Below are 56,550 nucleotides of genomic sequence, written 5' to 3'. Positions count from 1 at the left end.
GGAGCGGGTGATCGCCACGACGCGGTCGTACGCCCGCCCGGCCGGGAACTCCGAGGAGGCGTACGCGTCCGTCTCGCCCTGCCCCGCGGCCTCCCGCAGTGCCGCGTAGGCGATGGCCATGAACCAGGAGGTGCCGCACCCGGTCACGGCGACCCGCTCGCCCGGACGCGGCAGCCCGTCGAAGGCCGCACCCGCCTCTGCGGCGCGACGCCAGCAGCTGGGCTGGGTGGCGATTTCTGATGAGGTACGGGACATGCTGGACGGCTCCTTGCGGCTGGGCGGTGGCCGGTGCGGCTCGGTGGCACCGTATGCGTGCGGAGGCGTCCGGCGGGACGGACGCGGTGAACGTGATGGTCTGGACCGATATGGGCGGGCCGGGGTGTGCCCGGCCGAGACCTCCTTAGCAGTCGCTCCACGTCCCGTGCAATGCTGCTTTGCTGCGACAGCGGTACGCCGGTGGTGTAGACCTCCTGCCCGGGGTGGTGCAAAATCGCAGCTCATCCGGAGGGACCCATGCCGACGTGGGATCCGCGGGTGATGCAATCTACGAGGACGGACTGGGCTGTGCAGCGGCGCTATGCGGGACTGACGGCGGCTGTCGCCGCACTGGGGATGACGGCCACGCTGTCGGGCTGCGGGGGCAACGGCTCGGACGGCGTCACGCTGAAACTGGTCGCGGCCGACTACGGCACGAGCGACGCCGACAAGTCCGACACGTACTGGAACGGGGTGGCCCGGAGCTTCGAGGCGTCCCACCCCGGCATCAAGGTCGACGTGACCGTCTACCCGTGGACGGACGTCGACCGCAAGGTCGCCGAGATGGTCAAGGCCGGCGACGCCCCCGACATCGCGCAGATCGGCGCATACGCGGACTACGCCAAGGCCGGCAAGCTCTACTCCGCCGACCAGATGCTCAGCATCCCCACCCAGGCCAACTTCCTGCCGAAACTCGCGGAGGCGGGCCGGTACAGCCGCGTCCAGTACGGGCTGCCGTTCGTGGCCAGCACCCGGCTGCTCTTCTACAACAAGGACCTCTTCCGCCAGGCGGGCCTCAAGGCCCCGCGGACCTGGGACGACATGGCCGCCGACGCGGCGGTGCTCAAGCAGCGCGGGGTGACGTACCCGTTCGCGCTGCCGCTCGGCCAGGAGGAGTCCCAGGCCGAGACCATGATGTGGCTGCTCAGCGGCGGCGGTGGCTACACGGACGACGTCGGCTCGTACGACATCGACTCGGCGGAGAACGTCAGAACCTTCGACTGGCTGCAGTCGAACCTTGTCGACAAGGGGCTCGTCGGCCCCGTCGCCCCCGGCAAGCTCGACCGGGCGAAGGCCTTCGCGGCGTTCGGCAAGGGCGACGTCGGCATGCTCAACGGCCACCCGACCCTGATGGAGCAGGCCCAGAAGCAGGGCGTGGACGTCGGCATGGTGCAACTGCCCGGCCCAGACGGGCCCATCACCGGGTCGATGGGCGTCGCCGACTGGATCATGGGGTTCAAGCACGGCGGCCACCGGGTCGAGATGGGCAAGTTCTTCGACTTCATGTTCAGCGACAAGAACGTGATCGAGTTCGCCGACACGTACGACCTGCTGCCGGTCACCGACAGCGCGTCCGCCGCGATGGAGGACGACGCGAAGTTCAAGCCGCTCCACAAGTTCCTGGCCGCACTTCCGGACGCGGAGTTCTACCCCTTCGGCAAGACGTCCTGGGCCCGGGCCAGTGAGTCGATCAAGGAGAACATCGGTGAGGCGGTCGAGCCTGGCGCGAACGCGGAGAGCGTGCTCGAACGCATCGCGCAGGAGTCGACGGCCGCGGAGGCCGCGGAGTAGTGGCGCCGCCTCGCCGCCCGCGAAATATATTGGCTGATATGACCGCCCTCCCCCCGAACGGCCCCGAAGGCCCCCACGACCCCGACCCTCTGCCTGCTCCTCCGTCCGCTCCTCTGTCCGACCGGGACCGTGCGGTCCTGGCGGTCGAGCGGCAGTCGTGGGCGGGGCCGGGCGCGAAGGAGCGGGCGATCAGGGAACGGCTGGGCATCTCCCCGACCCGCTACTACCAGCTGCTGAACGCCCTGCTGGACGACCGGCGGGCGCTGGAGGCCGACCCCGTGACGGTGAACCGCCTGCGGCGTGTGCGAGAGGCGCGGCGGGGTCGGCGGTGATACCCGGGGCCGCCGGCGAACCTCCGTACCGCTGGACGTCCGACCGGATGCGGGCGAGCCGGCCGATGCCCCTCCCGGCGAGGTCATCGCCCTGGCCCGACGGGGAAGAGGGGCCCCACGGCCGGCTTCCCGCGGTCGTGCTCGACCTCACCGCGCCCCCCGCGCTGCTCGGCCGTCCGGTCGGGGCGCAGGTGTGGACCCTGCTGCTGCCGGACCAGGGACCGGCGGACGAGGCCGCCGGCGCCGCCGCGCTCTCAGTGGCGGAACGCGGGGTGTACGCCGGGCTCGCACCGGGTGCGGCACGACGCCGGTTCGCCGTGGTCCGCGGTGGACTGAGACTGCTCGCCGCCGCCCGACTGGGGTGCCCGCCGGGCCGGATCGCCGTACTGGACGGGGTCTGTCCGCTGTGCGCGCGTCTGCACGACAGCGTGGCGGCGGCCACGGGGGAGGAGCCGGTGCACTTCTCCTGGGACCGTGCCGGCGATCTGGTCGTCTACGCCCTCTCCGGGACGACGGTGGGAGTGGGTGCCGCCCGGCTCGCCGAGGACAGCGACCCGACCGCGAGGGCGGCCGCACGACGGACGGCCCGCAGGACGGCCGGAGGCCGCGCGGTGATGCGAGGCGGGTGCACGGGGCCGGGGATCATCGTGGACCGGACCGTGGACATGGTGGCCGTTCCGCACGGCTGCACCGCCGCAGTGGTGCGCCACACCGGCGCGGCCGGTCAGCCGGGCTGACCCGAGCCGATGAACCGCCGCGCCAGCCGGACCTGCAGCCCCGCCAGCTGCACGATGATCCACGGACCGGCGAAGAAGGTCACCACACCGGCCGCGAAGTGGAGCGCGACCACACCGAGGGGATGCGGACCGCCCCACGCCGGGTCCGGGTAGGAACGCCAGCCCCACACCGGATACGTGAGGTTGCGCGCGGAGACGATCAGCCAGCCGGCCACGGCGAGGAACCCGAGCGCGCCCACGAGCATGTTGAGTACGAAGAAGGCGGCATGGCGGACGAAGCGGTTGTCCCCACTGCGGCGGCCGATCTCCTCACCCAGCCAGAACCGGACACGCACCCGCTCGAAGCCGGGGCCGGCCACAGCGACCACGGCGAGCACGGCCAGCAGGAGCAGGGGCCCGAGTTCCTGGTGACCGTGGTCCTGCGCGGCCTTCATGACGTACTGCAGAACCAGGATCAGACTGAGCGCGAGCGGCAGCAGGAGGGCGTACAGCATGTACGTCCAGGTCTGTCGCCGTAGCAGCAGCTGATGTATCGGTGTATCGGGCACAGAGTGGTCCCTCCTCGGAGGCGGCCACCCTAAGCCCCAAGCCCACCGCTGATCTCGGAGGCGGACACCCCGAGCCCCAAGCCTCTCCGGCGGTTTCGGAGTCAGCCCCCCAAGCCCTACGGTGATTCGGAGTCGGCCCCCCCAAGCCTCTCCGGCGATCGAGGCGCGGGGTTCGGGGCGGAGCCCCCGTCGCCCGGCGGCCGGCAGTCCCCCGCAGCAGTCCCCCGCAGCAGGCCACCGCCTATAGGCTCAAGGCATGGGCAGCAATCCGCACACCCCGCCCCTGCCGGTCCCGACCACTCCCGCCGGCCAGGAGGGTCTCGCCGCGCTCCTCGCCCGGCCCGACCGCGCCGTCATCGCACTCGATTTCGACGGAACGCTCGCCGACATCGTCCCGGACCCCGAACAGGCCCGTGCCCACCCCGGCGCCGTCGAGGCGCTGGCCGCACTCGCCCCCCAGGTCGCGTCGATCGCCGTGATCACCGGCCGCCCGGCCGGTGTCGCGGTCCGCTACGGCGGCTTCGCCGGAATCGCGGGACTGGACCATCTCGTCGTCCTCGGCCACTACGGCGCCGAACGCTGGGACGCCGTCTCCGGCACCGTCCAGGCCCCCGCCCCGCACCCCGGCGTCGCCGCCGTGCGGGCCGAACTCCCCGGCGTGCTCGACAGGTTCGACTCCTGGCGCGGCACCTGGATAGAGGAGAAGGGGCAGGCGCTCGCCGTCCACACCCGCCGCGCCGCCGACCCGCAGGCCGCCTTCGAGGCCCTGCGCGGCCCCTTGGGCGAGCTCGCCGCCCGCCACGGCCTGATCGTCGAACCGGGCCGGCTGGTACTGGAGTTGCGGCCGGCAGGCATGGACAAGGGCGTGGCGCTCACCGAGTACGTGCGCGAGACCGGCGCCGGGTCCGTGCTCTACGCGGGCGACGACCTGGGCGACCTCGCCGCGTACGCCGCAGTGGAGAAGCTCCGCACCGAGGGCCCCGACGGCACCCCCGGCCTGCTGGTCTGCAGCGGCGCGGAAGTGCCCGAACTGGCGGAGCGCGCCGACCTGGCGCTGCCGGGACCGGGGGCCGTGGTGGAGTTCCTTCAGTCACTGGCGCGCCAACTGGCAGCGAATTCCGGCTGATTGGAGCCGGTCCCCTTCGTATGCTTCCCCGCCTGTGGCACTCTGTGGCAACTCGGCCGAGGTCAGGGGGGTTCGGTGGGCGAGAACGAAGGCGCAGCCGCGCGCGACGGGCTCGACCTGACGGACGCCGTCAGGCTGCTGCGCGCGCAGCTGGCCGCCGCCCAGCGCGAGGCGGACCGGTCGGACGTCCGCTTCAGGGTCGGCGAGGTCACCGTCGAGTTCGCCATGCAGCTGACCCGTACGGGCTCCGGCGGCGGTTCCCTGCGTTTCGGTGTGGTCGGTGTGGACGGCAAGCGGGAGCGGGCGGAGAGCACCACCCACCGCATCCAGCTCACCCTGCACCCCCGGTCCGGATCCGGCCAGGACGTGGAGATCGGCGACAGCGACGACTGAGGGTGGCGGTGACCCGGGCGCGGTGACCCGGACCACCCGGGGGTGGCGGTGAAGTTCGAGCGTGTGGTGCAGGTACGCGGAAGCGACGCCACGGGCCCCGGCTCGTTCGGGACCGGCTGCCTGATCGGTCCCGGTCTCGTCCTCACCGCCGCGCACGTCCTGCGCACCCCCGACGGCCGGCTCCGCACCCCCGAGGTCTCCTTTCCGGCCGACGGCGAGCCGGGCCCGTGGGCCGCGCGGGTGCTCTGGCTCAGGTACGACGACAGCGTGGACGCCGCACTGCTCGAGGTGAGCGGTCCTGTCGCGGTCCGGGCGGCGGACCCCGAACCGCAGCGGTGGGGCGACCTCGTCACCCGCGCTCCCGCCCACCCGGTTCTCTCCTACGGCTATCCGCGCAGCCAGCGGACGCCCGGTGGCGGCACCGGGCGGACCCGCGGCGAGGAGCAGTTCTCCGGCCGCATCAGTCCCGGCACCGGTGCGTCCGCGCGCCGCTGGGAGCTGCTGAGCAACGACCCGATGCCCACCGCGGACCCGGAGAACCAGGGCTGGGCCGGCATGTCCGGTGCGCCCGTGTTCAGCGGGGACCTGCTCCTGGGCGTGGTCCGCAAGGACCGGCGTGCGGCGGCCGGCAGCCGGCTCACCGCCACCCGCAGCAGCGAGATCCTCGGCGACGAGGGCTTCCGCACCGCCCTTCGCGCCGCTGCGGGCGGCGGGCGGCACGAACCCTTCGCCGAGCCCGCCGAACTGGTCCCGCTGCTGGACGTGACCACCCCCGAACGCGATCTGCGTTCACCGGCGATGCTGCTGCGCGCCGATGTGGAGGCCACCCCCTTCCGGGGCCGTCTGAGCGAATGGGAGAACCTGCGGGACTGGTGCCTCGGCCCGTCCGCCGCCCGCCCGAGCCGGGGCGGGCCCGCCGGAAGTCTCGCGGTCCGCGTGCTCACCGGGCCCGGCGGCCAGGGCAAGAGCCGGCTGGTGCGCCGGCTGGTCGGGGCCGTCCAGAAGGAGCCGGGGTGGATCGCCGGACTGTTCCGCAGCGAGCTCTCCGACGAGGACCTGCCCGGCGAAGCGCCGGGCACCGCGTTGCAGGCCCTCGGCGACTGCTCCCGCAGTCTGCTGCTGGTGGTCGACTACGCCGAGTCCCGGCCGCGCTGGATCAGACGGCTGATCGACCGGGCCCGCGCGTCGGCCGCCGCCGGGCACACCGTCAGGGTGCTGCTCGTCGCCCGCTCGTCCGGCGGCTGGCAGCTCGACCCGTACGACACGGGAGTGGCCACCCACGAGATCCTCGCCGCCGCGCTGACCACCGAACTCGGGCCGCTGGACGTGACGTCGGAGGACCGCCGGGAGGCGTTCGGGGCGGCTCTGTACGGACTCGCGGAGCACCTGGAGCGGACCGACGGACACGAGGACTACGACTGGACCGCCCTGGCCGCCGGGACGGCCGTGCCCGCGGAGATGTCCGGACGCCGCTACGCCACCGCGCTCAACGTTCAGATGGAAGCGCTGGCAGCACTCCTCCAGGCGGGCCCCGCCCCTCTTGACGTCGTCCCGGGCGAGGCGGTCGAGGCAACGCTCCTGCGCCACGAGGAGCGCTACTGGGCACGCCTGCTCGCCAACGGCGGGGAGCGGCCGCTGCCGATGCCCCTGATGCGCCGGGTCGTCGCCGCCGCGAACCTGTGCGGCGCCGCGGACGAGGACGAGGCGATGGCAGTCGTGGCCCGGGTGCCGGCCCTCGGGCAGGGCAGGGAATGGGAGCTGGCCGCGGCGATCGGCCGGCTGTATCCCGGTGCCGGGGACACCTTCTGGGGGACGCTGCAGCCCGACCGGGTCGCCGAGTTCCAGGCGTCGCTCATGGTGGCGGAGGTGCCGGGGCTGCTGCCCGCGCTGATGACGGGTGCCACACCCGCCCAGCAGGTGCAGGCGCTGACGGTGCTGACCCGGTCCGTGGTGGCCCATGCCAACGCGGGCCGGACCAGTCGGCGCGACCTCGTCCTGGAACGGCTCGACACGCTGCTGGAGCACCAGGACTTCACCGCGGAGGTGCTGCGCGCCGCCGCGGCCGCGCTGCCGGAGGCTTCCGACGCCCTCACCCGGTTCGCCGTGCGGCTCACGCAACGCCTGGTCGAGCGGTACCGCGAGCCGGTGCACGGGACCGTCGACCACGACGGCCTCGCCTGGGCCCTGGGGGAGTGGGCGAAGCGCAAGGCGCGGACGAGTGACTGGCGTACGGCCGTGGCTGCGGGCGAGGAGTCGGTGGCGATCCAGCGCGCGCGGGCGGCCCACGGGACCCCCGCCCAGGAGCGGGTGCTCGCCGGCGCGCTGATCCAGCATTCGGCGGTTCAGTGGAACGCGGGTGCCCGGCAGGCATCGCTCGCGCTCGCCGAAGAGGCCGTGGACCTGTGCCGCGGGCTGGCGCGGAGCGTGCCCGATGCGGAGATCCCGGAGCTGTTGGCCAAGGCCCTGAACTCGCTGGCGACGGGCTACGACGACGCGGCGCGCAGGCCGGAGGCGGTGGCCGCGGCCGAGGAGTCGGTGGCCATCCGACGGGAGCTCGCCGAGCGTGACCCGTCCAGAGCGGCCGCCCATGCCGCGTCGTTGCGCAATCTCGCCGCCTGCCAGTCAGGTTCGGGGCACCCGGAGGAGGGCAGGATCATCGCGGAGCAGGCGCTGGCCATCGAGCGTCGGCTGGCCACGGAGAATCCGGATGCCTACGCGGACACGCTGGCCCGCACGCTGCACCATCTCTCCTGGCACTACTGGCGTGAGGGAGCCAGCCCGGTGAGGACGCGCGCCGCCTCCCAGGAGGCGGTCGACCTGCGCAGGCGGATGGCCGCGGACAACCCGGACACCTACAACGCCGGTCTGGCGGATTCCCTGGTGAACCTGGCCACCGAGCAGCCGCACGAGCAGTCCCTGGAGACGCTGGCCGAGGCGGAGGACCTCTATGCGATGCTGACCGAAAGGGCGCCCCTGGAGCACGCCGACTGGATGCGGCTGCTGCTCAGCAACCGGGCCTGGGTACTGAACGAGCTCGGGCGCGTGGACGAGGCACTGGAGACGATCGACGAGGCGATCCGCCTCGCCCGGCTGCTGTACCGGGACAACCCGGTGGCCCGCGGCACCAATCTGGGCAAGGACCTGTCCAAGGCGGCTGTGTTCCACAAGGCCGCCGGCCACCGGGAGGAGGCCCTCGCCGCCCACGAGGAGGAGGTCAGGGTCAGGCGCGAGCTGGTCCGCCTGCATCCCGCCCCGAACGAGATGTACCTCGCCGAGGCACTTCACGAACAGGCCCTGGCCCTGTCGGACCACGACGAGCCCGAGGCGGCACTGGCGGCCGGGGACCAGGCACTGGAACTGTACGAGCGGCGGTGGCGCGAGGACCCCGGGCAGGAAGCCGCGGGCTACGCCGCCGGGCTCACGCTCGTGGCCTGGCTGAGGGAGACCAGTGGCAAGGGCGGCGATCCGGTACCGCTCAGGGAGCGGGCCGTCGTGCTGCTGCGCCCGGTGGCCGTGAACTCCGACTTCAGCCGGGTGCGGCTCGCCGAGAATCTGGTGCAACTGGCCCATCACGCCTCGGCGGCAGGAGGAATGCGCGCCCTGCTGCGCGCGCTTCCGTTCGCCCGCGAGGCCACCGAGAACTACGCCCGGATGTCGGCGCGCAAGCCGTCGCCGGGTGATGACCTGACGAGATCCGCGACCCGCTGGGCCCAGCTGCTGGACGGCTGCGGACGCAGGGCCGAGGCGAGCGATGTGCGCCGTCGCTACGGGGTGCCGAAGGGCTGACCGGCGGCCGCTGTACGACCTACGTGACAGAAGCGGTTTGTGCGTTTCGGGAGGAGAGAACGATGCCGGAACAGGATGGGGAGACGGATGTTCCCGCCGACGGAGGTCCTGCCTCGGCCGCGGGGGCACCGCCGCCGATGGAGACCGACGACAGCACCGAACTGGTCTTCCGGTCGGTGGACCTCTTCTACGAGGAGTATCTCGCCCAGGTGGTGTGGCGGCGCGTGGACGGCGTCCACCTGGCCTGGTGTCCGGACTGGTGGATGCATCCCGAAGCGATTGTGAGGATCGCCTCGCTGTGGCGGGCCTTCGAGTTCCTGCGGGTCGATTCGTCTCTCGGTATGTCCAACTGGTGGCTGCACCACGCCGATCCCCATCTGGCCGTGCTGATGGATCCGCGCACCGGGCCGTTCGTCCTCTGCGCGGGACCCGACGGCCACAGCGTGGACATCGGCCCGTTGCCGGGCAATCCGTCACCGCCGGAGATGTGGGACGACCCGGCGTTCTCGGTCGATGCGGCGGAGGCGGAGGAGGCGCGCAAGGCCGCCGGGGCGGAGGACCCGGCGAACTGACCGGCCCGCCCTACTCCTGCCGCAGCGCCTCCAGCTGTTCCAGGAACCACTGCTGCGGCGGCAGCGCGGTGGCCGCCGCGGCCAGCCGCTTCGTGCGGGCCGTCCGCTCGTCGTCCGCCATCGTCAGCGCCTCGTGCAGCGCGTCGGCGGTGGCGGACACGTCGTACGGATTCACCGTGATCGAGTCGGCGCCCAGCTCCTCGTACGCCCCCGCCTCCCGTGACAGCACCAGCGCGCAGCCGTGGTCGGAGACGACCGGGACCTCCTTGGCGACCAGGTTCATCCCGTCCCGGATCGGGTTGACGAGCGCGACGTCCGCCAGCCGGTACGCGGCCAGCGAGCGGGCGAAGTCGTCCTTGACGTGCAGGACGACCGGGGTCCAGTCCGCCGTCCCGTGCGCCTCGTTGATCGCGTCGGCGACGCGCTGCACCTCGGCGGTGTACTCCCGGTAGACCCCGAGGTCCTGCCGCGAGGGGTAGGCGAACGCGATGTGGACGACGCGCCCGCGCCACTCGGGCCGCTCGTCGAGCAGGGCGCGATAGGCGAGCATCCCGCGGACGATGTTCTTGGACAGCTCCGTACGGTCCACCCGCACGATCGTCTTCCGGCCGGGGCCCACCTGCTCCCGCAGCGCCGCCATCCGCTCGTCCACGTCCGCCTCGTGCGCGCGGCGGCGCAGGAACTCCGCGTCGGCGCCGAGGCCGTGCACCCCGATCCGGGTGCGGCCGGTGCCGCCGAGGATCTCCGTGCAGCAGCCGATGAACGCGTCCGCCCAGCGGCGGGTCAGGAAGGCCGCCCGGTCGGCGCCGAGGATGCCGTGCAGGAGCTGTTCCGCGATGTCGTCGGGCAGCAGCCGGAAGTAGTCGACGGGCGCCCACGGGGTGTGCGAGAAGTGGCCGATCCGCAGGTCGGGGCGGAGCTCGCGGAGCATGCCGGGCACCAGCGCCAGGTGGTAGTCCTGCACGAGGACCGCCGCGCCCTCGCCCGCCTCCTCGGCGAGCGCCTCGGCGAAGGCCCGGTTGTACGTCTCGAAGGAGGCCCACTGACGGCGGAACTCCGCGTCGAAGACGGGTTCGACGGGGGTCTGGTAGAGCAGGTGGTGGACGAACCAGAGCACCGAGTTCGCGATGCCGTTGTACGCGTCGGCGTGGACGTCCGCGTCGATGTCGAGCATCCGGACGCCGGGTTCGCCGACCCCGCGCCGCACCGCCTCCCGGTCCCCGTCCCCGAGGGCGGCGCAGACCCACATCTTGTCGTCCACGGCGCTCAGGCCGGAGACGAGTCCGCCCCCGCCGCGCCGGGAGTCGAGGGTGCCGTCCTCGCGCAGCGCGTACGAGACCGGGCCGCGATTGGACGCGACGAGTACCTGGGCAGCGGGCTGAGGGGCGTGCTCGGAGACCATGGGCGGAATCTAGCCCGATCACGAACCGCCCAAACGTACGAAGTCAGGCCACGTCACGCCGCACGGCGTGAAACGTACTCCTCGATCTCGCGCATCGGCGGCCGCTCCTCGGTGTCCACCGGATAGGTGCGCGGGACGAAGCCGTGCTCGCCGCGCTCGAACTGGGTCAGCGACGGGCGGACCAGATGCCCCCGGGAGAGGCGGAGTTGGGCGGTGCGGTAGATGGCTGCGGCCATCCGGCCGAGCGCCTGGCCGTCCTGGTGGCGGTGCTTCCTGACGCCCACGTCGACCTGGGCGAGCGCGTCCAGACCGACCGTGTGCAGGGCGTCGACGAGCAGGCCCAGCTCCACTCCGTAACCGACCGGGAACGGCAGCCGCTCCAGCAGCGAGCGGCGCACGGCGTACTCGCCGCCGAGCGGCTGGACGAAGCCGGCCAGCTGCGGCCAGTGCAGATTGAGCAGCGGGCGTGCCACCATTTCGGTGACGCGGCCGCCCTGGCCCGTGGTGTCGCCGAACGGGCGGTCGTACATCGCCTTGACGAACTGGACCGAGGGGTCGGTCAGCAGCGGGCCGACGATGCCGGAGACGAAGTCCGCGGAGAAGTCCTTCAGGTCCGCGTCGATGAAGCAGACGATGTCCCCGCCGGTCACCAGGAGTGACCGCCACAGCACCTCGCCCTTGCCGGGGACGGCCGGTATGCGGGGCAGGATCGCGTCCCGGTGGACGACCCGGGCACCCGCCCGGCGGGCGACCTCGGTGGTGGCGTCCGTCGAGCCGGAGTCGATCACCACGAGTTCGTCGACCAGCTGGACCTTCTCCATGAGCTCGCGCCGGATCGTCGTGACGATGTCCCCGACCGTCTCCGCCTCGTTCAGCGCGGGCAGCACCACGCTCACGCTCGGTCCGTTCGCGCCGCTTCCGGCCTCCAGCAGACGGTCCAGCGGACGGTCGGCGGCTGACCAGGAACGCCTGGTCAGCCAGCGTTCGACCTCTTCCAGCACGGTCGATACTCCCTGTATGTGATCCATCTCGCGGTTCGGACGACTATCTCAACAGTCCGGTGCTTCGGTTACAGTCTTGAACAACGCAGATGGCCGTCGCATGCCGGGGTCCGTCCGCCGATAAACGCCTGGATCCATGGTCCAGTGCCACAGCGCTCATCCAGAGGGACTGAGGGAACGGCCCGTTGAAGTCCCGGCAACCCTCCCGCCGACCGCGAGGTCAGGTGGGGAAGGTGCCAATTCCGTCTCGTGACGAAATGCGTCGCGAGGAAGATGAGGAAAGGACCTCGCCATCGTGGCTGTTGAGACTGTTGAAGCAAACACTGAATCCTCCGTGGACCTCGGTCCCGCCGCGGCGCTTTCCTGCCGCGAATGCGGAGAGCGATTCGCACTCGGCCCCCTTTTCGCCTGCGCGTCCTGTTTCGGGCCGCTCGAAGTGGCGTACGACCTGCCGAGCGGCTCCCCGGACGAGCTGAAGAAGCGCATCGAGGCCGGACCGAACAACATCTGGCGCTACGCGCCGCTGCTGCCGGTCCCCGCCGATGTCGCGGACAAGCCCAACATCAACCCCGGCTTCACCAAGCTGGTCAAGGCCGACAACCTCGCCCGTGAGCTGGGCGTCACCGGCGGTCTGTACGTCAAGGACGACTCCGGCAACCCGACGCACTCCTTCAAGGACCGCGTCGTCGCGATCGCCGTCGAGGCCGCCCGCGCCTTCGGGTTCACCACCCTCTCCTGCTCCTCCACCGGCAACCTCGCCGGCGCCGTGGGCGCCGCCGCCGCCCGCGCCGGTCTGCGCTCGTGCGTGTTCATCCCGCACGACCTGGAGCAGGGCAAGGTCGTCATGGCCGCGGTGTACGGCGGTGAACTGGTCGGCATCGAGGGCAACTACGACGACGTCAACCGCTTCTGCTCCGAGCTCATCGGCGACCCGCTCGGCGAGGGCTGGGGCTTCGTCAACGTCAACCTGCGCCCGTACTACGGCGAGGGATCCAAGACCCTCGCCTACGAGATCTGCGAGCAGCTCGGCTGGCAGCTGCCCGACCAGATCGTCATCCCGATCGCGTCCGGCTCACAGCTCACGAAGATCGACAAGGGCCTCCAGGAGCTGATCAGGCTCGGCCTGGTCGAGGACAAGCCGTACAAGATCTTCGGTGCCCAGGCCGAGGGCTGCTCCCCGGTCTCCGCCGCCTTCAAGGCCGGTCACGACGTGGTGCGGCCGCAGAAGCCGAACACGATCGCCAAGTCCCTGGCGATCGGCAACCCGGCCGACGGCCCGTACGTCCTGGACATCGCCCGCCGCACCGGTGGCGCCGTCGAGGACGTCAACGACGAGCAGGTCGTCGACGCGATCAAGCTGCTGGCCCGCACCGAGGGCATCTTCGCCGAGACGGCCGGCGGGGTGACGGTCGGTGTGACGCAGAAGCTGATCGAGGCCGGTCTGCTGGACCCGGCGCTCACCACTGTCATCCTGAACACCGGTGACGGCCTCAAGACGTTGGACGCGGTGGCCGCCACCTCGCAGGCGAGCGCCACGATCCGCCCGAGTCTGGAAGCCTTCCGCGCCGCCGGGCTCGCCACCAGCTGAGAACCCGGCGCCCAGGCCCCCCGGCGGGCCGGGCACCGGCTTCCGACCACTCGAGACTCAGGAAGGGCACCCACCATGAGCGTCAAGGTCCGTATCCCCACCATCCTCCGCACCTACACGGGCGGCCAGGCCGAGGTCCCGGCCGAGGGCGCGACCCTCTCCCAGGTCATCGAGTCCCTGGAGAAGGACCACCCGGGCATCGCCGCCCGCGTCCTGGACGACCAGGGCAAGCTGCGCCGCTTCGTGAACGTGTACGTCAACGACGACGACGTGCGCTTCGAGGGCGGCCTGGACGCGGTCACCCCGGACGGTGCCGGTATCTCGATCATCCCGGCCGTCGCCGGCGGCTGCTGAGCCCCCGGGCCTCGCGGCCCGACTTCACCGCGTCACCGGAATTGCCCCCTCTGCGAGAGAAGCGGAGGGGGCAATTCTGCATGGTTGAGCGCGGTAGAGTGAGGGAAGTCCCCTCCGCTGCCCGTGCCGCCCGCATATGAGAATGCGCCTGGCCACGACAAGATGCAGCCAAAGTACCTGAGCCCCTTGCGCCATAAGTCGCCTTTGCCTGGCCTGACTTGCCCTGGAATCTCATGAATCCCCCACATTCGGGCGATCGGTGCTGCGCAGAATTCTCGTCCGATTGACCTGTTGCAGAGGGCAGTTGGGCAGATACATTCGGCCGCGGTCGACGCGTTCCGGCGCACACACCCTCTCCTGTCGGAGGGTGAGTTCTGACCCGGGCCCGCGAAGTGCGGTCCCGTGCAAGGGCCAGTAATAGGGGAGTTAGGCATGGCTCAGGGCACCGTCAAGTGGTTCAACGCGGAGAAGGGGTACGGCTTCATCGCGGTCGACGGTGGTGCGGATGTTTTCGTCCACTACAGCGCGATCCAGATGGACGGGTACCGCACCCTCGAAGAGGGTCAGCGAGTTGAATTCGAGATCTCGCAGGGCCAGAAGGGGCCGCAGGCGGACATGGTCAAGCTCGCCGTCGGCTGAGCCCGGCCTGTCACCACGCAGTCGGCCAACGACACTACTCACGCACGGAGGGCCCGTACCCCTGGGGTACGGGCCCTCCGTGCGTCCCGGGGCGCTTCCGCGGCACCCCGGGGCGCTTCCGCGCCGTCCCGGGAGGCTCCCGCGGGCCCCTTTGCGACTGTCCACACTCCGGAGGGGGACGCTTGCACTCTCGGGGGTCGAGTGCTAATTATTGGCTTAGCACTCTCTGGGTGAGAGTGACAGAAACTTGGACCGGGCCGGTGAGGCCCGCAGGTCTGTCGGGGCAAGGAACCGGCAGACAGGCAGGCCGTCCGTCGCGGGCGCCTCTCGGTCCGGAGAAATCCACCCCTGTCCGGGAGGACCACTTCATATGGCCAAGATCATCGCCTTCGACGAGGAGGCCCGGCGCGGTCTTGAGCGCGGCATGAACCAGCTCGCCGACGCCGTCAAGGTCACCCTCGGCCCCAAGGGCCGCAACGTCGTCCTTGAGAAGAAGTGGGGCGCCCCCACGATCACCAACGATGGTGTTTCCATCGCCAAGGAGATCGAGCTGGAGGACCCGTACGAGAAGATCGGTGCGGAGCTGGTCAAGGAGGTCGCCAAGAAGACGGACGACGTCGCCGGCGACGGTACGACCACCGCCACCGTTCTCGCTCAGGCGCTCGTCCGCGAAGGCCTTCGCAACGTGGCCGCAGGTGCCAACCCGATGGCGCTCAAGCGGGGCATCGAGAAGGCCGTCGAGGCCGTCTCCGCCGCCCTCCTGGAGCAGGCCAAGGACGTGGAGACCAAGGAGCAGATCGCTTCGACCGCCTCCATCTCCGCCGCTGACACCCAGATCGGCGAGCTCATCGCCGAGGCCATGGACAAGGTCGGCAAGGAAGGCGTCATCACCGTCGAGGAGTCCCAGACCTTCGGTCTGGAGCTCGAGCTCACCGAGGGTATGCGCTTCGACAAGGGCTACATCTCGGCGTACTTCGCCACGGACATGGAGCGCATGGAGTCGTCCCTGGACGACCCGTACATCCTGATCGTGAACTCGAAGATCAGCAACGTGAAGGACCTCCTTCCGCTGCTGGAGAAGGTCATGCAGTCCGGCAAGCCGCTGCTGATCATCGCCGAGGACGTCGAGGGCGAGGCCCTGTCGACCCTGGTCGTCAACAAGATCCGTGGCACCTTCAAGTCCGTCGCCGTCAAGGCCCCGGGCTTCGGTGACCGCCGCAAGGCCATGCTCGGCGACATCGCCATCCTCACCGGTGGCACCGTCATCTCCGAGGAGGTCGGCCTCAAGCTGGAGAACGCCGGTCTCGACCTGCTCGGCCGCGCCCGCAAGGTCGTCATCACCAAGGACGAGACGACGATCGTCGACGGCGCCGGTGACAGCGACCAGGTTCAGGGCCGCGTCAACCAGATCCGTGCCGAGATCGAGAACTCCGACTCGGACTACGACCGCGAGAAGCTCCAGGAGCGCCTCGCGAAGCTGGCCGGCGGCGTGGCCGTCATCAAGGCCGGTGCCGCGACCGAGGTCGAGCTCAAGGAGCGCAAGCACCGCATCGAGGACGCGGTGCGCAACGCCAAGGCCGCCGTCGAGGAGGGCATCGTCGCCGGTGGTGGCGTGGCTCTGCTCCAGGCCTCGGCCGTCTTCGAGAAGCTCGAGCTCACGGGTGACGAGGCGACCGGCGCCAACGCCGTCAAGCTGGCGCTGGAGGCTCCGCTCAAGCAGATCGCCGTCAACGGTGGTCTCGAGGGTGGCGTCGTCGTCGAGAAGGTGCGCAACCTGCCGATCGGTCACGGCCTCAACGCCGCGACCGGCGAGTACGTCGACATGATCGCCGAGGGCATTCTCGACCCGGCGAAGGTCACGCGCTCCGCCCTGCAGAACGCCGCGTCCATCGCCGCGCTCTTCCTCACCACCGAGGCCGTCATCGCCGACAAGCCGGAGAAGGCCGCTGCCGGCGGCGCTCCGGGCGGCATGCCGGGCGGTGACATGGACTTCTGATCCTGACGGATCGGTAGCTCCTGCACAGCTGTACACGACACCGGCCCCCGGGGATTCGTCCCCGGGGGCCGGTGTCGTCGTGTGTGCGGGCGTTGTCCACGCGGGTGCGCGGTCCGTACGGTCAGCCCGCGTCGAGGCCGTCGACCAGCCGGTTCAGGAAGCGGGCGAACGTGGCGTCGGGGGTGACCGGGCGCCCCGCCGAGGCGAGGGCCTCGGCGAGTTCCGGGTGGTGGCCGTCCGTGGCGACGGCGGCGAGGTAGAGCGCCTCGGCCGCGGCCCGGTCCGGCGACAGGGCGGCCTCGGCCTGCGCCACCTCGTGGGCCACGTGCCCGGCCACGAACGCGGTGAGCTGGGCGAAGACCTCCAGCCGGGCGCCGCCGTCGAGACCGCTGGGCCGCAGGGCGGCCAGGGAGTGTTCCAGGAAGGCGAGGGTGCGGGGGCCGAGGGTGCGGCGGGCGGGCACGGCGGTGGCCAGCCAGGGGTGGCTGAGCATGTGGTCGCGCTGGAGGTGCCCGATGGCCTTGAGGTCGGCCCGCCAGTCGCCGGTGAGCGGACCGGACGCCGGAAGTTCGCCGTTGACGTGGTCGATCATCAGGTCCAGCAGCGTCTCCTTGTCGGGGGCGTAGCTGTAGAGCGACATGACGCCCGCGCCCACCTCCGCGGCGACCCGTCGCATGGTGACCGCGTCGATTCCCTCGGTGTCGGCGAGGGCGACGGCCGCCACCGTGATCGCCTCGCGGCTGAAGGCGGGCCTGCGCCCCCGGCGGGGCCGGTCCGGGGTCAGCCAGAGTTCTCGGGGGTCGACGCCGGTGGCGCCGGCCCCTTCGGCACGGGTCACGATTCTGCTGTTCCCTTCCTCACTGCTGCGGCTCTTGTCTGTCACTCATCCAAGCATCCACTATTCTCGTACACAGTACGAGAAGGCATGAGCGATGGAGGCGAACGATGACATCACGCACGCACGACGCCCTGCCGAGGCCCGCCCTGACGCCGTCGGCCGCGAAGCCCCCGCTCTCCGCCCGGATGATGCGGGCCACCTGGCGCGGGCTTCCGGCCGCACGGCACAAGGCGGCCTGGGAGCCGGGGCTGACGGTCCCCGCCGCCGACGGCAGCCCCCTGGTCACGGACCACTACTTCCCCCGTGACGAGGGTGACCACCCCACCCTCCTCGTGCGCTCGCCCTACGGGCGGGGCGTGCCCTGGTCGCCCCAGTACGGCATGCTCTTCGCCGAGCAGGGCTTCCACGTGATCCTGCAGAGCTGCCGCGGCACCGGCGGCTCGGGCGGCACCTTCGACCTCTGGCGCAACGAGGCCGCCGACGGCCTCGCCACGGTCGACTGGCTGCGCGAACAGCCCTGGTTCAACGGCACACTCGGCACGGTGGGACCCAGCTATCTCGGCTACGTCCAGTGGGCACTCGCGCTGGACCCGCCGCCGGAGCTGAAGGCCATGGTGGTCCAGGTCGGCCTGCACGACCCGTACGCCCTCTTCCACACCGACGGGGTCCTCCACCTGGAGAGCGCGCTCCTCGTCGGCGCCGGCATGACGTACCAGCACCGCGGCGTGCGGCCGTTCATCAAGGCGACGCTCCGCCTGCGGCGCCACCTGAAGGACATCGTCGGCGCCCGCCCGCTCCGGGGCGCGTACACGGCCGGACTCGGGCAGGAAGTGCCCTGGCTGGACGACGTGATGACGCACCCGGACGCGGACGACCCTTACTGGCAGGGCGCTTCCGCGGGTGAGGCGGCCGAGCGGCCGGGCATCCCCACCGCCCTGGTCACCGGCTGGCACGACGCCCTCGTCGACCAGACCTTCCGGCAGTACGCGCGGCTGCGCGCGGCAGGCGGCGAGGCCGCCCTGCTCGTCGGCCCCTGGACCCACACCTCCGCCCTGCAGAAGGGCTGGCCCGAGGTGTTCGCCGAGAGCCTGGCCTGGCTCCGCGCCCACCTGTGCGACGACCCCTCGGAGCTGCGCCCCACCCCCGTACGCATCCACACGGGCGGTGCGGACGCGGCCTGGCAGGACCTCGACGTGTGGCCGCTCACCCCCGCCACCACCGCGTGGTACCCGACCGCCGACGGCCACCTCACCCGGCAGCCGCCCACGGACACCACCCCCCTGACATCCTTCCGCCACGACCCCGCCGCCCCCGCCCCCTCCCTCGGCGGTCCGTTGCTGTCCATCACTGCGGGCCCCCGGGACAACGCCACGCTGGAGTCCCGCGACGACGTACTCACGTTCACCGGCCCGGTGCTGACCGAACCCGTCACGGTCCTGGGCGCGGTCTCCGCGAGGATCAGCACATCCACGGACACGGGCTTCGGGGACGTCTTCACGCGGCTGTGCGACGTGGACGCGGCGGGCCGGTCCACCAACGTCTGCGACGGGCTCGCCCAGTTGCGTACGTCGGGTGAGGACCCGGCACACGTCACGGTCCCGATGAGCGTCACCGCGTACCGCTTCGCCGCGGGCCACCGCATCCGCTGGCAGATCGGCGCGGGCGCGCACCCGCGCTTCGCGCCGAACCCCGGTACGGGCGAATCCAGGGTGGACGCGCTGGAGTTCGCACCCGTGCGCGTCACCGTTCACGCGAATTCCGTACTCATGCTGCCGCAGGGCGAGGAGTGATCCCTTGGCCGAGCGAGGCGGAATCCAGCCCTTCGGATTCGCCGGCGTCTTGCCGGTGAGCACCTCGGGAACCGCCTGGCGCGGCAGGGTGGCCCGCCTCTCCCCGTCCCCGGAGGAGTGAACCTTCCCTGTCTACCCGGGACATACGGGGCGGGACCAGGCCCCGTGAGGGAAGTAAGCATTGCCCGACGAGGCGGGCCGGCCAGGGCTGCCGGCATCGCTCGGCGTGGCGGTGGGCCGGCGGCCGATGGGGCTGCCGGCCCGGGTGCACGTGGCGTGGGGCTTTCGCTGCCGACGCGCACCGAGCCGTCGTGCGGAGCCGTCAGAGCTGGTTGATCGGGCGCATGGCCAGGCCCTCGGTGCCGGCCCAGCCGTTGACCCGCGCCGCGTCGTCGTAGGAGACGGAGTGGAGGCCGCCGGGCAGGTCGAAGACGAGAGTGCCGCTGAGTTCGGTGCCCTCACCGGCGACCAGGGTGGCGGTGAACCGGGCGGACTGGTCGTACTCCGCCTCGCCTCCCTCGTCGTTGCCGAAGACGTAGAGGCCGGCGTATGCCTTGCCGCCTCCCTCGACGACGACGGGCTCCGTGTCCGGCTCTTCGAGGGGATCGACGGTCGGGGCGCTGTCACCGGCTCCGAGCCGCACCAGCGGTGCGTCGTTGAGGACACACGGCGACGTGCTGCCGTTGGTGACCGTCAGCAGGAAGTGGCGGGGAGTGTCCCCGGACGGGTCCTGGAGTTCGACCGCGGTCGTGAGGTCGGTGGCCTTGCAGTCCTGGTGGCTGGTGCCGTTGCCGCCGCCGGTCTCGCCACTGTCCCCGGCCGCGTCGTCCGTGGCGCCGCTGCTGCCGGTCCCGGAGTCGCCCGAGGGCTCGGCGCTCTTCGACGGACTTCCCGCGGCCGAGGCGGAGTTCGACGGGGCGGCGGATTCGTCGTCACTCCCGGAGGGCCGGCAGGCGGTGGCCGCCAGCAGGGCCGCGACCACGCCCGCTCCCAGGAGGGTGCCGCGCAATGCCTGACGTACTGAACCTGGTCTGGAAGTACTTGAGTTCATGGTGCGCTTCTCTTCCCCCGTGACCGGCCCCGGGCCGGCCTGTGTACCTGCGTCACAGGCGAGTGTGACCGCGGCCGAGCGGCGGGGCCACGCGGAACCCGGATCTGTTACCGCCCTCGGATGAACCGCCGACCGTGGCGTGACGATGTCCGGAGCGAGCGCGGCCGCCGGTGCTGTCGCGCAATGCGGGGGACATCGCTCTCACGCTTCGGGACAAGCCTCGGTGCCCTGTTTCCCGGGCCCGCGGGGGCAGGTCCGGGAAGCTGGGCACCGGGCAGCGGGTTCGACTCGCTCCCGCAGGTCGTCCGGCACGACCCACGGCCGAGCGCTCCGGCGGTCAGCGGCGCCGCAGTGCCGGGTCGAGCAGGGCGGGCGGGGTGTCGTTCTTCTCGTGCGGGGCCAGGTCGGTGCCCGGAGCGACGATCGCGTCGATCGCGTCCAGCACGTCGGAGGAGAGCACGGTGTCGGCGGCGGCGAGCTGTGTGTGCAGGTGGTCCAGCGTGCGGGGACCGATGAGTGCGCCGGTCACGGCGGGATGCGCGGTGACGAATCCGAGCGCGAGCTGGATCATGGTCAGGCCCGCCCCGTCGGCGACCTCGGCCAGCTGCTCGACGGCGTCGAGCCTGGCCCGGTTGGCGGGGACGGCGGTGTCGAAGCGTTGCGGCATGAACGCGGAGCGGTTGGTGGTGACGTCCTGCCCCTCGCGGATCGCGCCCGACAGCCAGCCCGAAGCCAGCGGGCTCCACACCAGCACACCGAGCCGGTACTGCTCGGCCACGGGCAGCACGTGGCTCTCGACGCCGCGCTGCAGGATCGAGTAGCTGGGCTGCTCGGTGACGTACCGGCCCAGGCGGTACTCACGAGCGGCCGACTGGGCCTGCGCGATGCGGTACGCGGGGAACGTCGATGAGCCGAAGTAGCGGATCTTTCCCGCCCGTTGCAGGTCGGTCAACGCCGACAGCGTCTCCTCGTCACTGGTGCTCGGGTCCCACCGGTGGATCTGGAAGAGGTCGACGTGGTCGACGTCGAGGCGGCGCAGACTGTTGTCCAGCTCGTTGATCAGCCAACGGCGCGAACTGCCCCGGTGGTTGGGCTCGTCGCCCATCGGCAGGCCCGCCTTCGTGGCCAGCACGATGTCGTCGCGGCGGCCCGCGATGGCCTTGCCGACCAGCTCCTCCGACTCGCCCCCGCTGTACACGTCTGCGGTGTCGATGAGGTTGATGCCGTTTTCGAGAGCGGTATCGACGAGAGCGGTGACCTCGTCCTGGGTGGTGCGCCCCATCTTCCCGAAGTTCATCGCCCCGAGCGCGAGGGAGCTGACCTGTACGCCGGTGCTGCCCAAGGTGCGGTATTGCATGATCGTGTTCCTCCATAGCGGGTGAAGCGTGGTCGCAACCCAGCCGTGGCTTGGCTGCCGGGCCCGCGCTCTGACATCATGAGCAAACGGAACCCTGTCCCGTTTGACGATACGGAACGCTGTCCCGTTTATCAAGGCGGCGAGGTTCGCGATGCCCGCAAGGGCGGTGGAGGAGCGGTAATGGAGGGAGTGGCGCAGTGAATGACGGCGACCCGGGCGCAGGGCACGCGGCCCGACCCAAGCGGGCGGATGCCCGGCGTAACAAGGAGGCGCTGCTCGACGCGGCCGCCACGGTCTTCGTCGCGTCGGGCGTGGAGGCGCCGGTACGCGACATCGCGGCCGAGGCCGGCGTCGGCACGGCCACGATCTACCGCCACTTCCCGACGCGGGCGGATCTCGTCATCGCCGTCTACCGGCACCAGGTGGAGGCCTGTGCCGAGGCCGGTCCGGCCCTGCTGGAGTCCGCCCCCACCCCTCACGCGGCACTGGAGCGCTGGCTCGACCTCTTCGTCGACTTCCTGGTCACCAAGCACGGCCTCGCCGCCGCACTGCAGAACGGCAACGCCGACTTCGGCGCACTCCACACCTACTTCGTCGATCGCCTCCTGCCGGTGTGCGACCAGCTCCTCGACGCTGCCACCGCCTCCGGCGAGATCCGTTCCGGCCTCGACGCGTACCAGCTCATGCGCGGCATCGGGAACCTCTGCATCGGCGCCGAGAACGACCCCCGCTACGACGCGCGCCGACTGGTCGCCCTCCTGGTCGCAGGGCTACGCCAACCGCGCTGACCGCGCTGACCGCGCTGACCGCGCTGACCGCGCTGACCGCGCTGACCGCGCTGACCGCGCTGACCGCGCTGACCGCGCTGACCGCGCTGACCGCGCTGACCGTGGTGCGCGGGACCGGCGAGGACGTGCGGCCCGACCTGTTCATGTCCACCGGCCGCCCGCACCGGGCCTGCCTCGCCCGCCCTTCGGGCGACGGTGTCGGAGCGACGGCACATGCCGGTGCCCCGTGGTCCCGGCCGAGAGGGAATGCGGATGGCGTTTCCCCGGGCGGTGCAGCCGCTTCCGACGCTCCGGCGGGCGGAGGCCCGCGCTGGAAGCCGGTCAGCCGGCGCTTCCGTTCCGCTTCGTACACCGCATCCACCTGTGTGTGGTGCCGGTCCACGAGATCGGCGAACCGGGCGACCCCGGCACGTTCGGCCGGCAAGAGGTCGTCGGCCGTCTTCTCGATGGCTGCGCGGATGCCGTCGCGCATGTCATGCGAAGCACGCGACGCGACCTCGGCGGCACTGGCCAGTTGGAGGTGGCCGAACTTGACGAGACGCCGGACGGAGTCGCGGGTCTCCGCCTCCGGCATGCCGAGTTCGGTGATCAGCCAGTCGAGATCGCCGTACCGGCCGCAGATGAGCGAAAGCCACTGACAGCGCATGTAGACACCGACGTCGGCGGCGGACAGGCGGGGGTCGGTGACGGAAGCGGAAGGGACGACCAGTACGTCCAACCCGCCGTCCCCGCGGATCGTCACCGGTTCGGGAATGGTCATGCCTTGTCCTCCGTGGGGGGCTTCGATGACAGGGGCCGCCGCTGGGGGCGCTCCTCCCGGGGCACCAGCCCCGCACGTACCGCGCCCATCCGGGCCCGTACGCCCTGCACGGGCACGGCGCCCGCCGGGCCCCTGGGTGCGTCGCCGGGCTTGCCCCGGCACGCTCCGCAGATGCCGCCCCGCATCGCCTCGGGGCTGCCGGGGGCGCGGCACTCGCGGCATTCCAGGGTCCGCAGGACGACCTCGCGGACGGGGGCGATGCGTGCCGGCGGCAGCTTGTCGAGCAGCCTCGTGCGGACGAAATGGAATGGGCTGTAGACCGGTACCGGCAGTCCTTGGGTCAGTGCGCACATGATCTCGGCCTCGGTGGAGCCGCGCTCGAACCATTCGGTGACCTGAGGCTCCAGCGCCACGCAGTGCGCGTGGGACAGTGGCAGCGTGGGCGCGGCCTCCCCGAGTGCGGCAAGCAGGATGTACGACCGGGAGCGGGTGGGCCGTTGGGTTTCCTGCGGTACGTCGCCCCGCGTGTACGCCGCCCACCACTCGTCGTCGCGCGCGGTACGGGAGAAGAACGTACGCGTCACCCAGAGCAGCGCCTCCTCGGTCGCCACGCACTCGCTGCCCCGACGCAGATGCCCGGCCTCCTGGAGCCGGTTCAGCGTGGTCCGCAGCGCGCACTGCCCGTACGGGAGCAGCTTGGCGAGCGTCTTCACGGAGATGTCGGCGCCCTCGCACAGCCCGTCGATGTACGCGGCGACTGCGGCGTCACGGGGGAGGAGATGGGCGAAGTCGTGGCCCGTGTGCGGGCGTTGGTCCGGGGCGGAACGCTTGCCGTATCCGGGATTCGCCATCGGGTGGTCGTGCGTGGGCGCGGGGCCGGGTGCGGAGAAAGGGGCACCACTAAGCTGGCTGGCAGCCATGAGATCGGGTCCGTTTCGATCGTCGTGGTCAGGCCCCTGCTCGGTGTTTCCGCACCGGCGGGGGCCGTCGTGTCCTGGCTGACGCTAGAGCGTCGCTACCCTCCGTCGCAAGTCGGTCGCGAAAAGTCAACCCGCCAGGCAGGGAGGGTGGGTGGGAATCAATCCCTCCACCCATTCCGCTGAAAGAGCGCTCGGATCTCGACGCTTGAGCCCCGAGGTGTGATCCGTGCCGGTCCGGTCCTGCTCGGCGTAGACGATCGCGGGTACGCCGCGTACGGGCTCCGCCCCAAGTCCCCCGCGTCCCCCGCACAAACCGGAGTTGAGAGTGAAATGGGCGCGCATCCATGCCCGCGTGGCCGCCCCGGGAGCATCCGTCGCGCCCACTTCACTCCCCATGTTCCTGACGGACCAGCCGACGAGGCGGTGGGGAGACGACGCGAAGCGCCTCCGGGGCGCTCACGGGCTCACTGACTTACTGGAGCTTCATGCCCGCGGGTGAGGTGAGGCCCTTGTCGGGGTGGGCACGGAATGTCGCCGTCCACGCGGTGGGCGGGCAGGACGCGCCGTTGGGGTGCTGTTCCTTCAGCGTGGCCCGGGTGCTGTCCTCGACCACCGTGTCACCGCTCTTCGCGGAGGTCACGGTGAGCCGTACCGGCACGGTGGACGCACCGACATCGTCGGGGAGCCGGACCGACAGCGAGCCGAACGGGTCGTCGGGACTGCCCGATGTCCGCTCCTCGCAGGCGTCGTCCACGCACAGCCGGATTCGTGCCTCGTCCCGGCCGCCGAAGTCGGCGGGCTGCCACACGGCGGAGACCTGCGAGTCCGCGCCGATCGTGGTGCACGGTTTGTCGTCGCCGAGTGACGAACATCCGGTCAGGGATGCCGCCAGGATCAGCGTGAGGAGGGCGCGGCGCATGGCGGTACCTCGCTATCGTGCCGGGGAGGCGCTGTCGGCCAGCCCAATAGCGGTGGAGTATAGCCAGCAGGGGGTGAACGATCCGCCGCCGTCAGTTGGAGAGCCGCCCGAACCGCCTGAACCGCCTCCGGCGCTGATGCCGCACCTTCCCGGCGCGAAACGGCCCGCCGATCATGCGCCCGGCGGGCCGTACGTGTTCCGCTGTACAAGGTGCTCTGCTCAGGACCTCTTCAGGTCGGCCACGAATGTCGACCAGGCCGCCGCGCGGAACATCAGCGCGGGGCCGTCGGTCACCTTGGAGTCGCGGAGGGGCGGGCCTCCTTCGGCGTTGTTGTCGTACAACCGTCCGATGCCATGGTGCGTCTGATGTGTCGGAACTGTCGTTCCCCCGTTGTTCGTCCGTACGTCTCCATCGCTTCACTGCAAGGGATCACTCATGCTCGGAACTGCTGCCGACCGCCTCCGCCCGTTGCGCAGAACCGCCGCCGCGGTCGGAGCCATCGCCCTGATCGCCATGGGCGCGGCTGCGGCACCCGCTTCCGCGGAAGGTGGCATCGCGCCCGGGGGCCTGCTGTTGGGGACACTGGCGCCCCTCGACGGAGTGAAGCCCGGCAGCGTCGTCGAGGTGCCCGGCACCATCGCGAACAAGGGCGCCGAGGCACTCGACAAGATCTTCCTGAGCTACAGCTTCAGCGACGGGCTGGCCGTCCGGGGAAAACTGCCCTCCAACTGCATTCTCCGAGGGACCGGCCGCGAAATCGATGCCCGTAACGTGGTCTGCGAGTTCGACCAGACCGTGAAGGCCGGTGGAATCTACGCGCCCGAGAAGACTCTGTCGCTGGACGTCCTCGATCATGCGCTGAACGAGATGGTCTCGGTGATCGTCAGCACCTACGACCCGTCTCCGGACGGTTTCTTCGACACCTGGCCCGGGACCGGACCTGCGGCGAAGTTGATCGAGCTGCCCTCGACCACTCCGGTGGGCGACGGCGATCACCCGTCCCGGAACGGTGACTCGCAGTGGGACTCTTCCGAACTGCTGGTGGATGCGGTGAACACGGCCGACCTCCAGATGGCGGTACGGGAGACGGAGCGCGTGGGTAAGTCGGTCACGATGGAGGCAACCTTCTCCAACGCGGGGCCGGCCTGGGTGAACCACTACGACAGTGAAACCTCGCTGACTCAGTTTCTGCTCAAGGTGCCCACCGGAACGACAGTGACGAAGGCGGACAACCGGTGCAAGAAGGTCAACGCCGGTAGCTACAACTGCGTCCCGTACACCCACGCCTCCCTGAGGGCGGGCGCCAAGGACACCTTCTCCCTCACGCTGCGCATCGACAAGGCGGTTCCCGGGGCCAAGGTTTCGGTGTCCCTCGAAAACAAGGCGCGCCCCTTCGACAAGAACAAGAAGAACGACAGCGCCACGCTTCTGCTCGTCCCCGGCAGTGACTCGACCGGCGGCTCCGGTTCCACGGGCGGCAGCTCGACGGGCGGTGGCGGTTCGACGTCGTCGACCGGCGGCTCCGGTTCCACGGGTGGTTCCGGTTCCACGGCTGGTTCCGGCAGCGCGTCCACCGGCGGCTCCGGTTCCACGGGCGGTTCCTCCACCGTCGGCTCCGCGACGACCGGATCCGCCACCACCGGCTCCTCGGGTACCTCGGGCTCCTCGACCACCACGGGCGGCAGCATGGCGAACACTGGCTCCGGTTCGACTCTGCCGCTGGCGGGCGCGGCTGCCGCGATCGTTGCCGCCGGTGCGGGCACGGTCCTGCTGGTCCGCCGCCGCGCGGCCCGGAGCTGACGCCGAACCATCCCGACACGACACGACACGACACGACACGACACGGCCCGCCGAGCATCCGTCCGGCGGGCCGTACGTGTTCCGCTGGGCAAGGTGCTCTGCTCAGGGCCTCTTCAGGTCGGCCACGAATGTCGACCAGGCCGTTGCGCGGAACATCAGCGCCGGGCCGTCGGTCACTTTGGAGTCGCGGACGGGGACGATCTCGGGGACGCCGTCGAGGACTTCGAGGCAGTCGCCGCCGTCTCCTCCGCTGTAGGTGGACTTGCGCCACGTGGCGACCTCCAGGCAGTCCCCACCGCTGCCGCCGCTGTACGAGGACTTGTGCCAGGTCGCCGTGGACAGGTCGTAGTCAGAATCGCTGAGCTTCATGGTCGTAATCCTCCGCCACCGACTCGATCAGGGCCAGGGACGCTGCCGGTGAGATCGCGCTGGCCACCACCAGATCGTAGGTCAGTTCGTACTGACGGATCGCAGCCGGATCGTCCTGCAACTGTCCAGTTCCCAGGCCCTGTAGATAGGCGAGCGGTGGTGCGTCGGGGAAGGCCATCAGCTTGAGTGAGCCTTCGAGCGCCATATGGGCGCCAGTAGAGAAGGGCAGTACCTGCGCGATGACGCGATGCTGTTGGATCAGCCCGGCAATATGGCGAAGTGTCGCCGCCATGGTGGCGGGCCCACCCACCGCCCGCCGTAACACCGCCTCGTCCAACACCACCCACAACATGGGCGATGTTGGATCGGCGAGGATCTGGGCGCGCTCCAGCCGGGTCGTCACCAGCTCGTCGATGACGCTCTCCATCGCCGTCGGCCGGTACGCCCGGAACACCGCCCGCGCATACGCCTCCGTCTGCAACAGCCCCGGGATGAGCTGAGGCGCGTACTCCCGGATCGCCTCCGCGCGGGCTTCCGCCTCGGCCGCCTCCGCGAAGTGTTCCGGGTATTTGGACGTCTTCAGCGCCGCGCAATTCCGTACGAAGAACCCGTCCGCGCCCAGCACCTCGTCGAACTTCTCCGCCTGGTCCATCTGCATCCGCCGCACCCCGGACTCCAGCTGTCCGATGAACGAGCCGCTGACGAAGAGCGGGGCGCCGAGCTCGCTCTGGGAGAGGCCCGCTTCCTCTCTTCGGTGGCGGAGTTCGGCGCCGAGAAGGGCGCGCGGAGAGGAGGAGGGATCGAGCTTCCTGGGACCTGGCATGACAACTCCCTGTGGCACACGTGCGGTTGTTGGAACTGCGCCTCTTCCAGGCTAACGAGAGATTGGCCACGCTGGGTATGCATCGGGACTACTCAGAGTGGAAGGAATGGATCATGACGACTACGGAACGGCGCAGGGCGGCAGCGGGCAGGGTGCGGGAGGCGGAGGAGCTGGTGGTGCGGTTGCGGGGAGGGTTCGCGGGGGTCGGGGTCGTGCTGCCCTCGTTGCGGGTCGATCCGCTCTCGTTCGCGGGCGACGGGCCGGTCGCGCTCCTCGATCTGGGCCGCTGCAACCTCGATACGGCGTTGCGGCTGGTGCAGGTGCTGGAAGGCAAGGCGGCAGGTCATGACGGCTGACGCCGGTGGGCTGGAGGCGTGCACGCCGGAGCCCGGGTCGTTCGCGGTCGATGCGCGGAACGGGCGTGTGGGCCGCGTGATGGGGCGGGTCGGCCCGTATGTGCAACTGCGTCCGCCGGGTGGTGGCGCGGAGTGGGACTGCCCGCCCGACAGCGTCAGGCCCGCGCCGCCGGGGCTCGTGCTCCGGGCGCGGGTGACGGAGGTCAACCGCGAGGGGCAGCTGCCCCGGTGAGGGGTGCGGGCTTCCGTAACGAGGTGGTCGGGGAACGCAAAAAGAAGATGAGAGTACGCAGTTAATCGGCAAGCTCTCGAAAATCTCCTTGCGTGAGTCTTGTGGGGTGGGACGTGCGGGTCCTACTGTCGCCTCACCTTCCCGGCGGCCGCCCCACCCGGACGTCCCGGTCGTTCACCCCTCCTCAGAGAAACGGGCCTGCGATGTCACGGAAGATCACCGGTGTCGGAGCGAGGGTGCGAAGACCGCGCCGAACGGGGCTGTACGCGGCCGCGGTTGCCTCGATGACCGCAGCCGCCGTCGGCCTCGGGGTGTCGGCAGGTACGCCTGCGGGCGCCCGCCCCGTCGCCGCACCGGCTGCCGCCGCACCGGCGCCCGTCGTCACCCGGGCCGCCCTCGATCCCGCGCTGGTCGCGGGCCGGGGCGCGAAGGTGGCGTTCGCCGAACAGGAGGCCGAGAACGCGGTCACCAACGGCACGGTCATCGGCCCGGACCGCACCGCCTACACGCTCCCCGCCGAGGCGTCCGGCCGTAAGGCCGTCACGCTCGCACCGGGCCGGCACGTCGAGTTCACGCTGCCGGCGTCCGCCAACGCGATCACCGTGCGCTACAGCATCCCGGACGCCCCGGGCGGCGGCGGGATCACGGCGCCGCTCGATGTCGCGGTGAACGGCAAGAAGCGCTCCACGATGACGCTGACCTCGCAGTACTCATGGTTGTACAACCAGTACCCGTTCTCGAACGACCCGGGCGCCGGGCTGCTCCACCCCGACTGGTGGATCACCGAGTGCTCCTGCGTGCCCGCCGCCACGACCCCGGCCCCGGCCATCGAGAAGCCGTTCCGGGCCAGCCACTTCTACGACGAGCAGCGGCTCCTGCTCGGCCGGACCTACCGGGCCGGTGACACCGTACGGCTCACCGTTCCGGCGGGCAGCCGGGCCGTGCCGACGACCGTCGATCTGCTGGACTCGGAACTCGTGGGCCTTCCGCACTTCGAGCCGCTCGCCGCCAACGTCCTCGCGTTCGGAGCCGATCCGACCGGCCGGCGGGACGCGGCGGACGCGATCGACAAGGCCATCGCCTTCGCCAGGCGCACCCACCTCAAGGTGTACATCCCGCCGGGCACGTACCGCGTCGACCGGCACATCGTCGTCGACGACGTCACGATCGTCGGCGCGGGCAACTGGTACACGAGGATCAAGGGCCGCGAGGTCGCGCTCGACAAGCCCGCCGCCGACGGCTCCGTCCACACCGGCGTCGGCTTCTACGGCAAGGACGCGGCGGACGGCGGCAGCCGCAACGTCCACCTCTCCGGCTTCGCCATCGAGGGCGACGTACGGAGCCGCATCGACACCGACCAGGTCAACGGCATCGGCGGCGCGCTCAGCGACTCGACGATCGAGGGGCTGCACATCAGCCACACCAAGGTCGGCATGTGGTTCGACGGGCCGCTGAAGAACCTGCGGATCAGCGACAACATCATCGTCGACCAGATCGCCGACGCCATCAACTTCCACACCGGTGTGACCGATTCCCGCGTCTCGCACACCTTCGTACGCAACTCCGGCGACGACGGCCTCGCGATGTGGTCCGAGAAGACGGCGAACGCCCGCAACACCTTCGACCACAACACCGTCCAGACCCCGGTCCTCGCCAACGGCATCGCGATCTACGGCGGCACCGACAACACCGTCTCCGACAATCTCGTCGCCGACCCGGTCCGCGAGGGCAGCGCCCTGCACGTCGGCTCCCGCTTCGGCGCCGAGCCGTTCGCCGGGAGGCTGAACCTCACGGGCAACACGACGGTCCGCTCCGGTACGTACGAACTGAACTGGAACATCGGCCTCGGCGCCCTGTGGATCTTCGCCCTGGACCGGAGCATCGACGGCGCCGACATCCAGGTCACCGGCAACAACTTCCTCGACAGCACCTACAACGCGATCATGCTGGTGTCCGACTGGGCGGTGAAGGACCAATACGTCATCAAGGGCGTCCACTTCAAGGACATCAAGGTCGACGGCACCGGCACCTCCGTGCTGAGCGCCCGGGCGGCGGGCGGCGCCACCTTCGAGAACGTGGACGCGCGGAACGTGGGCGCGGTCGGCGTCAACAACTGCGGCTCGTTCAACTTCCCGGCGACCGGTTCGGAGTTCTCCCTGACGGACCTGGGCGGCAACGACGGCGACTGGCTCGCCCCCTGGCTGCTGCCGAACACCATCACCTGCAACGACCGGCCCGACGTCGTCCCGCCGCCCGCACCGGGTGCGTGGTGACGCGCGTGTAGGGCGCTCAAGCGCAGACCGGCGGACCGGCGGACCGGCGGACCGGCGCAGGCTGGCGCGGACCAGCCGACCAGCCGACCAGCCGACCGGCCGACCAGGAGACCGGCGCAGACCAGGAGACCGGCGCAGGCCGGCAGGCCGGCGGCACCCGGCATCTACTCGATGCCGGGTGCCGTGTGCCGGGTGGACGCGCTTCGGGCTACCTCGCGAGTCCGGCCGGTTCGTCCAGTCGCGTCAGCTTCCGAGGGTTCCTCACCAGATAGACCCGGGTGATCAGCCCGTCCTCCACCACAAGGCTCACCGCGGCCGGCTCGCCGTCGACCTCGATCAGGCCGGCAGGCGCGCCGTTCAGCCACACGGGCGTCGTCTCGACCGCCCCCTTCACCTGGTTCGCGCGCCCGAGCACCGCAGCCACCAGTTCGGCGCCGTGGAGCGGAGCAAGCGCGGCGGCCGCAATCCCGCCACCGTCGGCGACCAGCACCACATCCGGTGCCATGATCTCCATCAGCTCCCGCACCTGCCCGGTGCGCAGTGCGGCCAGAAACTGCTCCACCACGGCCTGTTGCTCGGAACGGCTCACCTGCACCCGCGGCCGCCGGGCCGCCACGTGCTCGCGGGCCCGCCGCGCGGTCTGGCGTACCGCGGCCGAGGACTTCCCGACGGCCTCGGCGATCTCGCCGTACGGCATGTCGAAGACCTCGCGGAGCACGAACACCGCCCGCTCGGTCGGCCCGAGCGTCTCCAGCACGGTCAGCAGCGCCATCGAGACGCTCTCCGCGAGTTCGACGTCCTCGGCGACATCCGGGCTGGTCAGCAGCGGTTCGGGCAGCCACTCGCCCACGTAGTCCACTCGGCTGCGCGACAACGTGCGCAGCCGGTTCAGCGCTTGCCGGGTGACGATCCGGACGAGGTACGCCCGCGGGTCGTTCACCTGCGCCCGGTCGACGGCGGCCCACCGCAGCCAGGACTCCTGCAGCACGTCCTCCGCGTCGGCCGCGGAGCCGAGCATCTCGTAGGCGACCGTGAACAGCAGGTTGCGATGCACGACGAACGGGTCCATGGTCATGACGCCGACGCTACGCCGGACTTCTCCGGGCGCCCGGCCAGCGGAATCTCGCACGAGGCGGAGAAGCCCTGCGACTCGACCCCGTTCGCCACGTTGGCCCTGGTCGCGAGATTGACGTACGCGATGAACGCGGTGAGTTCGATCATCGCCGCAGGGCCGAGCCGGGCGAGCAGACCCGCGTACAGCTCGTCGGTGACGGTCAGCGGAGTGTTCGTCAAGGCCTCGGCGTACTCCAGCACGTCCCGCTCCAGTGGCTCGAAGACGTCCGACTCCCGCCAGCGCGGCACCTGGCTCGCCTTGGCCAGGTCCAGGTTCTCGTTCTGCGCCTGGAAGTACCCGATGTCGAGGCACCAGCTGCAGCCGACCTGCGCCGCGACGGCCATGTGCGCGAACGACTTCAGGCTCGCGTCGGCCGTGTCCCACGCGCCCACCTTGCCGCCGAACTCCAGGTTGTCCTGGGCGACGGCGGGGCTGTGCCACAGCACCTCGACGTTCTCGGGCACGACCCCGAGCTGCTTGATCATGTTGTCCTTGAGCTCGGTGGGGAGCTCGGCCTTGGAAATACGAAGCGCCATGGTGTTCTCCTCGGAAGTCTGCCTCTGTGGCATGAAGACACCGCCCGGCCCTCGCATGTGACATCCACCCGTGACGAGGCGGCCAGTAATTCCTCAGTAACGGGCTCCTCGTAGGTTCTCGCACCAACCTGGCCGTGCTTGCGGTGCCACCCCCGGTCTCCGGAGGTCCGTCCGGGTTGCAGCGCACCTCTCCCGGTAGGAGCTCCCCTTCATGTACCCATCCAGAAGCCCCCGGCGCCGCGGCGTCGCATGGGCGGCGACCGCGTTCACGGCTCTGTCCGTGCTCGGTGCGGCGCCGTCCGCGATCGCAGCCACCGGTTCCGGATCCACCGCGACCCCCGCCCCGGCCGCCAAGGTCGACTCCGCTCTCCGTGCCGCCGTCGGCAAGGGCGAGGAGTCGACCTTCTTCGTCGTCATGAAGCAGCGGGCCGACCTCACCGCAGCCCAGGGCAAGCGCGCGCACAAGGACAGGGCGAAGTCGGCCTTCTCCGCGCTGCGGGCCGAGGCCGGCACCTCGCAGAAGTCCCTGGCGTCCTTCCTCGACAGGAAGAAGATCGGCCACGAGTCGTTCTGGATCGCCAACGCCGTCAAGGTGACGGGCGACCAGAAGCTCGTCAACGAGCTCGCCGAGCGGTCCGATGTCGCGAGCATCGTCAAGGAGCAGCACTACGCGCTCGACGAGCTGGAGTCGTCCACGACACCGGGCACGGAGACCGACGCGGACTCGGGCGCCACCGACGCCACCCCGGAGTGGGGCGTCAAGGACATCGGGGCGGACCAGGTCTGGGACCAGTACGACGACCGCGGTGACGGGATCGTCATCGCCAACGTCGACTCGGGTGTGCAGTACGACCACCCGGCGCTGGTGGGGAACTACCGGGGCAACCTGGGCGACGGCTCGTTCAGCCACGACTACAACTGGTTCGACCCGACCGGCCAGTGCACCACCGGGGCCCCCTGCGACAACAACGGCCACGGCACCCACACCATGGGCACGATGGCCGGCCAGGACGGCGTGGGCGTCGCCCCCGGCGCCAAGTGGATAGCAGCCAAGGGCTGCGAGGCCAGGGAGTGCTCGGACTCCTCGCTGCTCGCGGCCGGCCAGTGGATCCTCGCCCCGACCGACCACAACGGGCAGAACCCGAAGCCCGAACTTGCGCCCGACATCGTCAACAACTCCTGGGGCGGCGGTGACACGAACTTCTACCAGGACATCGTGAAGGCGTGGAACGCCGCCGGGATCTTCGAGGCCTTCGCCTCGGGCAACGACGGCGACGGCGCGACCTGCTCGACCGGCCACGCGCCGGGCTCGCAGGCCGACTCCTACGGGGTGGGCGCCTATGACGTCAACGGGAAGATCGCCGACTTCTCCGGCTTCGGCCCGTCCGTCTTCGACGGCTCGATGAAGCCGAACATCTCCGCGCCGGGCGTCGACGTGCGCTCCACCTGGCCGGGCAACAGCTACAACTCGATCTCCGGTACGTCGATGGCGACCCCGCACGTCGCGGGCGCCGTCGCCCTGCTGTGGTCCGCGGCCCCCTCGCTCATCGGGAAGATCGACGAGACCCGCGCGCTGCTCGACCAGGGTTCCGCCGACGTCGACGACACCCACTGCGGCGGCACCGCGGCGATGAACAACGTGTGGGGCAGCGGAAAGCTGGACATCCTCGCCTCCGTCGACGCCGCCCCGCACACCGCGGGCACCCTCACGGGCACCGCGACCGACCGGGCAACCGGCAAGGCCGCGACCGCCACCGTGACCGCGCAGAACGCCGACACCAAGCGCTCGGTCACCACCGGCGCCGACGGCACCTTCCGGCTGCACCTGCCCGCCGGTACGTACGCGGTCACCACCACCGGCTACGGCTTCGCGTCCCGCACCGACTCGGTGACCGTCGCCGTCGGCGAGACCGGGACCCTGGACCTCGCGCTCGACGCGGTCGCCCACCACGCCGTCTCCGGCACGGTCCTGGACGTCACCGGCAAGCCGCTCAAGGGCGCCACGGTGAAGTTCGCCGACGCCCCGCTGGACGCGGTCACCACCGGCGCCGACGGCACGTACGCCTTCCCGTCCGTGGCCGAGGGCTCCTTCCGCCTCGCCGTGAACCCCGCCGCCCCGGTGCTGTGCAACGGCAACTGGACCGGTTCCGTCACCGTCGACGGTGACGAGGCCGTCAAGACCTCGCTGCCCCCGCGCACCGACGCCGCCGGTACGTACTCCTGCGCGCCCGCCGCGTACAGCTGGGTCGCCGGGAAGACGAACGTCGCCCTGAGCGGTGACGAGAACGCCAAGGCCGTCGCCCTGCCGTTCCCCGTGACGTACTACGGAGTCACGTACACAGGCGCCAACATCACCACCAACGGTCTGGTGAACTTCCTGTCGCCGCGGCTCGGCGACTACGAGAACACCGCGCTGCCCGCCGCCGCGCAGCCCAACGGCGCCGTCGCCGCGTTCTGGGACGACCTGACGATCGACAAGAAGTCCAGCGTCCGGACCACCACCACGGGCACGGCCGGCCACCGCACCTTCGCCATCGTGTGGGACAACGCCGCCCTCGTCTCCGACACCTCGGTGCGCCTCAGCTTCGAGGCCGTCTTCGACGAGGCGACCGGTGCGATCACCCTCCAGTACAAGGGGATCGGCACCAAGGCCGCGCAGAAGGGCTCCTCGGCGACCGTCGGCATCGAGAACCAGGCCGGTACGGACGCCCTCCAGTACTCCTTCAACGAGTCCGTCCTGACGGACGCCTCCGCGATCCGCTTCTCCCCGAAGGCCGCGTGATGAGGAACATCAACCGAAGAGGCCTCCGCCTCGCCTCCGCCCTGGTGGCCGCCGGACTGGTGCTGAGCGCCGCTCCGGCCGTCCTCGCCGCCGACGCCGAGGACGGCAACGGTCTGCTGACCCTCACGGACAGCCAGACCGCCGACCTCTCCGCCCGCGCCCGGCTCGACCCGTACGGCGACGCCGAGGGCCAGGCCGCGTACGACCCGCAGGGCGCGGAGGTGCGCGAGGACGCGGATACGGCACCCACCACCGGCAGCGGCTCGTCGCTCGACGGTGCCACCACCGACGCGGGCGGCTCCTGGAAGATCACCCAGAAGTCGTCCGTCGAGGGCGAGACCGGCATGGTCGCGACCGCCCCGGTGGCGGGCTCGAAGGGCGACTACTTTGCCCTGAACGCACTCGGCCCGGTCCAGCGCCGCACCGCCGACGGCAAGGAGGTGTGGCGGCGGGACAACGCCTCGCTGTACACCGACTGGAAGATCACCAACATCCGGCCGTGGCAGACCGAGCCCTATCCGGCCCGCATCGTCATGGGCTACAACGCCGTCAGCCCGTTCACCCCGGCCTCCGACAACGGCTACACCACCGGCGACCTGACCGGCGACGGCGTGGACGACGTGGTCTTCACCGCGGACGTCGGCGCCTACCCGTACCGCCCGTTCGCCGCCCCCGGCTCCACGCTGCCCACGGGCACGTTCGTGACGATCCTGGACGGTGCGAGCGGAAAGACGCTGTGGAGCAAGCTCTACACCGGCGCGTACAACATCAAGCTGGTCGGCAAGACCCTGGTCGTCGCCGACTCGCCGACGTTCAACCTCAACGCACCGGCCGACTCGAAGACGACGCTGAGCGGCATCCGCTTCTCGTACGCCGACGGCGCGCTCACGCCCGCCACGACCTGGTCGTACGACACCGGCGTGTTCACCGGCGCCGGCTGGGGCAGTCTGGAGCCGCTGGGCGACGGCCTGATCGCCGCCTCGTGGGACCAGCGCAAGCTGAGCGCCACCGCGGACCCGTCAGGCCACACCATGGTGTTCGACACCGCGGACGGCAGCGTCAAGTGGGAGCAGACCAACCGCCTCTACTCGCGCCAGCTGCACTACGACGCGGCCCGCAAGAGCATCGTCGCGCTGGAGCAGTCCGACCCGAACGAGGGCGTCGTCTACGAGATCGCCTCGTACAAGCTGTCCGACGGCACCCGCACGACCGTCGACCGCCGGGAGAACGCACTGCCGTTGGACCTGGTCATCGGTGACATCCAGGGCGGCTCCCGGTCGGAGTACACGGTCAGCGAGTCGACCCTGGACCCCAACCTGTTCATCAACGCCAACACCGTGCGCGCCCTGAACGGCGACGACGGCACCGAGCTGTGGTCGCGCACCATCAAGCGCGATCCGTCCAACGGCCACGACGGCGGCGGGGCGTGGGGCCTGAAGGTGGTCGACGGCAAGGTCGTCGCCTCGTACAAGGACGACGCGGGATTCGAGACCGCCGACAACCGCAGCGCGAGCCGCTACGGCCGCCTGGCCGTCCTGTCGGGCAAGGACGGCTCGGTGCGCTGGGAGCAGCGCGGCCTGGTCACCTCGCAGATGTGGGCGGAGCCGTTCCGCAAGAACAACGGCTGGCGGCTGCGGACGGTCGACACCAACGAGAACATCCGCACGTACAACCTGGGCAGCGGCAGGCAGGAGAGCCTGCTCCCGCTGCGCTCCGCGGTCAGCTCGGCGGTGTCCACCGACATCAACGGCGACAAGAAGCAGGACCTGATCGTCGGTGGCACGTCGAACGGTGTGTTCGCGTACGACGGCCCCTCGACGGTCTCCGGGAAGCCGAAGCCGCTGTGGACGGCCACCGTGCCCGGCCAGGTCCACGGCCTGGTGACGGCGGACGTCAACGGGGACGGGCGGGACGAGATCATCGTCGCCGCCGACTCCGCGACCGCGGTGGTGGACTCCCGTACCGGCAAGGTCCTCACCACGATCGACGGCGAGGGACAGTTCGTCCGTGCGGCCACCGCCGCCGACGTCAACGGCGACGGCCGGGCCGAGATCCTCGTGGCCACCGACAAGGTGCGCGCCTACAAGGCCGACGGCAGGAAGCTGTGGGAGTACAGCGCCCCGGCCGAGGTGGGTGACGTCGTGTTCTCCGACGTCTCGGTCAACGACGGGCACGTGTACACCCAGTACGCCTCCAACTTCAGCGGTGCGGGCTCCATGGCCGAGAGCAAGGTCGGCGGTGTCGCCCTGAACGCCCGGACCGGCGCCCTGGACTGGTCGTTCACCCCGAAGCCCGGCGAGGACACCGACGGCAAGCTCTACGGCGCCCCGCTGGACGCGGGCACGTTCGCCTCGGCGGGCATTCCGTACGCCGACGGGCACGCGGTCGTGTTCACCTCGTTCACCAGGAACGCCGACGGCAACCTGATCACCCTCGTGCAGATCCGCGACGGCCGCACCGGCGCGCTGCTGCACGAGGCCACGGACGGTGCCCCCTGGGGGCTCGGCAACTGGCTGACCGGGCCCGAGGGCCTGATCCTGGTCAGCAGGGTGGCCCTGCGCACGTTCGGGCCGGACGGCCAGGACTCGCGGGTCTTCACGATCGCGGACTCGCAGACGGCCGCGTTCGCGAAGGGCCCCGGCGGGCAGCGGATCATCGTCTCGGGCGAGGTGGGCGGCCTGAGCACCTACGACCCGTCCATCCTCACGGCCGGAACGGACTATCCGCACAGCGTGGCGGACATCGCCGCCATGGGCGGCAAGGAGATCTTCGTCGCCGACCTGAACGGCGACGGGACCGATGAGGTCGTGTCGCTGAACCTCGACGAATACGGCGCGGACCGCACTGCGGATCTTGAGGGCGGCGGCCTCTCCTCGCCGTACACCGCGATGCGCCGGACCATCGTGGGGACGATCGCCCCTGCCTGATCCTTTCCTGATTGCCGCAGGCCTCCGAGTCCACGACCCGGGGGCCTGCGGCGTGCCGCGGCCGGTACGGGCCGTCCCGGATGCCTGCCGGATGTCTGCCGGACGCATGCCCCGCCCGGCGCCGTCCGGCGGAGTACCGCGGCCATCGGCTGCGCCACCGTCATCACGGCGGCCTTGCGACAACGCAGGGCATTCCGCGCCCCGGCGTGGCACGCTTTCACAGGTGACCAGCAGAACCGACCCTGCACAGCACCTGAGTGATCTCGCGCGGCTCCGCCGCGTCCGCGACCGCATCGACCGGGAGTACGCGCAGCCGCTGGACGTCGAGGCCCTCGCCCGCGGCGTGCACATGTCGGCCGGGCACCTCAGCCGGGAGTTCCGGCGCGCCTACGGCGAGCCCCCGTACGGCTACCTCATGACGCGGCGCATCGAGCGGGCCATGGCCCTGCTGCGGCGCGGCGATCTCGGCGTCACCGAGATCTGCTTCGAGGTGGGCTGCTCTTCGCTGGGGACGTTCAGCAGCCGCTTCACCGAACTCGTCGGGGTGCCGCCCAGCGTCTACCGGCGCGAGGCGCAGCAGGCCGCGCAGGCGCAGCAGGCCGGGGCGGGGGTCCCTTCGTGCCTGGAGAAGCAGGTGACGCGACCGGTCAGGAATCGAGAAGCGCCGGTCAGGAAGCCGGATTAGCGTGACGGACATGGACATCAACATTCACTCCACCTTCCTTCCGCACGACGATCCGGACGCCTCGCTGGCCTTCTACCGCGATGTGCTCGGCTTCGAGGTCCGGGGCGACGTCGGCCGGGGCGCGATGCGCTGGATCACGGTCGGCCCCGCCGGTCAGCCCGGTACGTCCGTCGTCCTGGAGCCGCCGTACGCCGATCCGTCCGTCACCGACGAGGAGCGCGCCACCGTCGTCGCGATGATGGCCAAGGGCACCTTCGCCCGCGTCCTCCTGGACACGGCCGACCTCGACGCCACCTTCGAGAAGGTGCAGGCCGGTACCTCCGAGATCGTCCAGGAGCCGACCGAGCAGCCCTACGGCGTACGCGACTTCGCCGTCCGCGACCCCGCAGGCAACCTGATCCGCATCCAGGAACGGCGCTGAGCCGCCCTCCTCCCCCCGACCACCTCACAGCCGTGACCCGCACGAAGCCGGCCGGACCGGGCCGGGCGACGCCGACGGGGCCGCCGGGGCGGCCCCGCCAACAGATGGAGACACGATGACCAGGGCCAAGAGGGCGGACACGCAGGCGTCCGCGCCGCACGTGGGCGACAGCCACGATCTGATCCGTGTGCACGGCGCGCGCGTGAACAACCTCAAGGACGTCAGCGTCGAGATCCCGAAGCGCCGGCTGACCGTGTTCACCGGTGTCTCCGGCTCGGGCAAGAGCTCACTCGTGTTCGGCACGATCGCCGCGGAGTCGCAGCGGCTGATCAACGAGACGTACAGCGCCTTCGTGCAGGGCTTCATGCCCACGCTGGCGCGGCCGGAGGTCGACGTACTCGAAGGGCTGACCACCGCGATCAGCGTCGACCAGCAGCGGATGGGCGCCGACCCCCGCTCCACGGTGGGCACCGCCACCGACGCCCACGCGATGCTCCGCATCCTGTTCAGCCGGCTCGGCAAGCCGCACATCGGCCCGCCCAGCGCGTACTCCTTCAACACCGCATCGGTCCGGGCGAGCGGCGCGATCACCGTCGAGCGGGGCAACAGGACCAAGGCGCAGAAGGCGACCTTCCACCGCACCGGCGGCATGTGCACGCGCTGCGAGGGCCGGGGCTCGGTCTCCGACATCGACCTCACCCAGCTCTACGACGACACCAAGTCGCTCTCCGAGGGCGCGTTCACCATCCCCGGCTGGAAGTCGGACAGCCAGTGGACCGTGCAGGTCTACGCCCAGTCCGGATTCGTCGACCCGGACAAGCCGATCCGCAAGTACACCAAGAAGGAACTGCAGGACTTCCTCTACGGGGAGCCGGTCAAGGTCAAGGTCAACGGCGTCAACCTCACCTACGAGGGGCTGATCCCCAAGATCCAGAAGTCTTTCCTGTCCAAGGACAAGGAGGCGATGCAGCCGCACATCCGGGCGTTCGTGGAGCGCGCGGTCACGTTCACCGTCTGCCCCGAGTGCGACGGTACGCGGCTGAGCGAGGGCGCCCGCTCCTCGAAGATCAAGCGGATCAGCATCGCCGACGCGTGCGTGATGGAGATCAGGGACCTCGCCGAATGGGTGCGCGGCATCGAGGAGCCGTCGGTGGCGCCGCTGCTCGACGCGCTGCAGCAGACCCTCGACTCGTTCGTGGAGATCGGTCTCGGCTACCTCTCGCTCGACCGGCCCGCGGGCACGCTGTCGGGCGGTGAGGCGCAGCGCGTCAAGATGATCCGTCACCTCGGCTCCTCGCTCACCGATGTCACCTATGTCTTCGACGAGCCCACGATCGGTCTGCACCCGCACGACATCCAGCGGATGAACAAGCTGCTGCTGCGGCTGCGCGACAAGGGCAACACGGTGCTCGTCGTCGAGCACAAGCCGGAGACGATCGTGATCGCCGACCACGTCGTCGACCTGGGCCCGGGCGCCGGTTCGGGCGGCGGCACCATCAGCTTCGAGGGCACCGTCGAGGGGCTGCGGGCAAGCGACACGATCACCGGCCGCCACTTCGACGACCGGGCCACCGTCAAGGACACGGTCCGCAAGGCCACCGGTGCGCTGGAGATCCGCGGCGCGACGGCGAACAACCTGCGGAAGGTCGACGTCGACGTCCCGCTCGGGGTCCTCGTCGTCGTCACCGGGGTCGCCGGTTCCGGCAAGAGCTCGCTCGTGCACGGCTCGATTCCGGCGGGGGAGGGCGTGGTGTCGATCGACCAGAGCCCGATCCGCGGTTCGCGGCGCAGCAACCCGGCGACGTACACCGGACTGCTCGAACCGATCCGCAAGGCGTTCGCCAAGGAGAACGACGTGAAGCCGGCGCTGTTCAGCGCCAACTCCGAGGGTGCCTGCCCCACATGCAACGGAGCAGGCGTCATCTACATGGACCTGGCGATGATGGCCGGGGTCGCCACGCCCTGCGAGGACTGCGAGGGCAAGCGGTTCCAGCCCGCGGTGCTGGAGTACAAGCTCGGCGGCCGTGACATCAGCGAGGTACTCGCGATGTCGGTGGCCGAGGCCGAGGAGTTCTTCGGCGCGGGCGAGGCGCACCTGCCGGCCGCGCACCGCATCCTGGACCGGCTCGCCGACGTCGGCCTCGGCTACCTCAGCCTCGGTCAGCCGCTCACCACGCTGTCGGGCGGCGAGCGCCAACGCCTCAAGCTGGCCACCCACATGGGCGACAAGGGCGGTGTCTACGTCCTCGACGAGCCGACCACCGGACTACACCTCGCCGACGTCGAGCAGCTGCTCGGTCTGCTCGACCGGCTCGTCGACTCGGGCAAGTCCGTCATCGTCGTCGAGCACCACCAGGCCGTGATGGCGCACGCCGACTGGATCATCGACCTCGGCCCGGGTGCCGGTCACGACGGCGGCAAGGTCGTCTTCGAGGGCACGCCCGCGGACCTCGTCGACGCCCGCTCCACCCTCACGGGCGAGCATCTCGCCGCATACGTCGGCGGCTGACGGAGCACACCGGGCAGCCCGCGGCCGGCCCGTACACGGGCTCGCTCACCCCGGACGGTGTCCGGGAGGCTTCGTCGGGCAGCGGTGCACCCGAGTGGACGCCCACCGGGGTCGGCCAGGCGGCGGCAGTACGAACGGGCGGGGTCCGGAGCGTTGAGGCTCCGGGCCCCGCGCTCGCGTTCTGTGCAGGGCCGGGTGCGGGGCGCGGGCCGGGGCGCGGGCCGACGGACCCGGACTCGTCCGCGCCTGTCCTCCGGAGTCTGCTGCCCGGAGTCGGTTGTCCGGTGCCTGCTGCCCGGATTCGGTTGTCCGGTGTCTGTCGTCCGGCGCCCGTAGTCCGGTGCCCGTCAGAAGGAAATGACCGTGGCGCCTTCCAGGGTGAACCGCAGGAACTCGTCCCGCGCCACCCGCAGGCGCAGCCCGCGCCCGGCGAGCTCGGTCTCGTTCCCGTCGGCCCGGGCCGCGTTGACGCAGGCGCCCACCGCGACGCCGTCGGCCATCAGCTCGTCGACCTGCCGGTTGAAGACCGCGCTCGCCCCGGAAGGGGCCGCGTCGCCGAGGAGGCGCTGGGCCGGGCCGAAGCACAGGACCTCGACGGTGGTGTCGTGCGCGGCGGCGACCTCCTGGATGCGTTGAGCCACGCGGGTTCCTGTGGTGATGGAGGCGTCGTCGTCGTGGAACACATGGATCACGGTCTTCGGCATGTGCCGCACCTTCCTTTCGGTGGCCGGGTCGGGCCGTCGGGCCGGGTCCGGTCGGGCCGGGCGTGTGAGGGACCGTAGCAATGGTCTTGAGGAGTGGGACGAATTGTCTCGTACTTTGAAACAGCGGAGCCGGTGCGGCTCAACCTCCGGGGCGGCACGTGCGGTTGCCGGACCCGGGCCTCTTCCTGGCCGCCGGAAGAATAGACACGCTCGGTACGCATTTCGGTTACGCAGCGTGGAATGAATGGATCATGAAGATGAAGGAGCAGGGCAGCGCGCGGTGCGGGAAGGCGGCCGGACATGGCGGGTGAAGGCGGCTGCGGGCCGGAGGCCTCCGTGCCGGAGCGCGGGGCGTTCGCCCTCGACGTCCGAGACGGCCGGGTGGGCCGGGTGATGGGGTGGGCCGGCCCGTACGTGCAGCTACGGCCGCCCGGAGGCGGTGCGGAGTGGGAGTGTCCGCCCGACTACGTGCGCCCGGCCCCGCCCGGGCTCGCTCTGCGGGCGCGGGTCACGGAGATCAACCGGCAGGGGCAACTGCCGCGATGAGGACGCGGGGCGGCCCGGGGCCGTGCCGGAGAGAGCCGCCGATAGCCTGCGGGCATGGTGAGCATGAGCACGGCAACCGATGCGGAACTGGCCGTCAGGGCAGCACGGGCGGGCGCGGAGGTGGTCCGCGACATGTACGGGACCTCGCTGTCCCGCGTGGAGAAGTCCGGCGGTGACTTCGCGACGGCCGCGGACCTCGCGGCGGAGAAGGCCGTCCTCGACGTGCTGCGGACCGCCCGCCCCGAAGACGCCGTGACCGGCGAGGAGAGCGGACACAGCGGTGCGGTGGGCGCGGAGCGCAGGTGGCTGGTCGATCCGCTGTGCGGCACGCTGAACTACGCCGTGCAGAACATGCTGGTCGCGGTGAACGTCGCCCTGCGGGTGGGGTCCGGCGTCACGGCGGCCGCATCCGCCGACCCGTTCGGCGGCGAGGTGTTCTGGACCGACGGTACGCACGCCCGCGTCCACAAGGACGGCTCGGACGAGGAGTTGTCGCCCTCGCCCGGCTCCCGGCTGGTCGACGTCAACCTCGACCCACCGTTCCCCAACGCACCGGACTTCAGGGCGGTGCACCTCCTGGCCGCCCCGGGGTTCGCCGAGCGGTTCAGGCCGCGCGTCGTCTCCACCACGCTGGCCGTGGCCTGGGTCGCCGCCGGTCGCAGGGCCGCGTACGTCACCGACGGGGACCTGCGCGACAGCGTGCACTTCGCCGCCGGGATCGCGCTGTGCGAAGCCGCCGGCTGCGTGGTGACCGACCTCCACGGCCGGCCGCCGTACACCGGAGCGGGCGGCCTGATCGCGGCAGCCGACCGGCAGACGCACGAGGCGCTCCTGGACATGGTGAGAAGCCAGGCACCGGCCGCCCGGTGACGGCCGCCACCCCGCTCGGCTCATCCGCGAGGAAGGCGTCCCTGATGCCGGTCGTCCTCGTGCTGCTCCTCGCCGGCACCTGGCTGCTCTCCGGGGCACTCGTCACCGGCACCGAGCCGCTGATCGTGGCGGTGGGCCGGACCGCCGTGTGCTGTCTGGTCCTGACCGCCGTCGCCGCCTCGTCCGTGAGCGGCCGGGCCGATCTGCGCCGGGCCGCGGCGCGGCCGGGAACCGTGTGGCTGCTGGGACTGCTCGGCTTCGCCGGGTACGCGGCCGGCACGCTCCTGGCCATCCCGCGCATCGGCACCTCGCTCACCAACCTCGTGGTCGCCCTGATGCCGTGCGCCTCGGTCGCGGTCGGGGCCCTGTTCTTCGGCGAGCGGTCGGGGCCGCGCCGGGCCGCGGGCGCGCTCCTGGCCTGCGCGGCGGCCGCCGGGTACGCGGCACTGGGGGCGGACGCGGGGGACCTGGACGGGGTGGGGCTCCTGCTGGTGGCAGCCGCGACGATCGCCTTCGCGGTGTACGGGTTCCTTTACCGGGCGCGGCTGCCGGGACTGCCGCCACTCGCCGTGCTGCCGGTGCTCCTCGCGGCAGCCACCTGTCTGCTGCTCCCGATGTCCCTGCCCGCGCTGATCGCGCATCCCCCGACTCCGGCAGCGACGGGCGGCATCGTGCTGCTGGGAGCGGCGGTCTACGCCCCCGCCTACCTCGTGCAGCACCGGCTGATCCTGCTCCGCGGCCCGGTCTTCACCGCCGCCGTGCAACTGGCCGTCCCCTTCACGGTCCGCCTCGGCGACTGGGCCCTGGGCACCGCCCCGGCTCCCTCGGCCGCCGAACTCCTGCTCCTGACGGTGTGCTGCGGAGGCATCGCTCTCGTCGCCATGCGAAGGGAGCGTGTGTCCGGTGCGCCGCTCGCACGGTCGTGGGACGCCGAGGGAAGCGGCGCGCTGCCGCACGACCGCCGGTCTGCGCCCCACCGGACAGGCTTCAGGAGGAGGGACCCGCGATGACCGCCGCTTCGAGGCGGACGGTCCGGTACGGACAGCGAAACGGCGGCACCCCTGGAGGGCGCCGCCGTTTCGCTGTCGTGGTCCGTCCGTCAGACCCCCGCAGGTTCCTTCGCGGGGGTACCGGGACCGCCGGCCGTGGCCGGGCCGGTGGCCGCGATCGTGGAGGCGGCCGGTTCCTGGGAGACGTTGAACTCCGCCAGCAGGTCCTTGCTGAAGCCGAAGAAGTACGTCGCGACGAAGCCCGCCAGGTAGCCGACGAGCAGGCCGCCCGCGTAGATCGCGATCGTCGAGCCCAGGCCGTGGTTGCCGTCAAGCAGCGGGAACAGGGCCCAGCCGGACGGGCCGATCGCGGTGGAGCCCACCGCGTCGCCGAGCTGGTTGAAGAAGCCGACGAACGCGCCGCCGAACGCACCGCCCACACACGCCGTGATGAACGGGCGGCCCAGCGGCAGCGAGACGCCGTAGATCAGCGGCTCGCCGACGCCCAGGAAGCCCGCGGGCAGGGCGGACTTGATCGTCCGGCGGATCGACTCGTTGCGCGGGAGGCGGAAGAAGACCGCGATGGCCGCACCGACCTGGCCGGCACCGGCCATGGCGAGGATCGGAAGCAGGACCGTGTAGCCCTGCTGCTCGATCAGCGTGGTGTGGATCGGGATCAGCGCCTGGTGCAGGCCCAGCATGACCAGCGGGAGGAAGAAGCCGCCGAGGACGAGACCCGCGCCCGCGCCGCCGTTGGACAGCAGCCAGTCGGCGAACGTGCCGATCGCGGTGGAGACCTCACCGGCCACGTACATCAGGCCGAAGATCGTCACCATTCCGGAGATCAGGACCGTCAGCGTCGGGGTGACCAGGACGTCCAGCGCCTCCGGGACCCAGCGACGGCACCACTTCTCCACGTACACGGCGAGCACCGCCGCGCCCAGGGCGCCGAGGACACCGCCCTGGCCGGGGGAGAGCTTCTGGCCGAACGCCTCGATGTTCGCGACGCCCGGGAAGACGATGATGGCCGCGACCGCACCGCCGAGGATCGGCGTGCCGCCGAACTCCTTCGCCGTGTTGAAGCCGACGAAGACCGCGATCAGTGCCATGAAGCCCGACGCCATCGCAGCCAGGGCCGGGGTGACGGACGTCAGCCAGCCGAGGTTGACCAGCAGGCCGTTGAGGCCCGCGATGATGCCGCAGCCGATCAGGGCCGGGATCAGCGGCACGAAGATGTTGGCGATCCGGCGCAGGAACAGCTTGAACGGCGTGGCGTTCTTCGCCTTCCGGGCCGCCTTCATCTCGGCGCCCTGCGCGGCCAGTTCCTCCGCGGTGAGCGGGGTGGCGGCAGGATCGGGTGCCGGGGCCGGGGCGGACGCCGGGGCCGCGGCCTTCTCCTCCTCGACGAGCTTCTCGAACTCGGGGGTGACGCGGGCGACCGTGCCGGGACCGAGAACGATCTGGTACGTGTCGTCGTCGACCACGCCCATGACGGCGGGCACGGCCTTCAGTGCCTCGTCCTGGACGAGCGAACGGTCATGCAGACCCAGCCGGAGCCGGGTCATGCAGTGGGCGATGGAGCTGACGTTCGCGGCGCCACCGACGAGCGGAAGGATCGCGGCGGCAGTGGCGCGGTTCTTGTCTTCTGTAGCCATGGTGCGTGGTGCCTTGCTGTGCGGGGGAGCGGAGGTGGAGCGAGGGGTCAGGTGGTGCGGGGGGCGGCGGCGAGCGCGGCGCGGAGATGACCGTCCGACGCCGACAGCAGCGTGGCGGCGGTGGGACCGTCGACCTGGCCGAGGATGGTGAGGATGGCGTTCTTCACCTCGCCGTCGGTCGCGGCCAGCGCGGCCTCGATCTCGGCGTCCGAGGCGCCGGTGGCCAGCGAGACGATCCGCCGGGAACGGGCGCGGAGCTTCTCGTTGGAGGCGCGGACGTCGACCATGAGGTTTCCGTACGTCTTGCCGAGCCGGATCATCGTGATCGTCGAGAGCATGTTGAGGACGAGCTTCTGGGCCGTGCCCGCCTTGAGCCGGGTGGAGCCGGTGAGCAGCTCGGGGCCGACGACGACCTCCAGGGGGTGCTCGGCGGCGGCGCCCAGCGCGGAGTCCGCGTTGCAGGACAGGCCCAGGGTCAGGGCGCCCTTGGCACGGGCGTGCTCGACGGCCCCGATCGCGTACGGCGTGCGGCCGGAGGCGGAGATGCCGACCACGGTGTCCTCGGCGGTGAGGCCCAGTGCGTCGAGGTCGGTGGCGGCCAGCTCCTTGCTGTCCTCCGCGCCCTCGACGGCGGTGACCATCGCGGACGGGCCGCCCGCGATCAGACCGATCACGTCGGCCGGGTCGGTGTTGAAGGTGGGCGGGCACTCGCTGGCGTCCAGCACGCCGAGCCGGCCCGCGGTGCCCGCGCCCGCGTAGATCAGCCGGCCGCCGCGGGCCATACGGGCCGCGGTGGCGTCGATCGCGGCGGAGATCTCGGGCAGCCGCTCGGCGACGGCGGCCGGGACGGTCCGGTCCTCGCCGTTCATGATCCGGGCGATCTCGGAGGTGGCCAGCTGATCGATCTCGGCGAGCTCGGGGCGGAAGGCCTCGGTGGTGAGGGTGGCGAGCTGGGCGCGCAGTTCGCCGTATCCGTCGGGAGTGGTGGCGTCGGCGTCGGTGAGGGAGGTCATGGAGAGCGGCTCTGCTTTCTTGAACTCGTACGGTTCTGCGGGTGCGGGTGCGGGTGCGGGTGCGGGTGCGGGTGCGTGCCGCTGGTCAGCGGGTGCGGGTGCGGGGGTTGTGGCGGTGGGCCAGCGCCTCGTAGGAGGCGGCAAGGGCCGGGGCCGCCGTCTCGTACGTACGCTGCGCGACTCCTATGAACAGGCAGTCGACGACCAGGAGCTGGCTCGTACGGCTCGACATGGCGGCCGGGCGCAGCTCGCTCTCGCGGGCCGTGGACGTGGTCAGCACGTGGTCGGCGTACTGCGTGACCGGGCCGTCGGGGCGGCCCGTGATCGCGATCGTCGTCGCGCCGCGGTCGAAGGCGACGCGCAGCGGCTCGATGACGTCTCCCGTCGAACCGGAGTGGGTGATCGCGATGGCCACGTCACCGGAGCGCAGCTGCACGGCGTTGGTCACCGCGAGGTGCGGGTCCATGTGGGAGTGCGCGATCAGGCCGATACGGGCCAGCTTCTGGGCCAGGTCCTGGCCGACGAGCGAGGAGGCGCCCACGCCGTAGATGTCGATCCGGCGGGCGGTGGCGGCAGCGGCCACGGCGGCACCGAGCTGCACGGTGTCGAGCCCGGCAGCGGTGTCGGCGAGGGTCTGCTGCTCGTCGTAGGCCAGCTTCGCGACCACGTCGGCGATCGGGTCGTCCACCGCTATGTCCGCGGTGACGGCGGGCGCCCGGCCGGACTGCTGGTGGGCGGCGAGACCGGCCAGCGCGAGGCGCAGGTCGCGGTACCCGGGGTAGCCGAGGAGGCGGGCGGTGCGGACCACGGTCGCCTCGCTGGTGCCGGTGAGCTCGGCGAGACCGGTGACCGTGAGGGCAGCGCAGCCGGCCGGGTCGCCGGCGACGGCCTCGGCGACCCGCTGCATGGAGCGGGTCATGGACGGAGCGAGTGTCCGCACCTTGGCAGCGAGGGCTGCCGGGGCGGGCGGCGAATCAGCGCTGAAACTTTCCTTCAGGTCATTGGTCACCTTTGAAAGATATTTTCAACCCTCGTGTCCGTCAACCCCCCTTTGGTCCCGACCTCTGGCAGGACGGCAGGGTGACGCGGGACGACCGCAGGACGACAGCTGGACGACCGCAGCACGAGGGCGCGACGGCGCGCGACGGACGTGCGGTGCGCAGGTGGACAATGGCTGCATGGAGCTGAACCCCCTGGAGCAGGCGCTGCACACTGCCCGCGCACTGGTCATGGCCGATCTCGCCGCCGGAGACGTCGCCGAGGCGCAGATCGTCTCGCTGGTCGAGGACGCGGTGACGCACCGGCGGTGGTGGGTGGAGCAGTGGCCGGACGGAGTGGACTTCGTCGTCGGTCTCGTCGCCCAGGACGTACAGGACGCGCTGCTGGAGCAGTACGGCCGCTGGCCGCTCTGCCCGGTCTGCGACGCGGGCGATCCGCATGCGCTCGACGTCGAGCCGGAGCTCGGCCCGGACCCGCACTGGGTCTGCACGAAGGCGACGGTCGCCGTGGCACCGGTCGGTGCGCTGGGCGGGACAGTGCGGCCGTGACCGTCTACATCGACCCGCCGGACTGGCCGGGGCACGGGCGGTTCTGGTCGCACCTGGTCAGCGACGTGTCCTTCGACGAACTGCACGCCTTCGCGGCGTCCATCGGCTGCCCGGCCCGCGCTTTCGAGCGCGACCACTACGACGTGCCCGAAGCGCGTTACGAGGACGCGGTACGGGCCGGGGCCCGGCAGATCGGCTCCAAGGAACTGGTCCGCAGGATCACCGACGCGGGCCTGCGCCGCCCCAAGGGCCGGCCCGCGCCGGGCTGAGCGCCCGGCGGCCCCTCAGCCGGCCGACGAGGGCGCGCACGCCGGCGCAGCTTCCTGCGCGCTCTCCCGCGACACCGCGGCCGGGGCGCCCGCCACCAGCAGGGACGAGGCGTTACGGCTGCGCTGCAGCCGCAACGAGAGGATCACCGTCACCAGCGCCAGCACGGTCATCGCCGCCCCCGCCCACGCGGTGGCCTCGAAACCGAAGTCCATGTCGATCACCGTGCCGCCCAGCCAGGGGCCGCCGGTGTTGCCCAGGTTGAACGCGGCGGTGGTCGTCGCGCCAGCCAGCGTCGGGGCGGCACCCGCGACGTTGAACATGCGGGCGTTCAGCGCCGGAGCCGTATAGAACGCGGACAGGCCCAGCAGGAACGAGAGCACGATCACGGCGGCCTGGTTCGACGCGAACAGCGCCAGTGCCGCCAGGAACACCGTCGACGCGGCGATACCGCTCAGCAGCACCCCGAAGAGGTGCGCGTCCGCGACCCGGCCGCCGATCGTCGTACCGACCAGCGCGCCGATCCCGAACAGGGCGAGCACGGTCGGCACCCAGCCCGAGTCCAGACCGGCGACGTCCGTCAGCAGCGGCGCCAGATAGCTGAACGCGCAGAACACCCCGCCCGCCGCCAGCGCGGTCAGCACGATGGAGAGCCACACCTGCCGGTCGCGGTAGATCCCCAGCTCCCGCTTGAGCTGCGGCTTCTCGTCCGGGAGCGGGATGCGGGGGATCATCGTCGACACCCCGACCAGTGCCACGGCGGAGGCCGCCCCGACCGCCCAGAACGCCGAACGCCAGCCCAGGTTCTCGCCGAGGAAGGCGCCCAGCGGCACCCCCAGCACGTTCGCGATGGACAGCCCGCCGATCATCACGGCCATCGCGCGGGCCCGGGAGTTCACCGGCACCATCGCGATGGCGACGGCAGCTCCGACCGCCCAGAACCCGGCGCACGCGAACGCGCTGACCACCCGGGACGCGAAGAGCACCTCGTATGTCGGCGCGAGCGCACCCGCGACCTGGCCGAGGCCGAAGACGGAGATCAGCGCGATGAGCGTGGTGCGGCGCGGCAGCCGCAGCGTGGCCACGGCGAGCAGCGGGGCACCGACCACCATGCCGATCGCGAACGCGGATATGAGGAGCCCGGCACGTGGGATCGACACGTTCATGTCATCGGCGATGGGTGGCAGCAGCCCGGAGAGCATGAACTCGCTCGTGCCGAGGGCGAAGACCGAGAGGCCGAGGATGTATACGGCCAGGGGCATACGGGAGCGGCGAGTGGCAGAGTCGGGCATGACAGGTGCCAACAGCGAAGACGTCCGTGACATTCCCCGGACCCGCCCGGTCCGGTTCGGTCCCGGCCAAGGCTCCCGCCTCGGCCAAGGCTCCCGCCCCGGCAGCGGCGCCCACCCCGGCCGCTCAGAGGGCGAGCAGCTCCAGCTCCGTGCTCAGGTTGTGCCGGGCCCGCGCTTCCCACTCCGCCGCCCCGTACGGGGTACGGAACAGCCGCGGCAGCTCCAGAAGCTGCCGCAGCACCGCCGCCCGGCCCTCCCGGAACGCTTCGGCGGGGACGAAGTCGTACTCCTCGCGCACCCGGGCCGCGTACTCCGCGTACTCCTTGGGCGGTGCCGCGAGGATCGCGAGATCCGCGTCGCACAGGACCTCGCCGTTGCTGTCGCCGTCGGCCGGGTCGTGCGAGACCGTGAGCCGGACCAGGCGGGCGACCTCGGCGGTGGTCGCCGCCGGCACTCCCGCCTCGGGCAGGGCGCGCTCGGCGAGGACGGCGCTGCGCTCCTCGTTCTCGGAGCGGTCGGGCCGGTAGACCGCGTCGTGGAACCAGGCGGCCAGCCGGACCGCGTCCGCGTCCGCGGCATGGCCGGCGAGCGTGTCGATGCGGTCGAGGACCGCCGTCAGATGGGCGGTGGTGTGGTAGCGACGCCGGGGCTCGGCCCAGCGCGCCAGGAGGTTGTCCGCGTACGGCAGCGGGTCGGGGCCGTCGCCGCCGCCCCGGACCGCGACGAGGCAGTCGCGCCAGCGACCGCGGAGTGCCTCGTCCTCACCGCTGCGGGGGGCCTGCGCCATGTCGTCCATGGAGCGAGATTAGAGCGTTCGGCCGCCGACGGGCCCCGGCCCGGTTCGGCAAAGGCCAAGTCCGTTGGCAGTCAAGATGGTTGGCTGGGTACATGGCTGACGAACGTGATCCCGAGCTGCCCGGTCTCCTCCTGCGCACCGAGCGGGACGCCCTGCTCCCGCTGCTGCGGTCCGCCGCGGACGGCGACTTCGAACTGCGTACCGCGTGCCCCGGCTGGACGGTGCGGGACGTGCTCGCGCACTGCGGGTCCGTGCTGAGCCGGGTGGTGGAGAGCCGGTTCGGGCCGGATGTGTTCGGCCCCGAGAGCAACGAACGGGACATCGCCGAGCGCGCGGACTGGACACACACCCAGGTGGTGGACGAGCTGGAGCGGGGGATGACCGGCGCCGGTCCGGTCATCGCCGCGGCGGGCGGGGTGCTGGACGCGGTGGCGCTGGGGGAGTGGGTGCATGCGGGGGACGTGCGCGCGGCATGGGGGATTCCCGACGCGTACGAGGGCCCCGGGCTGCCGCACGCCCTGGGCCTGCTCGTCCCGCGCGCCCTGCGCCGTAAGGTGCCGCAGCTTGTCGCGGAGCTCACGGACAGCGGACAGAAGGTGGTCATCGGCGCCGAGCAGGAGGGCCGGTCCCCCGGACGGTACCGGGGCGACGGGGCGACCCTGATCCGGCTGTGCTCGGGCCGGCCGCTCGTGGGGACACGGTACGAGCTGGAGGGTGTCCGGGAGCACGAGCTCTCCCTCTTCGACTGAGAGCCGCGACCGAGAGCGGTGACTGAGAGCCGTGACGGGGAGGCCGTGGCTGGGAGGCGGTCCGGACGCCGGGACGCAGAGGGACGGCGCAGGGACGCCGGGACGCCGGGGCCCTTCGGTCGGGACGGGCGCTACGGTGCGCCCGTGACGAATATGACGAACCTGCCCGGCAGGACGGACGGGCCGGACCCGCTGGGCGGGCCGGTCGTGGTGATGGACCTCAACGCGGACCTGGGCGAGGGCTTCGGGCGCTGGACGCTCACCGACGACGAGGCGCTCCTCGCCTGTGTGACCAGTGCCAATGTGGCGTGCGGCTTCCACGCGGGGGACGCCTCGGTGATGCGTCGGGTCTGCGACTCGGCGGCCGCCCTGGGCGTACGGATCGGCGCCCAGGTCTCGTACCGCGACCTGGCGGGCTTCGGACGTCGCGCCATGGATGTGCCGGCCGCCGAGCTGGCCGCCGAAGTCGCTTACCAGATCGGTGCGTTGCGGGTGTTCGCGGAGGCTGCCGGATCCCGTGTCTCGTACGTCAAACCGCACGGCGCCCTCTACAACCGCACCGTCCGGGACGACGAGCAGGCCGCCGCCGTGATCGAGGGCGTCCGGCTGGCGGGCGGAGGCCTTGCCGTTCTCGGGCTGCCCGGCTCCCGGCTCCTCGTACGGGCAGGCCAGGCCGGTCTGACCGCCGTCGAGGAGGCCTTCGCCGACCGCGCCTACACCCCGCAGGGCACCCTCGTGCCGCGCGGGGAGCCGGGCGCGGTGGTGCACGAAGCGGACGAGGTCGTACGCCGCAGCGTGGGCTTCGCGGTGGACCGGTGCGTGACCGGGGCCGACGGCGGCCGGATACCCGTCGCCGCCCGCTCCCTGTGCGTCCACGGCGACACCCCGGGTGCCGCCGCGCTCGCCCGGCGGGTCCGGGCCGCGCTGGAAGAGGCGGGCGTCGCGGTGCGGGCGTTCGCATGAGTGCCGCGCGCCGCACCGGCCCGCCGCTCGTCGTGCTGCCCGCCGGGCCACGGGCGCTGCTGGTCGAGCTGGACGGCCGGGAGGACACGGAGGCGTTCCACGCGGAGGTCCTGCGGCGCCGCGTGGCGGGCGGACTTCCGGACGTGCGCGACATCGTGCCCGGCGAGCGGACGGTGCTGCTCGACGGCATCGCGCGGGGTGCGGCCGCGCTCGCCCGCGAGCTGCGGACCTGGCACATACCGCCGCCGCTCCGCGACACGGCCGCCGCGGTGGAGATCCCCGTCGTCTACGACGGACCGGATCTGGCCGATGTGGCCGAGGCATGGGGAGTGGCCGTCGGCGAGGTGCCCCGCCTGCACGTCGGAACCGAATTCCGGGTCGCCTTCTGCGGGTTCGCCCCGGGCTTCGGCTATCTGACCGGACTCCCGGACCACCTTCACCTGCCGCGCAGGGCGACGCCGCGCACCCGGGTCCCGGCGGGCGCGGTCGCGCTGGCCGGCCCCTACACCGGGGTGTACCCGCGTCCGTCCCCCGGCGGCTGGCAGCTCATCGGCCGGATGCCGGACCCCGGCCCGCTGTGGGACCCGCACCGCGAACCGGCCGCGCTGCTGGAGCCGGGTACGCGGGTGCGGTTTGTGGAGGCGGCGCAGTGACGGGGGCCGTCGAGGTCGTGCGCGCCGGGGCCCTGACCACGGTGCAGGACGAGGGCCGTGCCGGACTCGCGCACCTGGGGGTCGGACGGGCGGGCGCCCTCGACGCGCCCGCCGCCGCGCTCGCCAACCGGCTGGCCGGCAACCCCGTGACCGCGGCGGTGCTGGAGACGACCGCCACCGGTTGCGCCGTACGCCCGGACCGTGCGGTGCGTGTGGTCGTCGGCGGTGCGCCGTGCCGGGTGACGGTGGACGGGCGGCCGGTGGCGTGGGGTGCCCCGGTGCACGTGCCGGCGGGGGCGGTGCTGGACGTGGGGACCGCCGTGCACGGGCTGCGCAGCTACCTGGCGTTCGCGGGTGGCGTGGCGCCGGAGCCGGTGCTCGGCAGCAGATCCGCCGACCTGCTCTCCGGGCTGGGCCCGGCGCCCCTGCGCGACGGGGACGTGCTGCCGCTGGGGCCGCCCCCGCCGTCCGGTGCACCGCCCGTCGACGCGGTGCCGTGGCCGGGCGCACCCGCCGTGCTCGTGCTCCCGGTGCACCTCGGCCCCCGCCACACGTGGTTCACGCCCGCCGCTCTGCGTACGCTCACCACCGCGGCGTACCGCGTCTCCGCGCAGAGCAACCGCATCGGCCTGCGCACCGAGGGCCCGGCGCTGGAGCGTTCCCGTACGGGTGAACTTCCCAGCGAGGGAATGGTGCTCGGCGCGGTCCAGGTGCCCCCGGACGGCTGCCCGGTGGTGTTCCTCAACGACCATCCGACGACGGGCGGTTACCCGGTGGTGGGCGTGGTCCCCGAACCGGCGCTGGCGGGGGCGGCCCAGGCGGCCGCGGGGACAGTGGTGCGGTTCGTGCACGCCGGGAGGTGAACTCCGGGAGGCGACCCCGGGAAGTGAGCTCCGGGAAGTGACGCCCGGGAGGTGAGCTTGCGGAAGTGAGCTCCGGGAAGTGACGCCCGGGAGGTGAGCTTGCGGAAGTGGGCTCCGTGAAGTGACTCCGGGCGCGGTGATATTCGCACGACACGGTCTGGTGTCTCTGGAACGCTCGGCACGCGGGTCCGCGCCCGCGTACGAGGCGTCCGAGCGACTGGATGGGTGAGCGATGGCTTTCGCGTTGGAAGGGCCGGTTCTGGAGGGCGGGCGCGTGCGCCTGGAGCCGCTGGAGCACCGTCATGCCGGGGGGTTGCTCAGGGCGGCCGAGGAGGACCGGAGCTCGTACCGGTTCACGTGGGTGCCAGGCCCCGGTGAGGTCGACGGATACATCGACGCCCAGCTCGCCCGTGCCGCCGGCGGGATGCTGTGCCCGTACGTCCAGGTGGACCGGGCGTCCGGCCGCGTGGTCGGGGCCACGGCCTACTGGGAGCCCCGGCACTGGCTGGACGAGAACACGCTGAGTGCGATCGAGGTCGGCTTCACCTGGCTCGCCGCCTCCGCCCAGGGCTCGGGGATCAACGCGGAGTCCAAGTACCTGCTGTTCCGGCACGCGTTCGAGGTGTGGGGGGTGGCGCGCGTCGACCTGAAGACGGATGCCCGCAACAGCCGCTCCCGCGCCGCGATCGAAGCGGTGGGCGCGAGCTTCGAGGGCGTGCTGCGGAACTGGTCCCGGTCGTGGGCCCCCGGTGAGGACGGGCTCCTGCGGGACTCCGCGATCTTCTCGATCACGGCGGACGAGTGGCCGGCCCGCAGGGCGCGGCTCGAAGAGCGCATCGCACGCGGCAGCGGGCGGCCGGAGGCCCGGCTTCCTGTCGGAAGCTGAGTCCGGCCGCCCGCGGGGAGAGCGGGGGCCCCGACCTGATCCACCGGGCCGGGCCGCGCCTTTTGGCCTGACCCACCGGGCAGGGCCGGGGCCTTTGGCCTGACCCACCGGGCAGGGCCGGGGCCTTTGGCCTGACCCACCGGGCAGGGCCGGGACTTGCGGCCCGATCCGCCGGCCGGGTGGGGGCTCCTGGCCTGATCCGCCGTTCAGGGCCCGGCGCCCTGCCCTGGATCACCGGGCAGGGCGGAGGCGCAGGGCCTGGCCCGGCCTGGCTCGCGGTCAGGCGCCCTACGCCTGCGCCCGGAACCCCCGCAGCCGCAGCGAGTTGCCGACCACGAACACCGACGAGAACGCCATCGCCGCCCCCGCGATCATCGGGTTCAGCAGGCCCATCGCAGCCAGGGGCAGCGCCGCCACGTTGTAGGCGAAGGCCCAGAACAGGTTCGTACGGATGGTGCCGAGCGTCCTGCGCGACAGCCGGATCGCGTCCGCGGCGGCCCGCAGGTCCCCGCGCACCAGGGTCAGGTCGCCGGCCTCGATCGCCGCGTCCGTGCCCGTGCCCATCGCGAGGCCCAGGTCGGCCTGGGCGAGGGCGGCCGCGTCGTTCACGCCGTCTCCGACCATCGCGACCGAACGGCCCTCGCCCTGAAGGCGCTTGACGACGTCGACCTTGTCCTGCGGCATGACCTCCGCGTACACCTCGTCGATGCCGACCTCCGCCGCGACCGCCTCCGCCACGGCCCGGTTGTCGCCGGTCAGCAGGATCGGCTTCAGGCCGAGCGCGCGCAGCCGCCTGATCGCCTCCGCGCTGGTGTCCTTGACCGCGTCGGCGACCTCCAGGACCGCGCGCGCCTCGCCGTCCCAGGCGACGGTGATCGCGGTGCGGCCGGCGGCCTCCGCCTCGGCCTTGCGGCGGGCCAGCTCCACGGGCAGACGGATCTCCCACTCGCCGAGCAACTGCTCACGGCCGACGAGGACGGCGTGGCCTTCGACGATGCCCTGGACGCCGAGGCCGGGGATGTTGGCGAAGTCCTCGGGGGTGGGGAGGGGCGCTCCGGTGTGTTCGGCGGCTCCGGTGGCGACGGCCTGGGCGATGGGGTGTTCGGAGGAGTGTTCCAGGGCGCCGGCGAGTCGCAGGACGTCGGTCTCGGTGACGCCGTCGGCGGTGTGGACGGTCTGGAGGGTCATCCTGCCGGTGGTGACGG

Annotated in this window: 53 protein-coding genes and 1 riboswitch (1 of these 54 only partly in view); of the genes, 32 read left to right on the top strand and 21 right to left on the bottom strand. The window is 71.5% G+C overall.

Features of this window, described 5'->3' with window-relative positions:
- Positions 1–255, bottom strand: partial view of an SIS domain-containing protein gene (locus ABT025_RS16465; RefSeq protein WP_350994460.1) — the 5' end (the start) only. The gene continues 654 nt to the left of window position 1, outside the view; the window shows 255 of its 909 coding nt (coding positions 1–255); it begins with the start codon at positions 253–255; its stop codon lies beyond the left edge, outside the window.
- 282 nt (positions 256–537) lie between these two features.
- Here ABT025_RS16465 and ABT025_RS16460 point away from each other — a divergent pair, with 282 nt between their 5' ends.
- The 3 genes from ABT025_RS16460 (at position 538) to ABT025_RS16450 (ending at position 2,896) form a co-directional block, all read left to right on the top strand.
- A complete protein-coding gene (locus tag ABT025_RS16460) occupies positions 538–1,827 on the top strand; it encodes an ABC transporter substrate-binding protein (protein WP_502971958.1) in 1,290 nt (429 codons plus the stop codon).
- A 38-nt stretch (positions 1,828–1,865) separates the two neighbouring features.
- Entirely contained in the window at positions 1,866–2,159 is a 294-nt protein-coding gene (locus ABT025_RS16455) for a DUF3263 domain-containing protein (RefSeq protein WP_350994458.1), read from the top strand.
- 137 nt (positions 2,160–2,296) lie between these two features.
- Entirely contained in the window at positions 2,297–2,896 is a 600-nt protein-coding gene (locus ABT025_RS16450; protein ID WP_350994456.1) for a hypothetical protein, read from the top strand.
- Here ABT025_RS16450 and ABT025_RS16445 read toward each other — a convergent pair.
- Positions 2,884–3,444: a sensor domain-containing protein gene (locus ABT025_RS16445; protein WP_350994454.1), complete on the bottom strand. Its 561-nt coding sequence runs from the start codon at positions 3,442–3,444 to the stop codon at positions 2,884–2,886. The two genes, ABT025_RS16450 and ABT025_RS16445, sit on opposite strands and share 13 nt — an antisense overlap.
- Positions 3,445–3,700: 256 nt before the next feature.
- On the opposite strand from ABT025_RS16445, the gene otsB reads away from it, so the two are divergent.
- The 4 genes from otsB to ABT025_RS16425 all read left to right on the top strand — a co-directional run bounded on the left by otsB (position 3,701) and on the right by ABT025_RS16425 (position 9,321).
- Positions 3,701–4,570 (top strand): trehalose-phosphatase, encoded by an 870-nt coding sequence (gene otsB, locus ABT025_RS16440; protein ID WP_350994452.1) that lies wholly within the window; start codon positions 3,701–3,703, stop codon positions 4,568–4,570.
- A gap of 75 nt (positions 4,571–4,645) precedes the next feature.
- Complete coding sequence (locus tag ABT025_RS16435) at positions 4,646–4,963, top strand: trypco2 family protein (protein ID WP_350994450.1); 318 nt, start codon at positions 4,646–4,648, stop codon at positions 4,961–4,963.
- A gap of 48 nt (positions 4,964–5,011) precedes the next feature.
- On the top strand, positions 5,012–8,749 hold the full coding sequence (locus ABT025_RS16430; protein ID WP_350994448.1) for a trypsin-like peptidase domain-containing protein: 3,738 nt from the start codon (positions 5,012–5,014) through the stop codon (positions 8,747–8,749).
- Positions 8,750–8,811: 62 nt separating this feature from the next.
- Positions 8,812–9,321: a DUF4913 domain-containing protein gene (locus tag ABT025_RS16425; RefSeq protein WP_350994446.1), complete on the top strand. Its 510-nt coding sequence runs from the start codon at positions 8,812–8,814 to the stop codon at positions 9,319–9,321.
- A gap of 10 nt (positions 9,322–9,331) precedes the next feature.
- Here the strand turns inward: ABT025_RS16425 and ABT025_RS16420 are convergent, their stop codons facing one another.
- Together ABT025_RS16420 and ABT025_RS16415 are read right to left on the bottom strand one after the other, a co-directional pair.
- Entirely contained in the window at positions 9,332–10,723 is a 1,392-nt protein-coding gene (locus tag ABT025_RS16420) for an alpha,alpha-trehalose-phosphate synthase (UDP-forming) (RefSeq protein WP_350994444.1), read from the bottom strand.
- A gap of 53 nt (positions 10,724–10,776) precedes the next feature.
- On the bottom strand, positions 10,777–11,724 hold the full coding sequence (locus ABT025_RS16415; RefSeq protein ID WP_350994442.1) for a glucosyl-3-phosphoglycerate synthase: 948 nt from the start codon (positions 11,722–11,724) through the stop codon (positions 10,777–10,779).
- A gap of 153 nt (positions 11,725–11,877) precedes the next feature.
- Positions 11,878–12,004, top strand: a riboswitch (SAM riboswitch).
- A 15-nt stretch (positions 12,005–12,019) separates the two neighbouring features.
- On the opposite strand from ABT025_RS16415, the gene thrC reads away from it, so the two are divergent.
- The 4 genes from thrC (at position 12,020) to groL (ending at position 16,301) form a co-directional block, all read left to right on the top strand.
- Entirely contained in the window at positions 12,020–13,312 is a 1,293-nt protein-coding gene (gene thrC, locus ABT025_RS16410; RefSeq protein WP_350994440.1) for a threonine synthase, read from the top strand.
- A gap of 75 nt (positions 13,313–13,387) precedes the next feature.
- The gene (locus tag ABT025_RS16405; protein WP_148019364.1) at positions 13,388–13,666 is read left to right on the top strand and encodes a MoaD/ThiS family protein; all 279 of its coding nucleotides are present in this window, start codon (positions 13,388–13,390) and stop codon (positions 13,664–13,666) included.
- A 432-nt stretch (positions 13,667–14,098) separates the two neighbouring features.
- On the top strand, positions 14,099–14,305 hold the full coding sequence (locus tag ABT025_RS16400; protein WP_003967346.1) for a cold-shock protein: 207 nt from the start codon (positions 14,099–14,101) through the stop codon (positions 14,303–14,305).
- Positions 14,306–14,675: 370 nt separating this feature from the next.
- Entirely contained in the window at positions 14,676–16,301 is a 1,626-nt protein-coding gene (groL, locus tag ABT025_RS16395) for a chaperonin GroEL (protein WP_219573636.1), read from the top strand.
- 121 nt (positions 16,302–16,422) lie between these two features.
- Here the strand turns inward: groL and ABT025_RS16390 are convergent, their stop codons facing one another.
- Positions 16,423–17,139, bottom strand: coding sequence for a TetR/AcrR family transcriptional regulator (locus tag ABT025_RS16390; RefSeq protein WP_350994541.1), 717 nt, complete (start codon positions 17,137–17,139; stop codon positions 16,423–16,425).
- Positions 17,140–17,246: 107 nt separating this feature from the next.
- Here ABT025_RS16390 and ABT025_RS16385 point away from each other — a divergent pair, with 107 nt between their 5' ends.
- On the top strand, positions 17,247–18,929 hold the full coding sequence (locus ABT025_RS16385) for a CocE/NonD family hydrolase (RefSeq protein WP_350994437.1): 1,683 nt from the start codon (positions 17,247–17,249) through the stop codon (positions 18,927–18,929).
- Positions 18,930–19,251: 322 nt separating this feature from the next.
- Here ABT025_RS16385 and ABT025_RS16380 read toward each other — a convergent pair whose 3' ends face one another.
- A complete protein-coding gene (locus ABT025_RS16380; protein ID WP_350994435.1) occupies positions 19,252–19,980 on the bottom strand; it encodes a DUF4232 domain-containing protein in 729 nt (242 codons plus the stop codon).
- A gap of 337 nt (positions 19,981–20,317) precedes the next feature.
- Positions 20,318–21,337: an aldo/keto reductase gene (locus ABT025_RS16375; RefSeq protein WP_350994433.1), complete on the bottom strand. Its 1,020-nt coding sequence runs from the start codon at positions 21,335–21,337 to the stop codon at positions 20,318–20,320.
- A 197-nt stretch (positions 21,338–21,534) separates the two neighbouring features.
- On the opposite strand from ABT025_RS16375, the gene ABT025_RS16370 reads away from it, so the two are divergent.
- Entirely contained in the window at positions 21,535–22,125 is a 591-nt protein-coding gene (locus tag ABT025_RS16370; RefSeq protein WP_350994429.1) for a TetR/AcrR family transcriptional regulator, read from the top strand.
- 756 nt (positions 22,126–22,881) lie between these two features.
- Here ABT025_RS16370 and ABT025_RS16365 read toward each other — a convergent pair.
- The 3 genes from ABT025_RS16365 to ABT025_RS16355 all read right to left on the bottom strand — a co-directional run bounded on the left by ABT025_RS16365 (position 22,882) and on the right by ABT025_RS16355 (position 25,066).
- Positions 22,882–23,736, bottom strand: a complete 855-nt coding sequence (locus ABT025_RS16365; RefSeq protein WP_350994427.1) for a hypothetical protein — start codon at positions 23,734–23,736, stop codon at positions 22,882–22,884.
- A gap of 541 nt (positions 23,737–24,277) precedes the next feature.
- On the bottom strand, positions 24,278–24,724 hold the full coding sequence (locus ABT025_RS16360; protein ID WP_350994425.1) for a hypothetical protein: 447 nt from the start codon (positions 24,722–24,724) through the stop codon (positions 24,278–24,280).
- Between the two features lie 219 nt (positions 24,725–24,943).
- Positions 24,944–25,066: a DUF397 domain-containing protein gene (locus ABT025_RS16355; RefSeq protein WP_350994423.1), complete on the bottom strand. Its 123-nt coding sequence runs from the start codon at positions 25,064–25,066 to the stop codon at positions 24,944–24,946.
- A gap of 94 nt (positions 25,067–25,160) precedes the next feature.
- Here ABT025_RS16355 and ABT025_RS16350 point away from each other — a divergent pair, with 94 nt between their 5' ends.
- Positions 25,161–26,525 (top strand): hypothetical protein, encoded by a 1,365-nt coding sequence (locus ABT025_RS16350; protein ID WP_350994421.1) that lies wholly within the window; start codon positions 25,161–25,163, stop codon positions 26,523–26,525.
- Positions 26,526–26,627: 102 nt separating this feature from the next.
- Here ABT025_RS16350 and ABT025_RS16345 read toward each other — a convergent pair whose 3' ends face one another.
- Both ABT025_RS16345 and ABT025_RS16340 read right to left on the bottom strand, forming a co-directional pair.
- Positions 26,628–26,894, bottom strand: a complete 267-nt coding sequence (locus ABT025_RS16345) for a DUF397 domain-containing protein (protein ID WP_350994419.1) — start codon at positions 26,892–26,894, stop codon at positions 26,628–26,630.
- A complete protein-coding gene (locus tag ABT025_RS16340) occupies positions 26,875–27,717 on the bottom strand; it encodes a helix-turn-helix domain-containing protein (protein WP_350994417.1) in 843 nt (280 codons plus the stop codon). The genes ABT025_RS16345 and ABT025_RS16340 overlap by 20 nt, the downstream gene beginning before the upstream one ends.
- Before the next feature lie 113 nt (positions 27,718–27,830).
- Here ABT025_RS16340 and ABT025_RS16335 point away from each other — a divergent pair, with 113 nt between their 5' ends.
- From ABT025_RS16335 to ABT025_RS16325, 3 genes are all read left to right on the top strand, one after another.
- The gene (locus ABT025_RS16335; protein ID WP_350994415.1) at positions 27,831–28,073 is read left to right on the top strand and encodes a hypothetical protein; all 243 of its coding nucleotides are present in this window, start codon (positions 27,831–27,833) and stop codon (positions 28,071–28,073) included.
- On the top strand, positions 28,063–28,305 hold the full coding sequence (locus tag ABT025_RS16330) for a hypothetical protein (RefSeq protein ID WP_350994413.1): 243 nt from the start codon (positions 28,063–28,065) through the stop codon (positions 28,303–28,305). The genes ABT025_RS16335 and ABT025_RS16330 overlap by 11 nt, the downstream gene beginning before the upstream one ends.
- A gap of 284 nt (positions 28,306–28,589) precedes the next feature.
- The gene (locus ABT025_RS16325; protein ID WP_350994411.1) at positions 28,590–30,578 is read left to right on the top strand and encodes a glycosyl hydrolase family 28-related protein; all 1,989 of its coding nucleotides are present in this window, start codon (positions 28,590–28,592) and stop codon (positions 30,576–30,578) included.
- Positions 30,579–30,786: 208 nt separating this feature from the next.
- Here the strand turns inward: ABT025_RS16325 and ABT025_RS16320 are convergent, their stop codons facing one another.
- Both ABT025_RS16320 and ABT025_RS16315 read right to left on the bottom strand, forming a co-directional pair.
- Positions 30,787–31,653 carry an RNA polymerase sigma-70 factor gene (locus ABT025_RS16320; RefSeq protein ID WP_350994409.1) on the bottom strand — a complete coding sequence of 289 codons (867 nt, stop codon included), beginning with the start codon at positions 31,651–31,653 and terminating at the stop codon, positions 30,787–30,789.
- Positions 31,650–32,228, bottom strand: a complete 579-nt coding sequence (locus ABT025_RS16315) for a carboxymuconolactone decarboxylase family protein (protein WP_350994407.1) — start codon at positions 32,226–32,228, stop codon at positions 31,650–31,652. Before ABT025_RS16315 ends, ABT025_RS16320 begins: the two co-directional genes overlap by 4 nt.
- Positions 32,229–32,439: 211 nt before the next feature.
- On the opposite strand from ABT025_RS16315, the gene ABT025_RS16310 reads away from it, so the two are divergent.
- The 5 genes from ABT025_RS16310 to ABT025_RS16290 all read left to right on the top strand — a co-directional run bounded on the left by ABT025_RS16310 (position 32,440) and on the right by ABT025_RS16290 (position 41,552).
- Positions 32,440–35,010, top strand: a complete 2,571-nt coding sequence (locus ABT025_RS16310) for a S8 family serine peptidase (RefSeq protein WP_350994405.1) — start codon at positions 32,440–32,442, stop codon at positions 35,008–35,010.
- Entirely contained in the window at positions 35,010–37,937 is a 2,928-nt protein-coding gene (locus tag ABT025_RS16305; protein ID WP_350994403.1) for an FG-GAP-like repeat-containing protein, read from the top strand. The genes ABT025_RS16310 and ABT025_RS16305 overlap by 1 nt, the downstream gene beginning before the upstream one ends.
- Before the next feature lie 223 nt (positions 37,938–38,160).
- The gene (locus ABT025_RS16300; protein ID WP_350994401.1) at positions 38,161–38,622 is read left to right on the top strand and encodes a helix-turn-helix transcriptional regulator; all 462 of its coding nucleotides are present in this window, start codon (positions 38,161–38,163) and stop codon (positions 38,620–38,622) included.
- Between the two features lie 10 nt (positions 38,623–38,632).
- A complete protein-coding gene (locus ABT025_RS16295) occupies positions 38,633–39,043 on the top strand; it encodes a VOC family protein (RefSeq protein ID WP_350994399.1) in 411 nt (136 codons plus the stop codon).
- Positions 39,044–39,158: 115 nt separating this feature from the next.
- Entirely contained in the window at positions 39,159–41,552 is a 2,394-nt protein-coding gene (locus ABT025_RS16290) for an ATP-binding cassette domain-containing protein (RefSeq protein ID WP_350994398.1), read from the top strand.
- A 347-nt stretch (positions 41,553–41,899) separates the two neighbouring features.
- Here ABT025_RS16290 and ABT025_RS16285 read toward each other — a convergent pair whose 3' ends face one another.
- The gene (locus ABT025_RS16285; protein WP_350994396.1) at positions 41,900–42,256 is read right to left on the bottom strand and encodes a hypothetical protein; all 357 of its coding nucleotides are present in this window, start codon (positions 42,254–42,256) and stop codon (positions 41,900–41,902) included.
- Positions 42,257–42,556: 300 nt separating this feature from the next.
- Here ABT025_RS16285 and ABT025_RS16280 point away from each other — a divergent pair, with 300 nt between their 5' ends.
- Genes ABT025_RS16280 through ABT025_RS16270 form a run of 3 tightly spaced genes read left to right on the top strand, consistent with a single transcriptional unit; the run spans position 42,557 to position 44,682 of the window.
- Positions 42,557–42,802 carry a hypothetical protein gene (locus ABT025_RS16280; RefSeq protein ID WP_350994394.1) on the top strand — a complete coding sequence of 82 codons (246 nt, stop codon included), beginning with the start codon at positions 42,557–42,559 and terminating at the stop codon, positions 42,800–42,802.
- 54 nt (positions 42,803–42,856) lie between these two features.
- Positions 42,857–43,672 (top strand): inositol monophosphatase family protein, encoded by an 816-nt coding sequence (locus tag ABT025_RS16275; RefSeq protein ID WP_350994393.1) that lies wholly within the window; start codon positions 42,857–42,859, stop codon positions 43,670–43,672.
- A 44-nt stretch (positions 43,673–43,716) separates the two neighbouring features.
- On the top strand, positions 43,717–44,682 hold the full coding sequence (locus ABT025_RS16270) for a DMT family transporter (RefSeq protein WP_350994391.1): 966 nt from the start codon (positions 43,717–43,719) through the stop codon (positions 44,680–44,682).
- 89 nt (positions 44,683–44,771) lie between these two features.
- Here the strand turns inward: ABT025_RS16270 and ABT025_RS16265 are convergent, their stop codons facing one another.
- From ABT025_RS16265 to ABT025_RS16255, 3 genes are all read right to left on the bottom strand, one after another.
- Positions 44,772–46,316 carry a PTS transporter subunit EIIC gene (locus ABT025_RS16265; RefSeq protein WP_350994389.1) on the bottom strand — a complete coding sequence of 515 codons (1,545 nt, stop codon included), beginning with the start codon at positions 46,314–46,316 and terminating at the stop codon, positions 44,772–44,774.
- A gap of 47 nt (positions 46,317–46,363) precedes the next feature.
- Positions 46,364–47,329: an N-acetylmuramic acid 6-phosphate etherase gene (murQ, locus tag ABT025_RS16260; protein WP_350994387.1), complete on the bottom strand. Its 966-nt coding sequence runs from the start codon at positions 47,327–47,329 to the stop codon at positions 46,364–46,366.
- 85 nt (positions 47,330–47,414) lie between these two features.
- Positions 47,415–48,338 (bottom strand): MurR/RpiR family transcriptional regulator, encoded by a 924-nt coding sequence (locus tag ABT025_RS16255; RefSeq protein ID WP_350994385.1) that lies wholly within the window; start codon positions 48,336–48,338, stop codon positions 47,415–47,417.
- 169 nt (positions 48,339–48,507) lie between these two features.
- On the opposite strand from ABT025_RS16255, the gene ABT025_RS16250 reads away from it, so the two are divergent.
- Both ABT025_RS16250 and ABT025_RS16245 read left to right on the top strand, forming a co-directional pair.
- Positions 48,508–48,876, top strand: a complete 369-nt coding sequence (locus ABT025_RS16250) for a DUF8819 family protein (protein WP_350994383.1) — start codon at positions 48,508–48,510, stop codon at positions 48,874–48,876.
- Positions 48,873–49,145, top strand: a complete 273-nt coding sequence (locus ABT025_RS16245; protein ID WP_350994381.1) for a DUF4031 domain-containing protein — start codon at positions 48,873–48,875, stop codon at positions 49,143–49,145. The genes ABT025_RS16250 and ABT025_RS16245 overlap by 4 nt, the downstream gene beginning before the upstream one ends.
- A 15-nt stretch (positions 49,146–49,160) precedes the next feature.
- Here the strand turns inward: ABT025_RS16245 and ABT025_RS16240 are convergent, their stop codons facing one another.
- On the bottom strand, positions 49,161–50,405 hold the full coding sequence (locus ABT025_RS16240) for a Cmx/CmrA family chloramphenicol efflux MFS transporter (protein ID WP_350994539.1): 1,245 nt from the start codon (positions 50,403–50,405) through the stop codon (positions 49,161–49,163).
- A gap of 154 nt (positions 50,406–50,559) precedes the next feature.
- Positions 50,560–51,231 carry an HD domain-containing protein gene (locus ABT025_RS16235; protein WP_350994379.1) on the bottom strand — a complete coding sequence of 224 codons (672 nt, stop codon included), beginning with the start codon at positions 51,229–51,231 and terminating at the stop codon, positions 50,560–50,562.
- A gap of 92 nt (positions 51,232–51,323) precedes the next feature.
- Here ABT025_RS16235 and ABT025_RS16230 point away from each other — a divergent pair, with 92 nt between their 5' ends.
- From ABT025_RS16230 to ABT025_RS16210, 5 genes are all read left to right on the top strand, one after another.
- A complete protein-coding gene (locus ABT025_RS16230; RefSeq protein ID WP_350994377.1) occupies positions 51,324–51,980 on the top strand; it encodes a maleylpyruvate isomerase family mycothiol-dependent enzyme in 657 nt (218 codons plus the stop codon).
- A gap of 213 nt (positions 51,981–52,193) precedes the next feature.
- On the top strand, positions 52,194–52,943 hold the full coding sequence (locus ABT025_RS16225) for a LamB/YcsF family protein (protein ID WP_350994537.1): 750 nt from the start codon (positions 52,194–52,196) through the stop codon (positions 52,941–52,943).
- Positions 52,940–53,596, top strand: coding sequence for a 5-oxoprolinase subunit B family protein (locus ABT025_RS16220; protein WP_350994375.1), 657 nt, complete (start codon positions 52,940–52,942; stop codon positions 53,594–53,596). Before ABT025_RS16225 ends, ABT025_RS16220 begins: the two co-directional genes overlap by 4 nt.
- A complete protein-coding gene (locus ABT025_RS16215) occupies positions 53,593–54,459 on the top strand; it encodes a 5-oxoprolinase subunit C family protein (protein WP_350994373.1) in 867 nt (288 codons plus the stop codon). The genes ABT025_RS16220 and ABT025_RS16215 overlap by 4 nt, the downstream gene beginning before the upstream one ends.
- 232 nt (positions 54,460–54,691) lie before the next feature.
- Positions 54,692–55,345, top strand: coding sequence for a GNAT family N-acetyltransferase (locus tag ABT025_RS16210; RefSeq protein WP_350994371.1), 654 nt, complete (start codon positions 54,692–54,694; stop codon positions 55,343–55,345).
- Between the two features lie 288 nt (positions 55,346–55,633).
- On the opposite strand, the gene ABT025_RS16205 is transcribed toward ABT025_RS16210, so the two are convergent.
- On the bottom strand, positions 55,634–56,550 hold a 917-nt coding region (locus ABT025_RS16205; RefSeq protein ID WP_350994370.1), incomplete at its 5' end, for a heavy metal translocating P-type ATPase.

It is taken from the genome of Streptomyces sp. NPDC002809 (genome assembly GCF_040295435.1).
Taxonomy (GTDB): Bacteria; Actinomycetota; Actinomycetes; order Streptomycetales; family Streptomycetaceae; genus Streptomyces.
This window is presented reverse-complemented; position numbering and strand designations above follow the sequence as displayed.

Coding starts and splice junctions, on each gene's coding strand:
- ABT025_RS16460 (WP_502971958.1), top strand. CDS start 538: ATGCAATCTACGAGGACGGACTGGGCTGTGCAGCGGCGCTATGCGGGA.
- ABT025_RS16455 (WP_350994458.1), top strand. CDS start 1,866: ATGACCGCCCTCCCCCCGAACGGCCCCGAAGGCCCCCACGACCCCGAC.
- otsB (WP_350994452.1), top strand. CDS start 3,701: ATGGGCAGCAATCCGCACACCCCGCCCCTGCCGGTCCCGACCACTCCC.
- ABT025_RS16425 (WP_350994446.1), top strand. CDS start 8,812: ATGCCGGAACAGGATGGGGAGACGGATGTTCCCGCCGACGGAGGTCCT.
- ABT025_RS16420 (WP_350994444.1), bottom strand. CDS start 10,723: ATGGTCTCCGAGCACGCCCCTCAGCCCGCTGCCCAGGTACTCGTCGCG.
- ABT025_RS16405 (WP_148019364.1), top strand. CDS start 13,388: ATGAGCGTCAAGGTCCGTATCCCCACCATCCTCCGCACCTACACGGGC.
- ABT025_RS16400 (WP_003967346.1), top strand. CDS start 14,099: ATGGCTCAGGGCACCGTCAAGTGGTTCAACGCGGAGAAGGGGTACGGC.
- groL (WP_219573636.1), top strand. CDS start 14,676: ATGGCCAAGATCATCGCCTTCGACGAGGAGGCCCGGCGCGGTCTTGAG.
- ABT025_RS16385 (WP_350994437.1), top strand. CDS start 17,247: ATGACATCACGCACGCACGACGCCCTGCCGAGGCCCGCCCTGACGCCG.
- ABT025_RS16380 (WP_350994435.1), bottom strand. CDS start 19,980: ATGAACTCAAGTACTTCCAGACCAGGTTCAGTACGTCAGGCATTGCGC.
- ABT025_RS16375 (WP_350994433.1), bottom strand. CDS start 21,337: ATGCAATACCGCACCTTGGGCAGCACCGGCGTACAGGTCAGCTCCCTC.
- ABT025_RS16365 (WP_350994427.1), bottom strand. CDS start 23,736: ATGGCGAATCCCGGATACGGCAAGCGTTCCGCCCCGGACCAACGCCCG.
- ABT025_RS16360 (WP_350994425.1), bottom strand. CDS start 24,724: ATGCGCCGCGCCCTCCTCACGCTGATCCTGGCGGCATCCCTGACCGGA.
- ABT025_RS16350 (WP_350994421.1), top strand. CDS start 25,161: ATGCTCGGAACTGCTGCCGACCGCCTCCGCCCGTTGCGCAGAACCGCC.
- ABT025_RS16345 (WP_350994419.1), bottom strand. CDS start 26,894: ATGAAGCTCAGCGATTCTGACTACGACCTGTCCACGGCGACCTGGCAC.
- ABT025_RS16340 (WP_350994417.1), bottom strand. CDS start 27,717: ATGCCAGGTCCCAGGAAGCTCGATCCCTCCTCCTCTCCGCGCGCCCTT.
- ABT025_RS16335 (WP_350994415.1), top strand. CDS start 27,831: ATGACGACTACGGAACGGCGCAGGGCGGCAGCGGGCAGGGTGCGGGAG.
- ABT025_RS16330 (WP_350994413.1), top strand. CDS start 28,063: ATGACGGCTGACGCCGGTGGGCTGGAGGCGTGCACGCCGGAGCCCGGG.
- ABT025_RS16325 (WP_350994411.1), top strand. CDS start 28,590: ATGACCGCAGCCGCCGTCGGCCTCGGGGTGTCGGCAGGTACGCCTGCG.
- ABT025_RS16320 (WP_350994409.1), bottom strand. CDS start 31,653: ATGACCATGGACCCGTTCGTCGTGCATCGCAACCTGCTGTTCACGGTC.
- ABT025_RS16315 (WP_350994407.1), bottom strand. CDS start 32,228: ATGGCGCTTCGTATTTCCAAGGCCGAGCTCCCCACCGAGCTCAAGGAC.
- ABT025_RS16310 (WP_350994405.1), top strand. CDS start 32,440: ATGTACCCATCCAGAAGCCCCCGGCGCCGCGGCGTCGCATGGGCGGCG.
- ABT025_RS16305 (WP_350994403.1), top strand. CDS start 35,010: ATGAGGAACATCAACCGAAGAGGCCTCCGCCTCGCCTCCGCCCTGGTG.
- ABT025_RS16295 (WP_350994399.1), top strand. CDS start 38,633: ATGGACATCAACATTCACTCCACCTTCCTTCCGCACGACGATCCGGAC.
- ABT025_RS16290 (WP_350994398.1), top strand. CDS start 39,159: ATGACCAGGGCCAAGAGGGCGGACACGCAGGCGTCCGCGCCGCACGTG.
- ABT025_RS16285 (WP_350994396.1), bottom strand. CDS start 42,256: ATGCCGAAGACCGTGATCCATGTGTTCCACGACGACGACGCCTCCATC.
- ABT025_RS16280 (WP_350994394.1), top strand. CDS start 42,557: ATGGCGGGTGAAGGCGGCTGCGGGCCGGAGGCCTCCGTGCCGGAGCGC.
- ABT025_RS16275 (WP_350994393.1), top strand. CDS start 42,857: ATGGTGAGCATGAGCACGGCAACCGATGCGGAACTGGCCGTCAGGGCA.
- ABT025_RS16270 (WP_350994391.1), top strand. CDS start 43,717: ATGCCGGTCGTCCTCGTGCTGCTCCTCGCCGGCACCTGGCTGCTCTCC.
- ABT025_RS16265 (WP_350994389.1), bottom strand. CDS start 46,316: ATGGCTACAGAAGACAAGAACCGCGCCACTGCCGCCGCGATCCTTCCG.
- murQ (WP_350994387.1), bottom strand. CDS start 47,329: ATGACCTCCCTCACCGACGCCGACGCCACCACTCCCGACGGATACGGC.
- ABT025_RS16250 (WP_350994383.1), top strand. CDS start 48,508: ATGGAGCTGAACCCCCTGGAGCAGGCGCTGCACACTGCCCGCGCACTG.
- ABT025_RS16240 (WP_350994539.1), bottom strand. CDS start 50,405: ATGCCCCTGGCCGTATACATCCTCGGCCTCTCGGTCTTCGCCCTCGGC.
- ABT025_RS16235 (WP_350994379.1), bottom strand. CDS start 51,231: ATGGACGACATGGCGCAGGCCCCCCGCAGCGGTGAGGACGAGGCACTC.
- ABT025_RS16230 (WP_350994377.1), top strand. CDS start 51,324: ATGGCTGACGAACGTGATCCCGAGCTGCCCGGTCTCCTCCTGCGCACC.
- ABT025_RS16225 (WP_350994537.1), top strand. CDS start 52,194: ATGGACCTCAACGCGGACCTGGGCGAGGGCTTCGGGCGCTGGACGCTC.
- ABT025_RS16220 (WP_350994375.1), top strand. CDS start 52,940: ATGAGTGCCGCGCGCCGCACCGGCCCGCCGCTCGTCGTGCTGCCCGCC.
- ABT025_RS16210 (WP_350994371.1), top strand. CDS start 54,692: ATGGCTTTCGCGTTGGAAGGGCCGGTTCTGGAGGGCGGGCGCGTGCGC.